The 57671-nt window shown below is 39.4% G+C and carries 51 protein-coding genes, 1 other RNA gene and 1 riboswitch (1 of these 53 only partly in view); of the genes, 32 read left to right on the top strand and 20 right to left on the bottom strand.

Annotated elements, in window-relative coordinates; genetic code table 11:
* Positions 1-3061: the 5' portion of a type II CRISPR RNA-guided endonuclease Cas9 gene (gene cas9, locus ACEXOE_RS02170; protein ID WP_394747084.1), read on the bottom strand. The gene continues 332 nt to the left of window position 1, outside the view; the window shows 3061 of its 3393 coding nt (coding positions 1-3061); its start codon is at positions 3059-3061; its stop codon lies beyond the left edge, outside the window.
* Positions 3062-3281: 220 nt separating this feature from the next.
* Positions 3282-4094, bottom strand: coding sequence for an endonuclease/exonuclease/phosphatase family protein (locus tag ACEXOE_RS02165; RefSeq protein WP_394747083.1), 813 nt, complete (start codon positions 4092-4094; stop codon positions 3282-3284).
* Between the two features lie 226 nt (positions 4095-4320).
* Between ACEXOE_RS02165 and ACEXOE_RS02160 the strand changes: the two genes are divergently transcribed.
* From ACEXOE_RS02160 to ACEXOE_RS02140, 5 genes are all read left to right on the top strand, one after another.
* A complete protein-coding gene (locus ACEXOE_RS02160; RefSeq protein ID WP_394747082.1) occupies positions 4321-6312 on the top strand; it encodes a leucine-rich repeat domain-containing protein in 1992 nt (663 codons plus the stop codon).
* Positions 6313-6437: 125 nt separating this feature from the next.
* A complete protein-coding gene (locus ACEXOE_RS02155) occupies positions 6438-7733 on the top strand; it encodes a leucine-rich repeat domain-containing protein (protein WP_394747081.1) in 1296 nt (431 codons plus the stop codon).
* A gap of 9 nt (positions 7734-7742) precedes the next feature.
* Entirely contained in the window at positions 7743-8663 is a 921-nt protein-coding gene (locus tag ACEXOE_RS02150; RefSeq protein ID WP_394747080.1) for a hypothetical protein, read from the top strand.
* A 50-nt stretch (positions 8664-8713) separates the two neighbouring features.
* A complete protein-coding gene (locus ACEXOE_RS02145; protein ID WP_394747079.1) occupies positions 8714-10660 on the top strand; it encodes a tetratricopeptide repeat-containing sensor histidine kinase in 1947 nt (648 codons plus the stop codon).
* The gene (locus ACEXOE_RS02140) at positions 10657-11289 is read left to right on the top strand and encodes a response regulator (protein WP_394747078.1); all 633 of its coding nucleotides are present in this window, start codon (positions 10657-10659) and stop codon (positions 11287-11289) included. Before ACEXOE_RS02145 ends, ACEXOE_RS02140 begins: the two co-directional genes overlap by 4 nt.
* Before the next feature lie 259 nt (positions 11290-11548).
* Here the strand turns inward: ACEXOE_RS02140 and ssrA are convergent.
* Positions 11549-11944: a transfer-messenger RNA gene (gene ssrA / locus ACEXOE_RS02135) on the bottom strand.
* 241 nt (positions 11945-12185) lie between these two features.
* Between ssrA and ACEXOE_RS02130 the strand changes: the two genes are divergently transcribed.
* Both ACEXOE_RS02130 and ACEXOE_RS02125 read left to right on the top strand, forming a co-directional pair.
* The gene (locus ACEXOE_RS02130; RefSeq protein WP_394747077.1) at positions 12186-13391 is read left to right on the top strand and encodes an NAD(P)-dependent oxidoreductase; all 1206 of its coding nucleotides are present in this window, start codon (positions 12186-12188) and stop codon (positions 13389-13391) included.
* A gap of 141 nt (positions 13392-13532) precedes the next feature.
* Positions 13533-13793, top strand: coding sequence for a hypothetical protein (locus ACEXOE_RS02125; RefSeq protein ID WP_394747076.1), 261 nt, complete (start codon positions 13533-13535; stop codon positions 13791-13793).
* On the opposite strand, the gene ACEXOE_RS02120 is transcribed toward ACEXOE_RS02125, so the two are convergent.
* The 6 genes from ACEXOE_RS02120 to ACEXOE_RS02095 all read right to left on the bottom strand — a co-directional run bounded on the left by ACEXOE_RS02120 (position 13794) and on the right by ACEXOE_RS02095 (position 17734).
* Positions 13794-14441, bottom strand: a complete 648-nt coding sequence (locus ACEXOE_RS02120) for a DUF1361 domain-containing protein (RefSeq protein ID WP_394747075.1) — start codon at positions 14439-14441, stop codon at positions 13794-13796.
* A 4-nt stretch (positions 14442-14445) separates the two neighbouring features.
* Positions 14446-14742, bottom strand: a complete 297-nt coding sequence (locus tag ACEXOE_RS02115; RefSeq protein WP_394747074.1) for a hypothetical protein — start codon at positions 14740-14742, stop codon at positions 14446-14448.
* Between the two features lie 3 nt (positions 14743-14745).
* Positions 14746-16155 (bottom strand): DUF4153 domain-containing protein, encoded by a 1410-nt coding sequence (locus ACEXOE_RS02110; protein WP_394747073.1) that lies wholly within the window; start codon positions 16153-16155, stop codon positions 14746-14748.
* Between the two features lie 11 nt (positions 16156-16166).
* Complete coding sequence (locus tag ACEXOE_RS02105; RefSeq protein WP_394747072.1) at positions 16167-16622, bottom strand: Coq4 family protein; 456 nt, start codon at positions 16620-16622, stop codon at positions 16167-16169.
* Positions 16623-16670: 48 nt separating this feature from the next.
* Positions 16671-16961, bottom strand: a complete 291-nt coding sequence (locus ACEXOE_RS02100; protein WP_394747071.1) for a winged helix-turn-helix domain-containing protein — start codon at positions 16959-16961, stop codon at positions 16671-16673.
* Between the two features lie 125 nt (positions 16962-17086).
* Positions 17087-17734, bottom strand: a complete 648-nt coding sequence (locus ACEXOE_RS02095; protein WP_394747070.1) for a hypothetical protein — start codon at positions 17732-17734, stop codon at positions 17087-17089.
* Positions 17735-17873: 139 nt separating this feature from the next.
* Here ACEXOE_RS02095 and ACEXOE_RS02090 point away from each other — a divergent pair, with 139 nt between their 5' ends.
* Positions 17874-18233, top strand: coding sequence for a DUF1801 domain-containing protein (locus ACEXOE_RS02090; RefSeq protein WP_394747069.1), 360 nt, complete (start codon positions 17874-17876; stop codon positions 18231-18233).
* 83 nt (positions 18234-18316) lie between these two features.
* Positions 18317-18709 carry a response regulator gene (locus ACEXOE_RS02085; RefSeq protein ID WP_394747068.1) on the top strand — a complete coding sequence of 131 codons (393 nt, stop codon included), beginning with the start codon at positions 18317-18319 and terminating at the stop codon, positions 18707-18709.
* Between the two features lie 66 nt (positions 18710-18775).
* Here the strand turns inward: ACEXOE_RS02085 and ACEXOE_RS02080 are convergent, their stop codons facing one another.
* Together ACEXOE_RS02080 and kdsA are read right to left on the bottom strand one after the other, a co-directional pair.
* On the bottom strand, positions 18776-20746 hold the full coding sequence (locus ACEXOE_RS02080; protein WP_394747067.1) for a DUF3857 domain-containing protein: 1971 nt from the start codon (positions 20744-20746) through the stop codon (positions 18776-18778).
* Between the two features lie 50 nt (positions 20747-20796).
* Positions 20797-21615: a 3-deoxy-8-phosphooctulonate synthase gene (kdsA, locus tag ACEXOE_RS02075; RefSeq protein ID WP_394747066.1), complete on the bottom strand. Its 819-nt coding sequence runs from the start codon at positions 21613-21615 to the stop codon at positions 20797-20799.
* 74 nt (positions 21616-21689) lie between these two features.
* On the opposite strand from kdsA, the gene ACEXOE_RS02070 reads away from it, so the two are divergent.
* The 8 genes from ACEXOE_RS02070 (at position 21690) to ACEXOE_RS02035 (ending at position 27616) form a co-directional block, all read left to right on the top strand.
* A complete protein-coding gene (locus ACEXOE_RS02070; protein WP_394747065.1) occupies positions 21690-22286 on the top strand; it encodes a hypothetical protein in 597 nt (198 codons plus the stop codon).
* 66 nt (positions 22287-22352) lie between these two features.
* Positions 22353-22892 carry a hypothetical protein gene (locus ACEXOE_RS02065; protein ID WP_394747064.1) on the top strand — a complete coding sequence of 180 codons (540 nt, stop codon included), beginning with the start codon at positions 22353-22355 and terminating at the stop codon, positions 22890-22892.
* A gap of 127 nt (positions 22893-23019) precedes the next feature.
* Positions 23020-23574 (top strand): hypothetical protein, encoded by a 555-nt coding sequence (locus tag ACEXOE_RS02060; RefSeq protein WP_394747063.1) that lies wholly within the window; start codon positions 23020-23022, stop codon positions 23572-23574.
* Between the two features lie 92 nt (positions 23575-23666).
* Complete coding sequence (gene typA / locus ACEXOE_RS02055) at positions 23667-25466, top strand: translational GTPase TypA (RefSeq protein ID WP_394747062.1); 1800 nt, start codon at positions 23667-23669, stop codon at positions 25464-25466.
* A 161-nt stretch (positions 25467-25627) separates the two neighbouring features.
* On the top strand, positions 25628-25879 hold the full coding sequence (locus ACEXOE_RS02050) for a hypothetical protein (RefSeq protein WP_394747061.1): 252 nt from the start codon (positions 25628-25630) through the stop codon (positions 25877-25879).
* Between the two features lie 79 nt (positions 25880-25958).
* Positions 25959-26750, top strand: a complete 792-nt coding sequence (locus ACEXOE_RS02045; RefSeq protein ID WP_394747060.1) for an RNA polymerase sigma factor — start codon at positions 25959-25961, stop codon at positions 26748-26750.
* Positions 26751-27194 carry a hypothetical protein gene (locus ACEXOE_RS02040; RefSeq protein WP_394747059.1) on the top strand — a complete coding sequence of 148 codons (444 nt, stop codon included), beginning with the start codon at positions 26751-26753 and terminating at the stop codon, positions 27192-27194. It begins immediately after the preceding gene.
* Complete coding sequence (locus ACEXOE_RS02035; protein WP_394747058.1) at positions 27191-27616, top strand: MGMT family protein; 426 nt, start codon at positions 27191-27193, stop codon at positions 27614-27616. Before ACEXOE_RS02040 ends, ACEXOE_RS02035 begins: the two co-directional genes overlap by 4 nt.
* 16 nt (positions 27617-27632) lie before the next feature.
* Here the strand turns inward: ACEXOE_RS02035 and ppgK are convergent, their stop codons facing one another.
* Positions 27633-28370, bottom strand: coding sequence for a polyphosphate--glucose phosphotransferase (gene ppgK, locus ACEXOE_RS02030; protein WP_394747057.1), 738 nt, complete (start codon positions 28368-28370; stop codon positions 27633-27635).
* 63 nt (positions 28371-28433) lie between these two features.
* The gene (locus ACEXOE_RS02025; RefSeq protein ID WP_394747056.1) at positions 28434-29249 is read right to left on the bottom strand and encodes an NUDIX hydrolase; all 816 of its coding nucleotides are present in this window, start codon (positions 29247-29249) and stop codon (positions 28434-28436) included.
* Between the two features lie 155 nt (positions 29250-29404).
* Here ACEXOE_RS02025 and ACEXOE_RS02020 point away from each other — a divergent pair, with 155 nt between their 5' ends.
* The 4 genes from ACEXOE_RS02020 (at position 29405) to ACEXOE_RS02005 (ending at position 32664) form a co-directional block, all read left to right on the top strand.
* On the top strand, positions 29405-30451 hold the full coding sequence (locus ACEXOE_RS02020) for an alpha/beta hydrolase family protein (protein WP_394747055.1): 1047 nt from the start codon (positions 29405-29407) through the stop codon (positions 30449-30451).
* Between the two features lie 89 nt (positions 30452-30540).
* A riboswitch (cobalamin riboswitch) is annotated at positions 30541-30728 on the top strand.
* Between the two features lie 152 nt (positions 30729-30880).
* Positions 30881-31267, top strand: a complete 387-nt coding sequence (locus tag ACEXOE_RS02015) for an acyl-CoA thioesterase (RefSeq protein WP_394747054.1) — start codon at positions 30881-30883, stop codon at positions 31265-31267.
* Positions 31268-31409: 142 nt separating this feature from the next.
* Positions 31410-31985, top strand: coding sequence for a hypothetical protein (locus tag ACEXOE_RS02010; protein WP_394747053.1), 576 nt, complete (start codon positions 31410-31412; stop codon positions 31983-31985).
* Position 31986: 1 nt separating this feature from the next.
* Positions 31987-32664, top strand: a complete 678-nt coding sequence (locus tag ACEXOE_RS02005; RefSeq protein ID WP_394747052.1) for a DUF2490 domain-containing protein — start codon at positions 31987-31989, stop codon at positions 32662-32664.
* 20 nt (positions 32665-32684) lie between these two features.
* On the opposite strand, the gene ACEXOE_RS02000 is transcribed toward ACEXOE_RS02005, so the two are convergent.
* Together ACEXOE_RS02000 and ACEXOE_RS01995 are read right to left on the bottom strand one after the other, a co-directional pair.
* Positions 32685-33821: a glycoside hydrolase family 26 protein gene (locus tag ACEXOE_RS02000; RefSeq protein WP_394747051.1), complete on the bottom strand. Its 1137-nt coding sequence runs from the start codon at positions 33819-33821 to the stop codon at positions 32685-32687.
* A 144-nt stretch (positions 33822-33965) separates the two neighbouring features.
* Positions 33966-34649, bottom strand: coding sequence for a cell division ATP-binding protein FtsE (locus ACEXOE_RS01995; protein ID WP_394747050.1), 684 nt, complete (start codon positions 34647-34649; stop codon positions 33966-33968).
* A 414-nt stretch (positions 34650-35063) separates the two neighbouring features.
* Here ACEXOE_RS01995 and ACEXOE_RS01990 point away from each other — a divergent pair, with 414 nt between their 5' ends.
* The 6 genes from ACEXOE_RS01990 (at position 35064) to ACEXOE_RS01965 (ending at position 44018) form a co-directional block, all read left to right on the top strand.
* Entirely contained in the window at positions 35064-38087 is a 3024-nt protein-coding gene (locus ACEXOE_RS01990) for a tetratricopeptide repeat protein (protein ID WP_394747049.1), read from the top strand.
* Between the two features lie 27 nt (positions 38088-38114).
* Positions 38115-39869: a TonB-dependent receptor gene (locus ACEXOE_RS01985; RefSeq protein ID WP_394747048.1), complete on the top strand. Its 1755-nt coding sequence runs from the start codon at positions 38115-38117 to the stop codon at positions 39867-39869.
* A 217-nt stretch (positions 39870-40086) separates the two neighbouring features.
* Complete coding sequence (locus ACEXOE_RS01980) at positions 40087-41151, top strand: OmpA family protein (RefSeq protein WP_394747047.1); 1065 nt, start codon at positions 40087-40089, stop codon at positions 41149-41151.
* A gap of 116 nt (positions 41152-41267) precedes the next feature.
* Complete coding sequence (locus ACEXOE_RS01975) at positions 41268-42890, top strand: amidohydrolase (protein ID WP_394747046.1); 1623 nt, start codon at positions 41268-41270, stop codon at positions 42888-42890.
* Positions 42891-43001: 111 nt separating this feature from the next.
* Entirely contained in the window at positions 43002-43364 is a 363-nt protein-coding gene (locus ACEXOE_RS01970; protein WP_394747045.1) for a hypothetical protein, read from the top strand.
* A gap of 249 nt (positions 43365-43613) precedes the next feature.
* On the top strand, positions 43614-44018 hold the full coding sequence (locus ACEXOE_RS01965) for a hypothetical protein (protein WP_394747044.1): 405 nt from the start codon (positions 43614-43616) through the stop codon (positions 44016-44018).
* Between the two features lie 91 nt (positions 44019-44109).
* Here ACEXOE_RS01965 and ACEXOE_RS01960 read toward each other — a convergent pair whose 3' ends face one another.
* On the bottom strand, positions 44110-44652 hold the full coding sequence (locus tag ACEXOE_RS01960) for a DUF2911 domain-containing protein (RefSeq protein ID WP_394747043.1): 543 nt from the start codon (positions 44650-44652) through the stop codon (positions 44110-44112).
* A gap of 243 nt (positions 44653-44895) precedes the next feature.
* Between ACEXOE_RS01960 and asnB the strand changes: the two genes are divergently transcribed.
* From asnB to ACEXOE_RS01945, 3 genes are all read left to right on the top strand, one after another.
* Positions 44896-46566 (top strand): asparagine synthase B, encoded by a 1671-nt coding sequence (gene asnB, locus ACEXOE_RS01955; protein ID WP_394747042.1) that lies wholly within the window; start codon positions 44896-44898, stop codon positions 46564-46566.
* 288 nt (positions 46567-46854) lie between these two features.
* On the top strand, positions 46855-48855 hold the full coding sequence (gyrB, locus tag ACEXOE_RS01950; protein WP_394747041.1) for a DNA topoisomerase (ATP-hydrolyzing) subunit B: 2001 nt from the start codon (positions 46855-46857) through the stop codon (positions 48853-48855).
* Positions 48856-48927: 72 nt separating this feature from the next.
* Entirely contained in the window at positions 48928-49938 is a 1011-nt protein-coding gene (locus ACEXOE_RS01945) for a DUF6588 family protein (protein ID WP_394747040.1), read from the top strand.
* A gap of 80 nt (positions 49939-50018) precedes the next feature.
* On the opposite strand, the gene ACEXOE_RS01940 is transcribed toward ACEXOE_RS01945, so the two are convergent.
* Positions 50019-50390 carry a hypothetical protein gene (locus ACEXOE_RS01940; protein ID WP_394747039.1) on the bottom strand — a complete coding sequence of 124 codons (372 nt, stop codon included), beginning with the start codon at positions 50388-50390 and terminating at the stop codon, positions 50019-50021.
* 281 nt (positions 50391-50671) lie between these two features.
* On the opposite strand from ACEXOE_RS01940, the gene ACEXOE_RS01935 reads away from it, so the two are divergent.
* A complete protein-coding gene (locus ACEXOE_RS01935; RefSeq protein WP_394747038.1) occupies positions 50672-51598 on the top strand; it encodes a malate dehydrogenase in 927 nt (308 codons plus the stop codon).
* A 157-nt stretch (positions 51599-51755) separates the two neighbouring features.
* A complete protein-coding gene (gene secDF, locus ACEXOE_RS01930) occupies positions 51756-54707 on the top strand; it encodes a protein translocase subunit SecDF (protein ID WP_394747037.1) in 2952 nt (983 codons plus the stop codon).
* A 214-nt stretch (positions 54708-54921) separates the two neighbouring features.
* On the opposite strand, the gene ACEXOE_RS01925 is transcribed toward secDF, so the two are convergent.
* The 3 genes from ACEXOE_RS01925 to lgt are packed head-to-tail and all read right to left on the bottom strand — an operon-like array spanning position 54922 to position 57638.
* Positions 54922-56181, bottom strand: coding sequence for an ATP-binding cassette domain-containing protein (locus ACEXOE_RS01925; protein ID WP_394747036.1), 1260 nt, complete (start codon positions 56179-56181; stop codon positions 54922-54924).
* Positions 56182-56197: 16 nt separating this feature from the next.
* Complete coding sequence (locus tag ACEXOE_RS01920; RefSeq protein ID WP_394747035.1) at positions 56198-56686, bottom strand: DUF192 domain-containing protein; 489 nt, start codon at positions 56684-56686, stop codon at positions 56198-56200.
* Position 56687: 1 nt separating this feature from the next.
* Complete coding sequence (lgt, locus tag ACEXOE_RS01915) at positions 56688-57638, bottom strand: prolipoprotein diacylglyceryl transferase (RefSeq protein WP_394747034.1); 951 nt, start codon at positions 57636-57638, stop codon at positions 56688-56690.
* Positions 57639-57671: the final 33 nt, after the last annotated feature.

Raw genomic sequence — 57671 nt, 5'->3', positions numbered from 1 at the left:
CTGTTCTTTTACGTTCTACTACAGTCCAAAAAGTAACTACTTCTTCTTTTAGTTTTCCATTAGTACCCCTATAAATTAGTACGTGGTGGTTGTTTCTGGGGTTTACCCATTGGTTTTTGCTATCCTTTAATTGCTCTGCGCCACTAAAGTTTTCTTTCATCCTAACTTTTAAGATAGGAACAGGGTTACCATTTTTATTGGGTAAAAAGATTTGAGGTTTTTTTACACCCTTTTCATCAACTGTAAAAAAAGTATTTGCAGGTACTTTTCCTTTTGCAAAACCTTCCAATTCTTGTATGCGCTTTAAAATTATTTTTTTAATAGTTTTATCTACCACCTTTTCCAATTGTTTTGCGGTCACGATACTATCAATAGGCTTTCTAACATGAAAGGCTTCATCACCAAAAGGTGCTTTGCGTTTGCCAAAAACAGTTTCTTTATGCAATTGCCCTCTTGCGGCCACCCCTTTGTTTTTATAGATTTTATTGTTTTTTTCAGCTTTGTTCATTCTTACAGTAATGCTATTTGAAACCCGCTTATGGGAGATTAAAATGGTATCCACTGCTTTTTCGACATCATACCTAAACCTTTTCCATGGCATTGAAAAATCTTTCATATCAGCTTTACGGTGATAGCTGTTCCAGCGTGATAGTTCTTGTAGATAACTTGTTTTGGTACAGGACATTACCAGGGCATCTATAGCATGGTGACGGTGGTCTTCCCGTGTTTTGAAATTTTCTTCGTTTATTATGGAATTCAGTCCCCATTTGTATCGTAAGTGGGCCGTCATCTGTCCAGGATAAACAGTTATGGAAGTACATATCTTGGTAAGGTAGCTTTTGGCTTCCTTACTGATATAACGGGTATCGTTCAATTGCCTGGAGACAAAATCATCATCAAAACTTTGTTGTACAAAGCGTTTGAATTTTTGATAGGCCAATGGATATTCTTTGGTATCTGAAAACAGTCTTAAGGCCCGCTCTTTTATTGCAGACCAATTCCCTTCATCACTTCCGTAAAACTCATAAGGTGTTTTATTTCCCTTTTTTAGGTTTTCCTTAGCCCAGCATAAGGTTTTATTGGCAAAACTGTCATTTAGAGAACGGCTCCAAGGGTGAATGTGCTCTATTTGTACTTCGCCCGTAAACAGATCATGGATAGCAATGGGTTTCCCGGTATAAGGGCAGGTTTTTTTGCACTCTTCCCAAAGTTTGAATTTTAGCATGTTGTCATGGGAAAGATTGGTATATTTTAAAACCTCCTTTTTTACCCGGTCGTTCTCCCGTTCCAATCGTTTTTGATTTCGTCGGATTTGATTGCGCTTTGATTTCGATATTTTTAAATCCCTCGCCATTTCAACTTTGATCTGGTCCATTGGACCATAGGTGTCAATGAGAGCATTTACCAATTTACGTAGCTCAAATAATGCCGTAACCACTATGGGGTTTCTAATAGCCTGTATTTCTTTATCTGCATCCTTTCCCAGTGGTAATTTATCAAGTAATTCCTGATTTCGGATGTTTGCCGAATGGTGGTACAATTTTTTAAGTTGTTTATCAGTGAGATCAAAATTTTTGTGGAGCAATGTTTTCAAGGTTTCTATGAAACCTCCTTTTGTTTTGGAACGTACTATTCTTTCAATAGCCTCAATGATTTCCAACTGTTTTTGATTATTGACCGGGGTATCCTTTTGCCATAATGGGCCAAATACATTTTTTATACCCCCCATGACAACCGCCACATCATAGGTGTATCCTTGTTTTAAAAAGGGTAAAATATTGGTGATGGCCTTACTGCTTAGACTGGCATAACCTTCTTTGACATTGAACTTAGAAATTGCTTCTGCTTTCTCTAGGGTGAAATCCCAGTGTTTCAGTGCATATTCTTTTAGATTGGATTTGCTGTCAAAGAAGTATAGAATATGCCAAATATCTTGTTGCTCCTTCGCCGAAAATTCAAACCATTTTACGCCAAAGTATTTTTTATGGGATAAGTGGGCAATAGTATGTGTTCCTGCTATTTTGTCATCATCTTTGTAATTGAATTTGAATTCAGCATGTTCTTTCCCAATGATTTTTCGTAGTCTCTTAAAGTTCGTTTTCTCCGTAACATATAAAAACGCTGCAATTTTTCCCCTTTCTTCTTGTGTGATCTTTTCTCCATTACATTCTACGGTATTGACCCATTGCCAGATCCTAAATTCCTCAAACGCAATGGAGCTTATAGGACTTTTTGTTTTAGAGGGCTCAAAACTGCAATTGCCCACCAAATGCTTTTGTGAACGTAGGGGGCGCTGATGGAATAAAATACCATCTTTCTTGTACCCATCTAATTTTCTGCCTCCGAACAGCGTTTTTAATTCCTCGTTTAAAAAAGGGTGGAATTGCGCTTGTTTGTTCCATATCAATTCAAATTCATTTACATACATTTGGCGCGTAGTATACCTATTTCGGATACGTTCCAAGTCACCTTGGTAAGGTTTATTTTCTTCTGGGTAAATATGATACAGATAAGATCCTAACGTTCTACCTTCTATACTTTCCGTGGTTTTCCAAATTCCTATTTTCCCCTCTTTGACATTTCCCTTGAAAATGGCACCATCATGGAATCCCCCTTTTCTACTGTTGCTCAGAAAGCCCCTGCGTTGTATGATGTGGTAAAAAATGCGACCGATCTCATGAGGTGTTACCTTTTCTTTTAGTGCCTTGTTTCTTAATAGGTACGGATTCAATGCAAACCAAGAAGCAAGCTTTGTTTCTGGAAATTGTTTGGTTTTCTTCCAAGTTTCAAAATCGTCGTCTGTAAGAGGGCATAGGTTGTATTTTGCAAGATGCTGCAACAGTATTTTTTTACGCAACCTTCTTCTGAAAAATTGACGTCTTACACCTCTTGCTCCGGTTCTACTAGCATTTTTGGACATTTCATTTTCTCCATCTCCTAAATTTTCTACCCCCATGGGAAATATTCTACTGCCCATACCTAATATTTTATTTTGAGCATCATCAATAATCGCCCAACCAATGCTATTGGTGCCAATGTCTAGCCCTAATATTTTTGACATTTTATCTTATATGTTTTATAGTCTTAAACTTAATCATTAAAACAACATCTCACTACAGATATCTGTTATTGTGTTTTAGAATCTTTTGTATATCTTAGCGAAAAGATTAAAACTTCCAATCTTTAATCTTATCACAATAAGGCTATATGCCGTAGATGAAAATCTTTAGTCCTGCTTCGGTGGGACTTTTTGTTTTAAGGGCAGTTTGTTTGGGGATTGATCACTTTAACCCAAATTTCAAAAAAACTGGCAAATGATCCGATAAGACCCTAGCATGACTTAAATTTTCACAAAAACGTACATAATCGATAATGCCTCCTGCTATTTTGTTGATTTTCTTGGAATAAAAGATATGATCAATGGCATAGTTTCGGTACGGGGCACCTTGTTGGCAATTCCGTTTTAAAGTAGTTTTTTGATTGTAAAAGGAGGGGGTATAGCCCCCTTTTTTTAAATTATCAAATACAGCGTTCCTTTCTTCTGTGTTAAAGTCCCCAGCTAAAATCAGAGGCCCTTGAAAGGAGGTGGTGATAAATTCGGTAAGAGCTTTGATTTCTGGTATGGGATTCTTACGATAAGGCCGGGAATGAAAATTGATAATCGAAAACTTCTTCTTGTTCAGGTAAAAATCGATTAAAAAAGGTTCCCGGTCAATGGACCTATGGAGTTCACGGAGTAATCGGCCCCTATTTTTGATTTTAATGTGCTTTGTTTTCCAAATATAGGCATAGCGCTCCGTCATATAAGGCGGACTATCGGTAGGATCACTTACAATATAGTCCCATTTGGCCCCCATACGATTTAATTGGTCACTCAATTTGGCTACGGCCTGTGCTCCACCATAGCCCGCAACCACTTCTTGAAGAACAAGAATATCCGCCTTCTGTACAATTTCTGCAATACGCCTTAGGGCCCCACTTTTCTTAGTTTTTCCAAAATCCTTGATGTTCCAAGAAATCAGATGGATGGTATCTTTTTGGGCTTGTACATTTTTACTGGCAAGAATGAAAAAAAGAAGTAAAAATACTCTCATATGATGATTTTGAAGTGTATTCAAAATAAGACAAACTTATAATCATTCCGTTACAGATTTCCGTAAGCTCATGACTTTAAAAACACTATTTACTTGTTAATGCCCATCTACACAATGTTTAACCACCCATATCAGGGAAAACCCCTAGATACAATTTCAGGGATTTTCACGGATAAATAATAGCCTTGTTGCCAATACCTTAGCACTGAATTTAAAAACTAATGGTATGAGAGGAAGACTTTTGAATTTATGGACAATGCTATTCTTGATTCTTTTAACGGCTTGTAGTAAAGACGATGGGAATATTGTTGAAGAACCTACTAAAAGTAGTGCGAAGCAGATTACTGCACTTGTTTTTAAATCGGATGTCAATACAGTCTTAACTATGGATGTAAGGGCGAGTGTCAACGAAACGGCCAAACGTATTTCGGCAATCATGCCTTTTGGAACGGATATCAGTGCCTTGAAGCCGGAAATAACTATTTCGGAAAAGGCAACGGTCAGTAATGCCTCCGTTAATGATTTTACAGAAGTGGTGAAGATTACAGTTACGGCAGAAGACGGCTCCACCGTTGTCTACGATGTTATCATTTCCATTGCACCCAACAATGCGAATGCTATACTATCATTTGCCTTTTCCCTAACAGAAAATCCCATTTCCCTTACGATCGTAGGGCAAATTGACGAAGAGAACAAGATCATCATTTTTGAAACACCTTTAGGAACCGATATTTCATCATTACTACCTCAGATACAAGCCTCGGAAGGTTCAAGTTTTAGTCCTCAGGGGCGTCAAGATTTTAAGGAGCCCGTCATCTATACGGTAACTGCGCAAGATGGCTCCACAACCGAATACACAGTAATCTGGGAAATTTCACAAAGGGATATTTTGCTCACCTTGTACAATCAGAATCCGGAGAATACATTGGATTGGGATTTGGAAAATACAGATATCTCCACTTGGGAAGGTGTAACCACCGATGGAATGGGTAATGTGATTGCATTGAACTTTGTTAGAAAAGACCTTCAAAACCTTCCTGAGGTTATTGGTAGACTTTCTGAATTGTCCACTTTGAATTTGGAATCGAATTCAATTCGTGAAATTCCTAGAAGTATTCAAAATCTTACCAAACTTACTGACTTCTCTCTGGAAGGAAATCAAATTGCTGAACTTCCAATGGAAATAGGCCTATTGAACAGTCTAGATCGTTTTTTCTTAAGCTTTAATCTCCTTGAGGAAATACCAACTGAAATTGGGGAATTAACCAACCTTAGAAGCTTGGATGTAAGCCATAATATGTTGAGGTCATTGCCAAGCGAGTTAGGAAAGTTAAGCAATTTAACATTCCTAAAAATCAATCGCAACCAAATGACAGACTTGCCTTCTGAGTTAGATCAACTTCAACTCCGAGGAATTGATTTATCGGACAATAAATTTGAACGCATCCCGTCATCGATTTTTCGTATGCCCAATTTAGAATTCTTACGAATTACATTTTGCCCACTTAAGTCATTGCCACCTGCAATCGGCCAAGCTAAAAAATTAGAAACGTTGAGGATTGAGTACACTACTGAAATATTAAGTTTACCTATTGAAATTGGCGGTTTAGAAAGCCTGAAAAACCTAACAATACAAAATACCAGATTGGCAAATTTGCCAGCCTCCATAGGAGAATTGTCTAATTTAGAAGTACTTGCTATAACTCAAGTTGGCCTGTCTGCTCTGCCTTCTGAAATAGGAAACCTTAAAAACCTTAAAGCTTTAGATGTAACTGGTGGCTCCCTATCCAGTCTACCCGCAGAAATTGGATTATTATCAAATTTGGAAGAATTATACCTTAACAACAATGAACTTACCGATATTCCAGAAAGCATTGGGAATCTTGAAAATTTGTTTGCTTTGGGACTGCGTTTCAATCAAATTAGTGGTACGCTGCCTACGAGGATTACAGAACTCACGAAACTGAGTTATTTGGACCTACATCAAAATAGCATAGATAAGATACCTACAGAAATAAGTAGGTTGACACAACTGGAAACATTAATTTTTCATGGGAATGACTTGAAAACCGTACCTCAAGAAATGGGGCTATTAACTTCTTTAATACATCTATCATTAGAAGATAACCCTAATTTAGTTACCATTCCGCAAGCAATATGCGACCTTAGGGATACTGGGACCAGGGTTGTCTTGGACCCAATAACAACCTGTCAATAGACATCCCAACATCCTTTTAACCCAAATAGATACACATACTGACCACTAATGAATAAGCATTTTTAGACCAATGCTCTAGAAAAGGGGTGTCATACTCTAATACCAAAATTTAAAAATAAGATATCATGATAAAACCATTCGGCAATTTGTGCATAATACTATTCTTAAGTACTATCATTTCCTGTAGTAAAAATGATGAAAATATAGTCACGGAACTTAATACAGCCAATACCATACAATCGTTTACTTTTTCCCTTGCCGAGAACCCAATAGATATTACCATCACTGGGCAAATTGATGAGGAAAGAAATACGATTACGTTTGAAACACCTTTAGGAACGGATATTTCATCCTTGCTCCCGCAAATACAGACCTCTAAAGGTGCTAGTTATAGTCCGGAAGGCCCCCAAGACTTCAATAAAACGGTACGTTATACCGTAACTGCGGAAAATGGATCCGTTCGGGACTATAGGGTTATCTGGGAGATCTCCCAAAGGGATGTCTTATTGACGCTCCTTAATGAAAACCCCGATCATACCCTTTCATGGGATATTACAGATAATAATATTGCAAATTGGGAAGGCGTGACCACAGATGTTGAAGGCCATGTTACGGAGTTGCATTTACGAGAAAAAAATATTCCGAATATTCCAAGGGTCATGGGCAGATTACCCAAATTGACCCATTTGATACTTCAAGGAAATTCAATTCGCGAAATTCCAGTTGAAATTGGGGATTTATCCAATTTAACGCAATTGTTCTTGGATAGAAACCAATTGAGTTCGCTTCCATTGGAGATAAAACAATTAAAACGGTTAACAGTATTAGGCCTTACGGACAATGCTATTTCTAGCTTTCCTTTAGCAATTGAGGAACTCTCCAATTTAGAGCATTTGTACTTAGGGCGTAATGCGTTGACCACCATTCCTGAGAACATAGAACGTTTGGGTAACTTAAAAGAATTATCGCTTTACGAGAACAACCTTACTCGAGTCCCCATTGCCATTACTAAATTGAAGAAACTGATATATTTAGAGCTGCAATTTAATGAAATAGAAAAAATACCAACTGAAATAGGGCAATTGGTGAAATTAGAAGAACTGTATTTAGAGAATAATAGGATTAGAAAAGTACCAAAAGAAATAGGGCAATTAGCGCAACTGGGATATCTTTTTTTAAACGATAATCAAATAGAAGATGTACCCCAAGAATTGGGTGAACTATCCCTATTGGAAATTTTTTCTTTGCGTGATAATGCATTAAGAAATGTACCCGAAGAGATTGGACAATTGACGGGATTGAGATTTTTAAGATTAAACAATAATCCAAATTTATTGACACTGCCTCACGTGGTATGTAAGCTGCGTGATACTGGGACTCAGATTTCACTTGATCCTCATACAATTTGTATCGTAAACTAAAATTGGGATATGAGCATTTTTAAAAGTACCAGATTGCATATAGGAATATATATGTTCATTTTCACCCTGTGTGGCAGAGGACAAGCACAAGCAAATCATCTAAAGAACTATCCTTCATTGGGCATTTCGTTTGAAGTGCCCAAAGCATGGACGGGTCAAGATGTTGAAAATGGGTTTTTATTAAGTAGCAGTGAAATCCCGGGCTTTATACTATTAACAACCCATAATCTTAAAAATATGAAGGAGATACAACAAGAAATGGAACAGGGTTTTGTTATTGGAGCCAACACGAAATTAATCCCTATGGGCATACCCCAAAAAATCACCTCAAATACAATAGGAGGTCAATATTCCGGTATCATTTCGGGTAAATCTGCCCAAGCCTATATTTTGGGGATGTGGAATGAATTTGGACTAGGGCTTACCCTAATCTGTGGAGCCAATTCAAACAGCTATGCTGAACATCTGAAAAAATCGGGGCTTGCCATAGCAAAATCAGTCATATTCTCCAGCCCTAAAGAGGGCGATATTTTGGGTAATGTTCCAAGTGATTTGGAGGAGTGGAAGAAGAAGTTTTCGAACTGTAGGTTAACCTACATGGAATCCTATACCTCCTATGGCAGTGGTAGTTATGGCAAAAAAATAAAAATAGATTTATGCGATAAAGGATATTTTAATCATTCTTCCTATGGCAGTATGAGTGTCAGTGGCGGAGAATATAATGCAGGTCAAGGTACAAGTCAGCAAGGTGCGGGAACATGGACAATCTTGCAAAAACAAGAACAAATAGCGCTACAATTACACTTTTACAATGGAGAAGTTTATGAGTATTTTGTTACGATAGATGGCGATGATAAAACCTATTTAAATGGGAATCGTTATTTTAGAACCTATGAAGGTGCTGGAAAGTATAGTCCAAAATGTGATTGAAACCAAACACGAAGCAGTGTCGCTGCATTTTCAAGGACCAACACACTACTATGAAACATTTCCTAAACATACTACTTCTCTTGTTTCTTGCCCAAACCTGTTTTGCTCAAAATGAAACCATAGACAGTTTAAAACAAAAGCTGAAAAAAAAGGACTTGCCAGCTACCGTTAAGGTAGATCTCTATTTATTGCTGAGTAGCGAGTTTTTATCGGTGAGTATTGACAGTAGCATTGTTTATACGAAAAAAGCTGCAAAACTTTCAGCGCAAAACCGGCAATACAGAGCCGCTAAAATATATAGTAACAAAGGCTTGTTTCAACATTATGCAGCTGACCGTGATTCTGCGCATTATTACTTTGATAAAGCCTTGGAAAAGCTAGATCAGAAGGAAGACAGCATCGTGCGATCCGAGGTGTACTCCAATTATTCCATTTCTTTGGACAAGGATTTTGAAAAAGCTATCACTTATAATAATAAGGCAATCAACTTGGTCAAAGAGAACGATAGCGTAGTCTGTAAAATATACTATAATCAAGGGGTTTTGTATTTTCAAAATAACTTTGAGGGGCCTGCCAAAAAATATATCAGCTTAGGCTATGAAAGTAGTGTGAAAGGAGGAAATACCCGTTTGGAAGGTATTTCGGCAAGGGCTTTGGCCTATATCTATCGACAGGAGCAAAAAGTAGATAGTGCCACTATATATTTAGAAAAAGCCTTAGCCCTCTGTGAACGAACCAAATCTCCTGAAATATGCTATGGGATACATGTAGAACTAGGGGAATTTTACGATGGGCTCAAACAGCACAAAAAAGCGAAAAAGGCTTTTTTAGAAGCGAATAAATATGCATTGGCACGTAAAAAGAGATTCGATATTCTAAGTAGTTTCATTATGTTGGGAAGACATGAATCACAACAAGGAAATTACGCAGAGGCAAGCCAATACTTTGAGGAGTTTGAACGTATATTTAAACAAGAAGAACCTGTCTTTTATGTTGGGGTCAATGCGTATGAAAGCTGGTCGGAATTGGAAACCAAAAAAGGGAATTACAATCGATCTAACAAGCTCTTAAAAACGGCTATGCGATTTAAAGATTCGCTCTATTCCAACCAAAACAAAGCCTCCTTAGCAACAGCAGATGCCAAGTATGAGGCGGAAAAGAAAGACAAAGAAATCGCCACAAAAAACTTACAGTTGCAAGCTCAGGAAAACAACCTTTTAAAAAAAGAAAATCAGTTTAATATGGCCTTGGGTGCTGGAGTAATACTAGTACTGCTCAGTTTAGGATTGTGGTTATTTTTCAGACAAAACCAAAAATTAAAAAACAATGAAATTACTGCACTACAGACCAAACAGGAACTCCTAAAATTAGAAGCGTTGATCGATGGGGAAGAAAAAGAACGGAACAGATTGGCTCAAGACTTGCACGATGGTATCAATGGAGACCTATCGGTAATAAAATATAAGATCAGCTCCATAGCACCTACTTCCCTCTCTGTCAAGGAAAAAGTTTCTTATACCGATGCCATCACGATGTTGGATAATGCCGTTGAGGAAATTCGTAGAATTTCGCATAATCTAGCACCTCCTTCTTTGCAAAATTTTGATTTGGTGGAGGCCATAGCACAGTTTTGTCTGAAGCAAAATACCTCTAGCCCCGTAAACATTAGTTTTCAATATTTTGGCAATAAAATTGTCCTAAAGAAAGAGAATGAGACTGCTATTTACCGAATCATCCAAGAATTGGTCAACAATAGTATAAAACACGCTCAAGCTACTGAGGCCTTGGTGCAAATCAATAATCACGGTGACCGACTCTCCATTGTAGTGGAGGACAATGGTAAGGGGTTTGATCCTGAAAGACCCTCTAAAGGAATAGGACTTCAAAACATTCAATCGCGAGTAGACTTTTTAAAAGCTGATTTGGATTTGAGTTCGGGGCCCAATGGGACTACTTTTAGTATAGAGATCAATCTGACCAAAATAAAAAACACATGATACAAGTAGCTATTTTAGATGATCATAGTATGATTCTGAAAGGGATTGAAACCATGTTGGAAGATTCTCAAGAGATGGCCATCTGTGCCACCTATAGCCTGGGAAAACAGCTGCTGAGCGATATTGAAAAAGCTATGCCCGATGTATTGTTACTCGATATCAATTTGCCTGATAGCAATGGAGTGGATCTTTGTAAAAGGCTGCACAAAAGGTGCCCGGAACTGGCAATTTTGGCCTTGTCCAACTATAGTGAAACAGGCTTTATAAAAAGTATGATCAGGAATGGGGCGAAGGGGTATCTACTTAAAAATACGGATAAGCAGGAATTAATTAAGGCTATCCAGACCGTATATGCCGGAAACAACTACCTCCCAAGAGGGGTGCAAGACATATTACTAAATCACAGTATAGGTACTTCCCAAACAGACTTTATTCCAAAATTAACTCGGCGGGAAAAAGAAGTTTTACGGTTGATCTCTGAAGAACATACCAATCAAGAGATTTCTGAACTACTTTTTATCAGTGCCAAAACCGTAGAAAGCCACCGCAACAATCTCATTCAGAAAATGGGAGTTCGTAACACCGCAGGGCTCATCCGTGTGGCCGTGGAAAAAGGCTTGTTGGGATAGAAAAGATAGGAGTTTACAGGAGCCCGGTAATTTTGATTGTATGATGTTTCGGAAAAAATGCCCTTCTTTGCTTTCACTTCGTTTAAGCTTCGGAGGGCATAGGTGGAGCCGGAGGGATTAACTCAGTTTTTCCCTCGGGATCCCGTTCTGTAAATACAATTGGTAGTCCTTACAGGACTAATGCTTTAAAACAAAAAAGTCCGATCAAGTAAACTTGTCGGACTTTTTATGTATTAAATCACAACCCAATTGTGATTAATCGTGGAGCCGGAGGGATTCGAACCCTCGTCCAAACAAGCAATTACAATGCTTTCTACATGCTTAGTCTTCGTTTGGTTTTCGATGTGCCACCGACCGAAAACCGCCTATGGTACACTTAGCTTTTTTAATTTTAAAATCTTGTCAAAGCTCCAAGATCTCTATGTTGACTTTTATAGTGCCTCCATACAAATCGCCGTCAACAAGGGCTATTCAGAGACATCCAGCTTCCTTACCTTGTAAGGACGTGGCCAATCTTACTATAATTCGGATTAAGCGGCTAGAGCGTAATTATTTTCGCCAATTAAAAGTGTGGAAAATGAGATTAACGAGCTGTAGCCCAGCGCTCGGCATGCTGACATTCCAATTGGCCTCGCTGTCAAAACCAGTCGGCCCCGTGGATAATGTCATCGTAACATAGAGATATTCCTTCGGGAAATCCCATGCCTACGATATCACTTTTTTTCAAAGAACGATCTCTTTATGCTGTCTTTGTACCCTCAAGTAATGCCCTCTGGATACTGTACAGGAGTGCAAAGCTAATAAAAGTTTCCAGATAGCCTTTATCTTCACCTTACTTAAACGAATACATAGGCCATTTTTGTATATTGCGGCAAATTGCATACCAAAATACCAGCATGAAATTCGGAATCATCAAAGAACGTAAAAATCCGCCTGATCGTCGGGTGGTATTGTCCCCAGAAGCCTGTAAAACTGTCATTTCGGCACATACCGAAGCCCAAATCATTGTAGAACCTTCCCCAATACGGGTTTTTACCGATGAAGAATATCGGGAAGCTGGCATTAAAGTAGGAGCTGAGATGGAATCCTGTGATGTATTGGTAGGGGTAAAAGAAGTACCTATTGAAGCCCTGATTCCGAATAAGAAGTATTTTTTCTTTTCCCATACCATCAAAAAACAACCGTATAACCGGAAACTATTGCAAGCTATTTTAGCAAAAAATATTGAATTGTACGATCATGAAGTGATCACGGATTCCAATCGGAAGCGTCTGGTGGCTTTTGGCCGGTATGCAGGAATCGTAGGCGCGTATAATGGAATTAGGGCCTACGGTATAAAAACGGCAGCTTTTCAATTGCCCAAGGCAGAATCCCTTGCCGATCAACAAGAACTGATTTCGGAATTGCAAAAAATAACACTTTCGCCTATAAAAATCTTACTGACTGGAAAAGGTAGAGTAGGGAATGGCGCGAAAGAAATGTTGGATGCTATGGGCCTAAAGGAAGTGGATGTTGCTTCGTACTTGGAAAAGTCTTTTGATGAAGCCGTGTATTGCCAGATTGATGTGTCCGAATATAATTTGAGAAAAGATGGGGTAAAAGGAAATATGGCCGATTTTTTCGCCAATCCCGAGGAGTATAAGTCCAATTTCTTCCGTTTTGCCCGGGTAACTGATTTCTATATCGCGGGACATTTCTATGGCGATGGTTCTCCCTATCTTTTTACACGGGAAGATGCAAAACAGCCCGACTTTAATATTCAAGTCGTTGCCGATGTCAGTTGCGATATCGATGGACCTGTGGCTACTACGATCAGACCTTCTACGATTGCCGATCCCATTTATGGCTACGACCCTCAATCTGAAGAAGAAACTGATTTCATGAACAAAGATGCTATAGCCGTTATGGCGGTAGACAACCTTCCATGTGAATTGCCTAGGGATGCCAGTGTAGGATTTGGAGAGGCATTTAGAACTCATGTTATTCCGGCTTTTTTTAATGGAGATGCTGATGGAGTATTAGCCCGGGCAAGAATGACTCAAAACGGGAAACTTACGTCACATTATGCCTATCTCCAAAACTATGTAGATGGAGAAGAATAAGAGATCTCCTCTGTCCTGTAGGTAGTATCTTAAGGTATTATTTCCGTTCAACAGAAAAGGGGGCGACTTGTCGAAAAATACTAATCTTGAACAGGCTTCATTCAAGATAATATTGTATATTCCACATCCTTAAATATTTAGATGGAATTTAATTGGATATTTAACAAAGAAATCGACCCAACCGAAAAGCAACGCTGTATAGATATGGAGTACAAGTTGCGTCCTAGGATTACCCGTTATCTTATTGCCCGCATGGAACAGGAATGTCATGGGGATTTTTCCAAGTTTTGTTTTGATGTAAACATGCGAACGAAACGAGTGACTTTATCAGAAAAAACACCCCAGGAATATTTGGCCAAATTGAAATTGGACTTTGATATGGAGATCAATAAAGACCTTTAGCTAGACCGGATTTTTTATCATTGACCGAAATCCCAGAAAGAGTATCCATAAAAAACCGCCAAAAGCAAAGGTCATTAATCCCACATGGTCCATATAAAAACTATCGGTTATAGTGGTGAACAATTGTACCGGTTTTCCTAGAATATCCCAAGAGTTAAAGCGCATAAAGCGGCCCAGATGTATGCCGTAACCACTTAAAATACAGCATTGAAAAATAGTGTATTGCGCTATTCGTGAACCGTAGCGCTCTTGGATAAAACAATGCATGTCTACCAAAGATAAAAGCCCAAACAAAAGCCCGTTGAGCGCAAAAACAAAGACAAGGAAAAGATCTAACCAGGGGAGATTGGATCGTTCACTGTGCAAATGAATTAGATCCGTGATGATATAAGGACTATTGGGCAAAAACAATAACCAAACACCAAAAGCCAGAAACATTGAAATACGATATTTCCGCAATCGAGAAAAATGTACTAAAAATTGCGTAATGCCATAAGGTATTGCTGCCAGAAAAAGATTCCAAACCAAAAAAGAATAGAAGCCATTATGGGTCACTTTAATACGAAGGGCCAATAAGGCCAGTGCAAAGGCTGTGGAGAGTAGTAAAAGAGAATAACGTTGATATAAGGTGGATAAAAATAGTTTCATGAGATTAAATGTTTACAAGTAAAAGATAGGAATAGGCTATGGGCAGATTTAAAAGCATTACGATAAGCGTAATACCATGCTCTTTAATATCCTTAAAATTGAATAGTCCATGCAGTAGTATAAAAAGAAAAGTAAAACTATTGAGGCCCAAGGCCAGAATCACATAAACAAAGCCGATAACTACCGTAATTTCTGCTTTGGTCATAAGATGAAGTATTACGATGATGGAGCCTAGACTAAAACTAATGGCGGCCAAACGCACTCCAAAACGGTTGATGGGATAAGTAAAAAAAGAGAGCATCTGTTAGTATTTTAAAGTGAATTCCAATACCGTATATTCCTGCCATGATTTGGCTGCTTGATTCTCTTTAAAGGTGGCCAAACGTTCCGAAATTCTAGTTTTTTGATGCTGAGGAATTTCCTGCTTATGCTGCCTTGCATATTGATATAATTGCGCACTGTTATTCGTATTTAAGCTCAAAAGATATTCCATATCCGGATGAGGCAAATGGGATAGGTTATAGGCTGTAATGGCGCGATCCCAGGGAATAGCCGTACATAAAATCAGAAAAGCAAAAATGATAGTGGTATTCGTACGGAATAGATACATGAAACTCTTGATCTGTATCACCTTAAGATAAGCGGTAATCAATCCAACGAGTGTCAGTAAAAGGTATGCAAACACTCCAATTCGCTTGTAGGTGAGTCCCAATTCCGCGATGTAATGGTAGTTTTTTATGCAAGTAAAGAGTACTAAAAGTAGGTTGAAACCAATCCAAATAAAGCTCAGGGATTTTAAGCGGGTGTTGTTTTTATAGAAGTTGAGATTGCCTCGAAAAAAGTAAATGAGCACAATAATTGCACAAATGACTGAAAAAGATAGTGCATATACGCCTTCATGGACTGCTTCAGAATATTGCGCATGTGATACTAAAGTGCTGGACCCTAACAAGTAGATCATATCCGTAATCAAAAAGAAAAGTAGGAGCACATTTAAGGTGCCCAACACCATACTGCCCAAGATGTGTTCTTCTTGTATTTTCTTTAATACCACTTCCGTGAATGGAGTAGTGGGAGCTTGGAGCTCATTGGAAATCTTTAGGTCTTGATCTGCCAATTCCTCAGCGCCGAATGGAGCGAGTAAATGACGAAACAAAAAATACCCTAAAAAAGTAAAAAATACCCATGGGACACTAATGAAGCTCATATCTATCTGTGCAATCAAATGATTGAAAATGGGATTGGCATTGCGATACATTAAAATGAACAAGCCCATAAGAAGAAGGGCTACAATAGCACCTTTTAGATATACATATGTTCTGGGTATGGTATCATTATCAGAATCGGTTTTGGTTTTTGGAGGATTTTGAGAAGCTTCTCCCAACCGGATAACGGAAGCCAATACCATATTGACAAGGCCTATGAGGGCAGCAATGTACAGGGAACTCCGGTTGGAAACCGACTTCCCCACGAAAACAAAAAAGGCAATAAAATGGACTGTCACCTGAAAAGAGGAGGGGTTAACAACGACCATCAATGCACTAAAAATATAGATCAAAGCATAGATCCAGGGAATTGGACGTTTCTCTTTTATAGAGAAGAGTACTGCTACTACAATGATGGCAATCAAAAAAAGATTGAGACCAAAACTTTTACTGTAAAACAAGAGGCTAAAGGCAATTGCCGAGAGTATGGCTTTTAAATGAATGTTCATAAAATAAAGTTTTATCGGATTAAAAAAATAGCTTGTAAATCTGCTATGGGTTGTGTCAACAATTTTGAAAAATCGATTTGATGGAACTTGAGGGCAGATTTCCCTTTGCGATAGGCTCGTCTAAATCGGGAGAAATGATCGGGAAACAACAAAGTGCCCATAAAAATCACAGTAAATAGGTACAAGCTGCGTTTTCCATTGCCGAAAAGATAATATTGCATGCCAATTTCCTCGGGAACGGAAATACCTGTGCCCGTAAGGACATGGAAAACATCATGGTTTTCCAGTTTGGGTTGTAGCTCAAAGTGATACTTGATCAAAAAACAACCCAAATGAAACCCTAGACTGTGATGGGGGTAATGCAGCAATTCGGTAACAGAAATACTCCAAGCTTGCCCATGTTTTAAAAATTTTTGATAGGGTTTTTTGCTCCATTCGTACAAATATTCCAATAATCTATCTCTCATTATAAAGTACTTTGAAATTCAAAGTAAAATTGTAAAAAAAATCAAATTCTACTTTCCGATAAGCTTTTCCAGCGCATCGATATGTTTTTTAAATTCGGCTTTCCCCAAGGGGGTGGTAGAATAGCGCGTATTGGGCTTTCTGCCAATAAATTGCTTTTCTACCTTGATATATTCTGCCTTTTCCAGAGCTTTGGTATGGCTGGCCAGATTGCCATCCGTGGCACCAAGAAGTTCCTTCAACATATTAAAGTCGGCATAATCGTTCACCATAAGTACGGACATAATTCCCAAACGTATGCGATGATCAAATACTTTATTGATGTTGTTGATAATGCTCATATTGTTTAAAAAAAATCTTGGAAATATCTAGAATGCCGACTAAAAAATAACATCTTTAACTCTTAACTCTTAACTCTTAACTCTTAACTCTTAACTCTTAACTCTTAACTCTTAACTCCTAACTCCTAACTCCTATCATGTTTAAAATACATCAAAGCTCCATAAAAAATATGGAAAAATCCAAAACCCAAAGCCCAAAAATAGAGACCATACCCCAGAAATTGCGTGGAGATGATACCAATGACAATGTTGGCCATGCCTAGGTAGCGCACATCCCCTATGGTATGTTTACTAGCATTTACGCAGGCTAAACCATAGAAAATTAAGGTAGCGGGAGCAATCATATCATAATATCGATTTTGTAAAAGTGCCATACAAAAAAGACCTCCGGCCACTAGGGGAATGAAAAAATTAACGAATAAACGTTTACTGCTAACATCCCATAGTTTTTCGCCACTTTTTTTCGATTTTTTTATGGATAAAAGCACTCCGGTAATCATGGCTAAGGCAACAACAATAATAGCAATGAGCAATAAAGTACGCATTAAACTAGGAGAGCTGATAGCATTGAGAAGTCCAATAGAATCCGAACCTCGGTAGGCTTCCGTAGGGCCAACATAGTTTTGTATCTGTTGTTTGGCAATGTACGCACCAATTAGGGCATAGATTCCTGCCAATACCCCGGAAAGGCCACTGAGGGAAAGAAAACGGGATGAACGATGCATCATTTGTTTGATTTCTGTGATATCGTCCAAGTAATTTTTTGTTTCCATAATAAAGTACTTTGAAATACAAAGTTAAATGAATTTATGAATTCTCCAATATTTTTAGCAAACTTTTAGCGATATTCACACGTATGAACTATTTCAAGTACCTTTAAGTCGCCAGTCAACAGTAAACAGTACTAATCCCATGAACCCCGCAGAAGCCTACATTTTGAATCAGGAAGAACCTTATCGAAGTATTTTAATGCATCTCCAAGCGGTTATTGAACGAGAGCTTGTAGGAATGGAATTAAAATATAAGTACAAAATACCTTTTTATTATGTCAATGGACGTCCTTTTTGTTATCTGAACCAAAGTAAGAATTACGTAGATGTGGGCTTTTGGAATGCGGCCCATCTGAGCGTATATCCAGAACATCTGGTTAGTGACGGACGTAAAGTAATGCGATCATTACGGTATAAAAGTTTGGAAGAAATTAACCATACCGTTCTCACGGCTGTTCTTCAAGATGCATATACAATGAAAGACAAAAAGTTTTGGAAATAAGGTATAATCGCTATTTTTTAGGTTGAAGCAGTAAGAAATTATAAAACATTCTGTAAATTTCGCCTTTATTTCAAAATAACCAAATGAGCTTAAAGGTTTGTATCATAGATGACGATCTTGTATCACAGTTTGCTACGCAATACCGGATAGAACAATCTGAGATTCCATGTAGTATCAGCAATTACGATAGTGCAGAGAAATTTCTTGAGGTGATTACGGGCAATAAGAATGTACTTGCCATGCCCGATATATTGTTGTTAGATCTTATCATGACGGGAATGAGTGGTTGGGAACTTTTGGAAGAAGTAGAAAAACGGTTGGGCACCAATTTCAAGACCAAGGTATACGTTTTATCGGCCTTTAACAATTCCAAAGACAGGAAATTGGCCAAGAGCCATCCAAAAATTCAAGGCTATTTTGACAAACCCCTCTCCAAAGACAATGTGGATAAAATATTTCAATCCCATACTACTTAAAGTAGCCGTTTTCCGGTATTTCATGTAATCGTCTTTGCATATTGGGCAGCAACCGCTATATCCTGGCTATACTTTTTCCAGGGCAATTAAGGTATTGTTCTGAACTTCGGTAATATGTTTAAAAAACTCTTTGAGCATTTCGTATTTTTCCGTGCTGTAGTGACTAGAATTGATGGCAACATCAAATAACAATATAATACTGTTTCCCTGCGGTCTGCAGTCAAATTTCAATTTCCCCATTTGCTCTGGTAAGGCCACCACTTTCTTTTTTGGAAGATCCTTTATTTTGTATCCTTCAGGGACATTGAAAATGAGATGAAAGGCATATTCCCGATTATAGCCAAAATCAATGGGATAATTTCTTTTCTCTTGGATGAAAGGGTTCTTCCGGAAGAATTTAATAAAAAATGGATCTAAATAAATATTGTCACTGGTCACTGATGTTTCCAATTCAAACTCAAATCGCTCTGAAACCTTTTTTTCATCACTTTGGGCATCGTTTAATGTATATTCCGTGATGAGGAAGTCGTCTACAAAGGAGTTTTCTATATTTTTAAGGTAACTGTCTTCGCTACTTTCGGCAAATGCTCTTCTTTTGTTTACGGCATTATACCCAAAGGTCAACTGATTGATTTTACCCACAAACTTTTCTTCTTCGGGCTGAAAATCCAACTGCACCCGGTACATATTTTTGTTGTTGTCGTAGGCGGCAATATCGTACCAATAACTTTCTTTTTTAAAATCCATGACCCTCCCTTGATAATTGAGGCATCGAAAGGGGAGCATGCCAAAAGGAATGGATTTGTCTGTAGCATCCAGAATGTAATCCTTGCCATCAATATGCACTTTGGCCACCACATAATTAAAATCGGAAAGTACGGGTCTATTCTTTTTGGGGAGCCCATTCTGACGCGTAGATAACAACATAAGATTGGTATTGATATTGGCCGCGTTCAATAAATTGATCAACGAAATATTAATTTCCCCTACATTGCCAATTTTTTTATTGAACGCATCTTTTACACGTACTTTATCATAAATCCCGTATTTTCCATTCCAAGTATAGTACCCCCGAATAAAATTATAGATGTTTTGGGCTCTGGTAAGTTCATCCCCTGTGCTTAATAAGCTTTCAGGTACGTTCTTTTCAAAGAATCCTTTTTTGGTCAATTGACGACCAATATCCTTATCTTTTTTAAAATCCCGATCTACGTCTTTCCAGCTTTTACTATACTTTACCTTGGCGCCCTGAAAGGTGTAGTATTCCGCAAGTTCAAAATCGAGACGGGAAATATAATTGGAGGTAGCTAACATATAGGCATCATCAGCATTAAATGCGGGAGCATTTCTAACGGCGTAGCGCAGCACCTCACAATCAGCAGGATTTGGATAGCCATCTACGTAGAAACAGGCCGACTCAATGGTCGCATCATTTGCGGCTAAGGGAAGTGCCCCTAAAAGTGTTCTGTTATACTTGTAATTCGAAGGGATTTTTGCATTGAATTCGCTATATATTTTGGGAATATGGGACTGAAAATTCCAGCCTTCCAGTTTAAAGAAAAAAGGAGAAACAACGGTATAACGATACTCTAGGATACTTCCTTTTTTAACATTGGGGAAGGTGAAACGTTTTTTGGTATACCATTCATTGACATCTACGGAAAACACCTCACTTGCCAAAAGTTCCCTTTTTGCGCCACCACTATTATGGGTAATGGCCCGTAGTTTTTCAATGGTCTCTCTATTTTTGCTATTGCGGTATAGTGGAATGCTTATATTTCCTTCATCCAGGCCTTTTTCGTTTAGAATCTTAATTTTTCCGTAGTATTTTTTGATCAACCATATTCTATTGTCCCGTACTGCAAAGAAATTATTTCCCCGTTCATACATCACAACGGCATTGGCCGTACTGTCTGCAGGATATTCTGTGAATGCCATCTCTTCTTTTGAAAGGATGCCAAAATTGTCCAAATCCTGACAATACCCAAGAGTAGTGAAGAAAAGTGCTATGCATAGCACGAGAGCCATATGTTTCATAAAAATAAGGTTTGGTATGGTAATACAGGACTAAATATAGTAAAAAAACATCACAAGCTATTTACTATTTTCCGAATAGCAACAAGATTGGTCAGTAGTTTTTCCAAGTGATTTAAATGCAACATATTGGCTCCGTCGCTTTTGGCATTGGCCGGATCAAAATGGGTTTCCATAAAAATGCCGTCAACGCCTGTGGCAATACCCGCTCTGGCGATGGTCTCTATCATATCTGGTCTTCCTCCGGTAACACCGCTAGATTGATTGGGTTGTTGTAGGGAATGGGTGACATCCAATACGACCGGGGCATATTGCTTCATGGTGGGAACACCCCTAAAATCCACGACCATATCTTGATAGCCGAACATGGTTCCACGATCCGTTATCATGGCTTGTTCGTTACCAGATTCCTTGACTTTGGTCACGGCGTGTTGCATACTTTCGGGACTCATAAACTGTCCTTTTTTCAAGTTGACCGTTTTCCCTGTTTTTGCAGCAGCAACCACCAAATCGGTCTGACGTACCAAAAAAGCGGGAATCTGAAGAATATCCACATAAGTAGCGGCCATTGCCGCATCAGATACTTCGTGGATGTCGGTTACCGTAGGGACTTCAAATGTTTTGGATACTTTCTCCAATATTTTCAGTGCTTTTTCATTTCCAATACCTGTAAAAGAATCAAGCCTACTGCGATTGGCCTTCTTAAAACTTCCTTTGAAAACATAGGGAATCTGCAATTTATCGGTTATGGTCACTATTTTTTCCGCGATGCGCAAGGCCATATCCTCCCCTTCAATGGCGCAAGGTCCAGAGAGTAGAAAGAAATTATTGCTATCCGTGTGTTTTATATGAGGAATGCTGCTTAAGGTCATATCTTAAATTTTGCATAAAGATAGTGTTTCACCATCGTATTCTTTTTAGTTTTAGCAAAACCAAAACAAAATCTATGCAGAAAAAACTACTCTTTGCCCTATTTTTTAGTACTATTACGGCGATAAACGCACAATTTCAAGAAAAGAAAAAAGGGGTTCTTCATCTGGAGAAACACCAAGTAAAACTCAATCTTTTAAATCCTGGATTCAACTATGAATTCGCTATAGGACGGAATCAGACGGTTTCCACAGGCTTCAATTTGTTTAGTTTGGCATTACCCCCGGCAGGCTATTCCCTGTCCCCAGCTTGGACCAGTAAGTATAATTATTACTATAATCTTAACAGTAGAAAGCGCAATGGTAAAAATGTGGGGGGCAATTCCGGGGATTATTTTGGGACACTATACTCCATATTTATTCCGGAATTGGAGATTTTAGGGGATATCGATGATACTAATTTTGGGCTGCGTTTTGTAGGAGCAGTATATGGGGTGCAAAGAACCTATCCCAAAGGATTTAACTTCTCCATTGAAGGCGGCGCTGGCTATTATGATGGAAGAGGCACGGAAAGTGGCTTTGGACCTACATTTAATTTCAGTGTGGGTTGGGTATTGGGAAAAAAGAAAAAGCAGAAAAGAAAGGAAAAGATAGAATATATCAATCCACGATAGTGATTTTTCATTCTTTTTTGGCATACTATTTGGTAGTAAATAGTCTTCAAACCAAAACAAACAACAATGAAAAAAATTACATTTCTTCTATGCCTATGTGCCAGCTCTTTTTTCTATGCACAATCCACTAAAAAAGTAGAAAATCAACAATGGAAAGTCAATCTATTGGTGCCTGGCGTAGAATACGAATTCGGTGTTGGAGACCAAAGTACTTTGAGTTTAGGTCTGGGTACGGCTGTAGCCGTTGCCGGTGGGAGTGATCGCAGGACCGAATTTGGATTGTTCCCCTTTGCTGAAGGAAAATATCGTAACTATATCAATTTTGAGAGACGGGAGCGAAAGGGAAAACATACCTATGGCAATAGTGGCAATTTTGTCGGGGGTGGAATCTTGGTGTATGATGGAAATCCCTTGTTGGGAAATTTAGAATTCGTTACAGATAATGGCATACAGGCCTCTGCCTTTTACGGGCTTCAAAGAACCTATAAGAAAGGCTTTAATTTTACCTTAGAATTTGGACTGGTCTATTTTAATACCGATTTTGATGATGGCGTCTCCCCTTGGGCCAATTTTAGCATTGGTTGGGTATTGGGAAAGAAACGCTAGGAATACGGCTGCAGTTGGTCTAATTTAACAGTTTTGGCAGGTATTTCGGGGCTAATTCGTGAAAGGATATACTTTTTTAACGACCTAAGGGTTATCTATAAGATATCAAACCCCAAATCTTGACATCATGCAGAGGCAATTTTTAGTACTATTCCTGCTCTTGACAGCGGCCACTCAGGCACAGTTTGGTAAGAATGTGGAGCAACATCAATTTAAAATCAATATCCTTGGCCCGGGATTGGAATATGAAGTAGGTATTGGGCAGAACGAAACGCTGAATTTTAGGGCGGCATTACAATTTGTCACAGATCCCAATACGAAAAACGATTTTGAAATAGATGTGGTGCCGGCTTTGAACGGACAGTATCGATATTATCATAATTTAAGCAAGAGATTTCAAAACCAAAAAGCGGCCTATGGCAATGCAGGGAATTATATTGCCGCATCGGCTTCTTATTTCATTGGAGATCCCCTTCTGGAAAATGTAAGTGACAACGTAGATCTCCTTGGTTTCGTAGGACCTGTTTATGGCATTCAACGTACGCATTCCAGCGGATTTACCATAAATATAGAAGTAGGGGGTGGATATTACTTTGCCACATCTTCCGGAGGTTTTGGACCTACATTCAACCTAAGTGTGGGTTGGATTTTAGGAGAAAAACGCTGGTGTGTAGGAAAATAGGGAACGTCCTCAAAATCAATAAGATAAAAATAACATAAGATTGTGCGAACAAGCGAAAATTAGCAGTATCTTTGCACGCTCAAAACAAAAGTATGTCCACAACAAAGAATATTGCGATCATTGCGCACGTAGACCACGGTAAGACAACATTGGTCGATAAGATCATGTACCATTGTCAATTGTTCCGTGATAATGAGAATACCGGGGATTTGATTTTGGATAATAACGATCTGGAAAGAGAGCGTGGTATTACCATTACTTCCAAGAATGTATCTGTGGTCTATAAGGAGACTAAAATCAATATTATCGATACCCCTGGTCACGCCGATTTTGGTGGTGAGGTAGAACGGGTATTGAACATGGCCGATGGGGTACTTTTATTAGTGGATGCTTTTGAAGGTCCCATGCCACAAACACGATTTGTACTGCAAAAGGCTATTGATATGGGACTAAAGCCTTGTGTAGTTATCAATAAAGTGGATAAGGAAAACTGTACCCCTGAAGAGGTACATGAGAAAGTTTTTGATCTGATGTTCGAATTGGGAGCGGAAGAATGGCAATTGGATTTTCCAACGGTCTATGGTTCAGCCAAAAATAATTGGATGAGCGACGACTGGCAAAAGGAAACCGATTCTATTGAGCCCCTATTGGATATGGTCATTGAGCATATTCCGACTTTTGAACCAACAGAAGGAAACACCCAAATGTTGATTACTTCCTTGGATTATTCTTCTTTTACTGGAAGAATCGCCATTGGAAGATTGCAAAGAGGAAGCCTAAAAGAGAATCAACAAATTTCTTTGGTCAAGAGAGATGGCAGTGTCGCTAAATCCAAAATCAAGGAACTATTTACATTTGAAGGTTTGGGGCGCAAGAAGGTGACCGAAGTGGCTACAGGAGATATTTGTGCTATCGTAGGTTTGGAAGGTTTTGAGATAGGCGATACTATTGCCGATCTGGAAAATCCCGAAGGACTACAGACCATAGCAATTGATGAACCTACAATGAGTATGTTGTTCACCATTAATGATAGCCCTTTCTTTGGACAAGATGGGAAGTTTGTCACCTCTAGACATATCAATGAACGTTTGCAACGGGAATTGGAGAAAAATTTGGCCTTGCGAGTTGAAGAAACCGATAGTGCCGATAAGTTCATGGTCTTTGGACGAGGGGTTTTGCACCTTTCGGTACTGATTGAAACGATGAGAAGGGAAGGTTATGAACTGCAAATAGGACAGCCGCAGGTGATTATCAAGGAAATCGACGGTAAGAAATGCGAACCTGTAGAGCATCTTACGATAGATTTACCGGAAGAAGTATCTGGAAAAGCGGTGGAAATGGTTTCGATCCGAAAAGGAGAAATGACGAGTATGGAAGCCAAAGGAAATCGCATGATCTGTGAATTTGTAATCCCTTCCCGTGGAATTATAGGATTGCGTAACCAATTGTTGACCGCTACTGCTGGAGAGGCTATTATGGCACACCGATTTTTAGAATATCAACCTATGAAAGGGGATATTCCGCAACGTCAAAACGGTTCTTTGGTGTCCTTGGAAAAAGGAAAAGCGATTCCTTATTCTATAGATAAATTACAAGATAGAGGGAAATTCTTTGTCGATCCAGGAGAAGATATTTATGAAGGACAGGTTATCGGTGAAAATTCCAGAGGAGACGATATGACCATAAATATCACGAAAACCAAAAAACTTTCCAATGTACGTTCTGCCGGTGCGGACGATAAAGCAAAGATTGTTCCGGCAATTAAGTTTTCTTTGGAAGAAGCCCTTGAGTATATTCAAAAAGATGAATATGTAGAGGTGACGCCCAAGTTTTTGAGATTGCGCAAAATCTATTTGACCGAGGTAGACCGTAAGCGAAATAAAATTGCTTAAAGCAATAACACAGCATATACCTAAAAAAGCCCTGAGCATTCGCTTGGGGCTTTTTGTTTGAAAACTCTTATGATATGGAGTAAAATCGTTGGAAAGCCTCTATTCTTGTAGTTGTAACAATGCGGATAAAGATGATACGAATAAGATAAACTCCAACAGATATGATGACGAATGACAATTTTAACGGGAATGAACACCAAGAAGGTGAAAATATGGATTGGGGAACGGAAGCCAATACAGAATTTCACAGTTCGGAATGGATAGGGGCTATCATTCGTTATTTTTTTTATTTCGGAAGGCGAAAATTTAAAATCATCTACCAGCCTAAAGAATTGAAAAAGAACGTTGCCCTTGGGTGGTCTTTAAAAGTGGCATTGCTATTGATTTTGATCTATATCGGATATCGTATCTGATTAAAATTAAAAAAGAAGGCAAAGTTGTCACAACCCCTGCGGAAAAAAGGTCTAATTAATAGAAGTCACACAAAAAAGGATGAACAAACTTGTAGAAGAAGCGAATGCAGGAAGCAAAGTTGCCTTGGAAAAGGTTATAGATAGTGTCAAGGATCTGGTGTATAATCTTTCCTTACGGATGTTACTTTTTCCAGAAGATGCAGAAGATGCCACTCAGGATATCCTGGTCAAAGTGGTCACCCATTTGTCACAATTTAAGGGAGACAGCAAATTAGATACCTGGGTGTATCGTATTGCCGTAAATTACCTCTTGAACCTCAAAACAAAACAAAAACGAAAGTTTGCATCATTTAAGGCTTATGCCGATCAGATCGATACCGGGCAATCTCCTTATATAAAGTACACCCAAAATCTAGGAGAACAGCGACTGCTGGAAGAAGAGGTAAAAGTGAGCTGTACCCATGGGATGCTACTCTGCCTTAATGAAAGTAATAGAATGGTTTATATTTTAGGACAGATTCTGGATTTTAGCAGTCAGGAAGGAGCGGAAATTTTGGAAATGACGCCAGAGAATTTCAGAAAACAACTTTCCAGATCCAAAGCCAAGCTGCGAAACTTTCTTCAGGATAAATGTGGTTTGGCCAATCCCAAAAACCCTTGCCGTTGCGCCAAAAAAGTGGATTTCCTGATTCAAAAGCAGATGATAAACCCTCAAGCCCTCCGTTTTGGTAAAGGAAACGAAAGGAGTTTAGACCTTATAAACACCATAAACGTACTGGAACGATCGGCGGCCCTATACAGGATGACGCCTACCTATGCTACTCCGGAAGGCGTGGTGAAAAAGATGAAAGAAACCATAAATAGATTATAAATGCGCTATCACTTTTCTTTAAAACGCTTTGTGATCGTTACCCTGGTCACCAGCATCTGGATCAATGTTTCGGAAGTGGTACGTTATTTTGTTTTTGTTGCCCCTCGAACAAAAGCATTTTTTAAGGGACGTCCGAATATAGCTCAAATAGATCCTTTTATACTAGGGGTATGGACCTTTTGGGATATGTTGCTGTCCGTACTGGTAGTTGGCTCTTTTTGGTTGTTCATCAATGTATATGGCAATACAAAACGCAGTATTCTGTACTCGGCAAGCTTTATTTGGGCCTTGCTTTTTGTCCTTTTTTGGATAGCCACCATTAATATGGGACTGGCAAGCTGGGATATGCTGTGGATCGTATTGCCCTTAAGTTGGGTAGAAATGCTCGTAGCCAATTATTTCGCTTCAATACTTTATCAAAAACATTTACATCCCAATATATGAAATCACTTAAAATAGTACCTGTTCCCGAAAAAATGGAAAAATACTTTGGAAAAGGAAATATGTTGCATCCCACTGTTGAAATGGTGAGGGAGATTGTCGCCACAATTCCCAAAGGAAAAATAACCTCTATAAAGTTATTGGCAGAGAAGATGTCCGAAATCTATGGTGTTGATGTTACTTGCCCCATGCGGACCGGAAATCATTTGAAGCGGATATCCAAAGAATCCAGACCCGTACGGGAAAATCTAGAAAGGGATGTTCCTTTTTGGCGTGTGATACGCAATGACAATACCATGGTAAAATTAGAAGATTTGCCTTTTTATGCCCATACCTTGGAAGAAGAGGGCTTTGCATTAACCTATACGGCTTCCAATACGATCAAAGTTGAAGTCTCGCCTTTACAATGGCATCAATTTGAGTAATTGGTTTGCGGAAAAATTATTTCTGGACTACAGCTGCTGCGGCTCCTATAATTCCGGCATGATTTAACAACTGTGCCTGAACAATGGGAGTATCTACGGTGATCAAATGTTGGAATTCGTTAAAATGTTTGGAAGTTCCTCCACCAATAATCATTAAATCTGGTGCAATGATCAAATCTACGTATTTCAGGAATTTGTTAAAACGTTTGCCCCATTTCTCATAGCTAAGTCCTTCGCGTTCTTTAGCTGAAGCTGCCGCCCATAATTCTATTTTTGCATGTTTTTTGTAGGGAATTTGCCCCAATTCAAAATTAGGAATCAATCGGCCCTCCAAAAAGGCGCCACTGCCAAGACCGGTACCTATGGTAATCATGACCACAAATCCCTTTTTGCCTTTACCACTGCCGTAATTTATTTCTGCATATCCGGCAGCATCCGCATCGTTTACAACGGTTACTTGATGCCCGGAGACCTCGCTAAAAAGTTGGTCCACAGCTACATTTTTCCACGTTTTGTGAAGGTTTCCGGTAGATTTACAGATACCATTTTTAATCACCGTTGGAAAGCCACAACCTACAGGACCCGTATACTTAAAATGGGCAATAATCTGGGAAATTACTTGGGCCATCTCATCAGGTTTTCTACTTGGTGGTGTTGGAACCCGAAATCGTTTGGTCAACATTTTACCGGTTTCAACGTCTACAATAGCACCTTTCATGCCTGAGCCGCCAATATCAATACCAAGAACTTCCATTAGGTTAGGGTTAAAAAATTAAAGCGCCAAGGTAACAAAAGTTTTGGAGTTGGTAAAAGAACCTTAAAGGAGTTCCCCTTTTTCTTTTAAATAGTCGAAAATTAGAAGGTCAACGGCAGCAATCATAGGCTTATCTTTATAGTTAAGCCATACCATTTCCTCGATTTCGGAATCGGGACATAGTTTTCCTGTATAGCTTCCTGTATAACAGGTCATTCGTACTGTAATACCGGCTGCATGTCCATCTGCCTGGGCTTCAAATATGCCTACTGAACTTAAGGAAGCAGGGTCTACTTCTACGCAGAGTTCTTCTTTGATCTCCCGTATCAAAGCGGCACTGTCCGACTCTCCCGATTCTCGTTTTCCGCCTGGGATATAATATTTGGTTTTGCCCTTACTTCGGGTGCTTAGAATGCGCCCGTCTACGATATGGATCCATGCCAATTTATCAATGACCTTTTTTTCAGGTTGAATAAAATAATCAATAGAGTTCAAGGAATGATCGGGGTCAATGGCATCCAGAATACGATCAAAAAAACGTCCAAAACCAGTTAGTGTATTTTGTTGTTTGTTCTTGCCAATGGCACTGGAGATGGTCTCGTCCCGGTTACCAAAGAGATACCCGCCTTTTTTAACCCAAGCAACATTAAGCAAGTGTTGCATGAGGACATTGCCCAATTGATCTATGGAAATGGCAATTTTCAAGAAGTATTCGCCCAAAGCATGAAACCCTTTTGTAAAAAGCACATAAAAAATACCATACAAAAAACCCAATGGTCCGGTAAGGGCAAGGAGTAAAATTGAGATAAGAAAAAGAAGGAAACCAATGAATGGCGAGGTCTTTTTATGCGGGGCAGATGTATTCCTTTGGAGTATCATGAGGCAAATTTTAAATGAAATTACGCATTTTAATCGATGTATCTGAACTAGTGGAGCAATGCATTTAACAGGGCATATGGACTCGAGGTCAAAAAGAAGTGTAACAATGATGGACTTGCCTTGTCTTTCTACTAACCAAACCTAAATAGCGCTGTATGAAAACATCTTTTTTGCTTCTTGTTGCCACTTGCTTTCTTTCTTGTACGCCTCAAAAGGAAAACACCTTCCAAATCGGTCAAAAATCAATTACCTATACGGATGAATCCCGAAGCAGACCTTTGGTCACCGAGATTTGGTATCCCACTCTGGATACCTTAAAAGTGCAGGCTTCCAGTGAAGGAAATAAAGCCCTGTTTAAGCCTATGGCCACAATTCCAAATGCGAGTATCCCAGACCAAAAATTTCCACTCATACTAGTGTCACATGGAACAGGAGGGAATCGATTTTCGCTCACTTGGCTTATAGAACGTATGGTAAAAAAGGGTTATATCGTAGTTTCCCTAGACCATTATGGGAATTCCACTTTTAATAAAATACCAAGAGAGTTTGTCAAATGGTGGGAAAGGGCCATTGACGTGCAATTTGTCTTGACCAATGTACTCCAAGATGCGGAAATTGGAAGTAAAATTGACGCGTCTAGAATTGGGGGAGTAGGGCACTCCTTAGGAGGCTACACCCATATAGCGTTGGCAGGGGGGTATGTGGATCGTGCGGACAGATCTGATGATGCTGAAACAAATAATGAAAGACAATTGCCTCCGGAGTTTCCCGAAATGGATGAAGAAATAGATTTTGACACCGATAGCCTCATTGTTGCTTCTTATACTAAGTATAAGGATCTTGTGAAGGATGAAAGAATCAAAGCTTTTTTTGTCATGGCTCCTGCCATTGGTTTTGGATTTCATTCCAAGGAACAAACGAAAGACATTAGTACACCCGTCTATATTGTAGCCGGCAAAGGCGACCGGAATACCCCGCCGGAGAACAATGCCTTAAAATACCATAATTTAATTGCGACCAGCACCTTGCACATGTTTGGGGAAAATGTTGGACATTATGTCTTTCTCAATGAAGCTACTGCCTTCGGGAAAGAGGTGGCACCGGCCATTACAGTGGATAGGGAAGGGGTAGACCGAAAACAAATTCACGATGAGACTGTGGCATTGGCACTGCAATTTTTCGACAAAAACATGCAGGACTAAAAATGATGGCTGAAGAATACTAAAATTGCAGAAAAAAAGACAAGATACCTTAAGGATTATGTAATTTAGCATTGGATAAGGATATGGAGTTTTTATCCAACGAAAAAGGTTGCACTTAAGGTGCATTAATAGGGAATTTGGTGAAAATCCAAAGCTGTCGCGCAACTGTGAGTAACGTATTGCGTATGCACGTACAAATCCACTGTTTATATAAAGAATGGGAAGGAGTGTGCATACGGTTATAAGTCAGGAGACCTGCCCTTTTCGTCAAGGCAATGCTTTCGCGATTTGAAGCTAAAGGTCAGTAGACAGTTTCCCATAGAGTAAATCCTGCTTGCTCCAAAGTGGAAACCTTCTTCTCTAGCTTTATGCATCGCTCAGGTGTTCCCGCAAATCCAAAACTTTTACGAGACCATTAAAAGGAAGAGAATGACTACAGAAGAACGAATCAAAGCGAGCGAAACACGAATATTTAAAGCGGTGTTTCCCAATACTACGAACCATTACGATACTTTATTTGGAGGTACGGCGATGCATTTAATGGATGAGGCCGCCTTTATTACGGCTACACGATTTAGCCGCCAACGTATGGTCACGGTAAGTAGCGACCGAATAGATTTTTCCAAGCCTATTCCTGCAGGGACCATCGTGGAATTGTTTGGAAAGGTCGTGCATATCGGGAACACGAGCTTAAAAGTAAGAGTAGAGATTTTTATAGAACAGATGTATTCCGAACATCGCGAAAAAGCAGTGAGTGGTGTCTTTACTTTTGTGGCTATTGATGTAGAGAAAAACCCCGTAAAAATTCTTAATTAATACGATGTTGGTGAGATAGAAACATCTCTAGAGCTTTCCTGATCTTAGCTCAGGAATTTGAGAGGGAGCAGCTTCTGATTTCATCAAATACCGTATTTTAGATTTAAAATTGGAGTACGTTGATCTATTCAAATCCAAAAAAATGAAGAAAACGATTCTTTTTATGGGACTATTGACCCTTAGTTTTGGTAACATTTGGGCTCAAAAAAAATATGAGAGAGAATATCGAATTTCTTCAAATAAAGTGCCGCCAAGTGCTTTGCAGTTTGTGGCCGATATTAGATTTTCCAAAACCGTAAAATGGTATAGGGAACAGGGCCTTGAGACAACTACGATTGAAGCAAAAACAAAACATAAAGGAAACAGGTATAGTATAGAATTTACCAAAGAGGGGGTTTTGGAGGATATTGAATACCTTATACAATGGAACGATATTCCAGCATCCACGCAGTCCAAGATCACTAATTTTTTAAAAGAAAAGCATCAGAAAACCAAACTTCAAAAAATTCAACGGCAATATACCGGAGATAGGGCAGATATGCTCCGTCTTATGAAAGGAGAGGTCTCCGATGATATCATCACCATTAAATATGAAATCGTGTTAAAAGCAAGAACTAAAGGCGCTTATGAAACCATTGAATATTTGTTTTCGGAAAATGGAGCTGTGGAACGGAAGTCGGTCATTGTACTAAAAAACACGGATAATCTTGAATTTTAAGATGAAAAGAATCTTAGGTATCCTTTTTTTTTGTGCCTGGGTGTCCGGAAATGCGCAAAGCAATTATCAGTTTGGAATTCTTCCTAGTCTAAATCTAAATAAAAAGTTGGAGAAAGATTGGAAGCTCAATCTTAAGATAGAATCCCGTCAATTGCTAAAAGAAGGCAATTTTGGTGAAGGGACAGATTTTGATTTTGAGTATCTCCTTACCGATATCGCTTTTATAGCAGCAAAGAAAGTGGGATTACACCATAACCTAGCCGCAGGATATCAAATTCGTTTTCGGGAAGGAACACTTTTTCATAGAACGATACAACAATATACTACAGTACATAGCTATTCAGGGTTGCGTTTGGCGCATCGTATTGCTGCAGATCAGACGTTTTCAGAAATAACTTCTCCTGAATACCGCTTTAGATATCGCCTTACTGCAATACTGCCCTTAAGTGGAAAGGAGTTGGACACCAAGGAATGGTATGTAAAAATAAATAATGAGTATTTACATGCTTTTCAAAGCAGCGTCTACGATTTAGAGTTGAGGTTAGTACCTTTTTTGGGGTATGTATTCACCGATAGCAATAAAGTGGAGTTTGGATTGGATTACCGAATAAACTCCTTTTTAAACGGGCCTTCCAGTCATCGTTTTTGGTGGACCGTAAATTGGTTCGTGACCCTATAATGGGATAGAAGTGTTTGATCCTATTGAATATCCTGTCGTAAAAGAATGGTTTCTTTGGCAACAAATTCTTTAAAGTTTTCTTCAGAAGGATGTCCTAGGTAGGGAGCGTGAAAATGATTGGCTGTTGCATTTCTCCAAATCATGGCATAGGTCATGCCGCTACTGCGAATAGCTTTATATAGGCGTTCCGTCCACCAATCGTTTTGGGTTACATTTTCCAATCCGGTTTCGGTCAAAGCAAAAAGCATATTTTTTTCAAAAGAGATGTCTTCCACAATTTGTAGGTTTTGCAGCGCATTTCTCAAAAACCGCCCATTCTTAAAATCGTATACATCAATCCCTAACATGTCTACATAGGCATCACCAGGATAATTTCTCAAATATTCTGAGGCATTGGAAACCCAATTGGGGGAATAGATATAGATTAAATTGTGTACATTAAAATCCTCGGTCAGTATTCTGATGGTATCCCTGTAGAGCTGAATAAACTCTTCTGTAGTTCGTAAGCCTTCTCCCCAATAAAAAAAATCGCCATTCATTTCATGCCATGGCCGGAACAAAACAGGAATAGGGTTGCCATTGGTATCCTTCAAATCATTAAAAAATGCAGCCAATCGCTCTAAATACTGCATAAAGACTGCTCTATGGGTCCCATTTTCCAACATTTGCGGCACCGCCTGCACTCGATTGAAAGAGTTTTGCCGGGTTATGGGATTGGCGGCATGCCAACTAATGGTGATAATACTACCATTTTCATGGGCATCTTGTATAAATTTTTTGCGAAAATCCTGAATGGATGGATTTGGGTTTCGGGGATCGATCAGCTCCAGGCCCTCTAAATCAAAACCAATAATAGCCGGTTGGTCATTGGTTACCCTACTGAAATCACTATCCTCAGCAAAATCGGGATTAAAGAAATTCACACCACCACCTATGGCCTCTTGTTGTCCAAAGGCGATGCCTTGTTGTGTCAATGCCTGCAATCTATAGTACAAATCTCTGGCTTGCGGAACCAGATTAGGGTCTACAAAGGTGATATCTGTGGTAATTTCAAGAGGATTTCTCTCTGCGTTCGGATCAAATAAATCCAAATCGTCACTGGCGCAGCTTGCGCACAAAAAAATACTGAAAACAAAAAGGAACAAATTTCTTTTCACAGCAATTTTTTTAAGTTGGTCGGAAAAAAGTCGGAGAATTAACAAAAAGAAGGGTAGAATGTATGGAAAATCCAATAAAAACAAAGGTTTTTCCAACGATGCGGTATAATGATAAGTATTTGTTTTCAAGACTACTCCAAGCTTTTACACGGCCTTTTGAATAACCTCAAATACTTTGTTTCCATCGCATTTTAAGGTTTTGGAAGGGTATTTTAAGATCAATGCATAGTCGTGCGTGGCCATCAGAATAGTGCGCCCTGCTTTATTGATTTCCTGCAGCACTTTCATGACTTCCACACTGGTTTGCGGGTCCAGGTTTCCTGTAGGTTCGTCTGCCAAGATCAATTCCGGATCATTGAGCAATGCCCTGGCAATGGCGATACGCTGTTGTTCCCCGCCCGAAAGCTCATGCGGAAATTTAAAACCTTTGGTCTTCATTCCCACTTTGTCCAATACCTCCTCAATTTTGGCATCCATCTTTAGCTGCTCTTTCCATCCCGTTGCTTTGAGCACAAAACGGAGATTGTTATTGATATTTCGATCGGGCAGTAATTTAAAATCTTGAAAAACAATGCCTAGCTTTCTTCTGAGGAAAGGAATGTCTTTTTCGGGCATGGTCTTTAAGGTAAAACCAACGATACTCCCATTGCCCTCTTTTAAGGGAAGATCCCCGTAGAGTGTTTTCATAAAACTACTTTTTCCACTCCCCGTTTTGCCGATCAAATACACAAATTCTCCCTTTTTTATCTCTAAATTAATGTCGTTCAATACCAAATTCTCCTTTTGGAAAACAGATACATCCTTCAATTTCAATATCGTTTCACTCATAAATCTATGCTATTTCTCTCACCTTTAAGTGAATACCTAACAATCTCCTGTTAACATCTTTTCGCGACCCAAGTACATGGGCTTCTAGTTTTTTACGAAATTTAGTCGGCCTATAAATGTAACAAGTTCTATGCAAAATTGCCTAGGAGAAGTTCAAAAATTTGTATTGCTTTGATATACTTCAAGGCAATTATAAACGTTATTAATTCATATCATATGAATTTGAAAGTAAGGAAATAACAATCCTTCAAAATGAAATTTGGCAAGAATTTTGTTTAAAAGAATATAGGTTTCATCAAAAAATCGCCTTTTATGATTGCGTTTTCTATAGAAAACCAGCTAAGGGACAGTTTATTGAGGTAACATCAAATTTACAACAAACACAAGGGTAATTCTTAACTACCAGAGAACAATATGCTAAAGAAAAAAACCGCGCTACCCCTCCTTCTTTTGGGAACGGTCCTTTTTGGATTTGCCCAAGAATCCAAAATTTATACTCATGACAAAAAAGCGTATCAAGATGCCTTGGCGCTGTACAATAATGAACAGTATCAGGCAGCTCAGGCTATTTTTGAACGAGTAGGCGCCCAGACCAAAGACGAAGAGACCAAAGCCAACAGTGCGTATTATGCGGCTAATGCCGCCATACGGCTCAACCAATTGGGCGCGGATCAACTCATGGAAGATTTTGTAGCGCGCTATCCCACCTCCACAAAACGAAATTCTGCTTTTCTAGATGTGGCCGATTACTATTTTGAAACAGGGAAATATCCTTACTCCTTAAAATGGTATGCCAAGGTAGACCAGAGTGCCATGTCCAGAAAAGATCGGGAACGCTTTAATTTTAATAATGGATACGCGCTTTTCTCCTCTAAGAAGCCTAAACAGGCCGAACGCTACCTTAGCAGGGTGACCACTTCACCCACTTATGGATCACAGGCTAAATATTATTTGGGCTACATTGCCTATCAAAATGATGATTATGAAGGGGCCAATGAGCGATTTGATCAGATTACGGATCAAGAATTATTGAAAGAAAAACTATCCTATTATCAGGCAGATCTGAATTTTAAACTGGGAAATTTTGATAAAGCCATTGAATTGGCGAAAAATCAATTGCCCAAATCAGATCGGAAGGAAGTCTCGGAACTCAATAAAATTATCGGGGAGAGTTATTTCAATTTACAGCAATATAAGGAGGCCATTCCTTATCTGGAAAAATATAAAGGACGAAGGGGAAGATGGAATAATACGGATTACTATTTGTTGGGATATTCGTACTATAAACAGCAAGATTATGCCAGTGCCATACAACAATTCAATAAGATTGTTGGCGGTACCAATAGTGTATCCCAGAATGCCTATTATCATTTGGCAGAGTGCTACCTTAAACTAGAGAAGAAACAAGAAGCCTTAAATGCTTTTCGGAATGCTTCCCAGATGGATTTTTCTGCAGAAATTCAGAAAGATGCTTACTTGAATTATGGTCGTCTGAGTTACGAAATCGGAAATGCCTACGAACCGGTCCCTGAAGTACTATCGTCCTATCTAAAAAAGTATCCTAAAGATGAACATACTCAGGAAATTCAGGAGCTATTGGTAGACTCTTATATTACTTCCCGAAATTTTGAAGGAGCCTTGGATCTTCTGGAAAAGAACAGGGGATATGCCAGTAAAGCTGTCTTTCAAAAGGTGGCTTTTTATAGGGGTGTCGAATTGTACATAGAAACCGATTATGGAGCTGCTTTGGAGAATTTTGACAAGTCCCTTAAAAATGCGGATGACGATCTATTCAAAGCCAAGGCAAATTATTGGAAAGCAGAATCGGAATATCTCCTCAATCGTTTTAATGACGCTTTGGTAAGCTTTATTCAATTTCAACAAAATCCAAGTGCACGGTATACTCCAGAATATCAGGATATGGATTATCATTTGGCGTATACCTATTTTAAGTTACAGGATTATGACAATGCCATATCCTATTTCAACAATTTCGCTTCTTCCAATCCTTCCAATACAGACAAGTTAAATGATGCATACCTGCGCTTGGGGGATAGTTATTATGTGAGTCGAAAATACTGGCCGGCCATTGAAACCTATAACAAGGCTTTGGCTTTGAATGGGCCGGAAAAAGACTATGCCGCTTTTCAAAAAGCATTGAGTTATGGTTTTGTAGATCGGGCCGAGAAAAAACTGGAAGCCTTGAATGATTTTGTTCGTACCTATCCAAAATCCAGTCTAAAGGATGATGTCTACTTTGAACTCGGAAATTCCTATATCAAAAGCAATAGGGAGCGGGAAGGCTTGGAAGCCTACGATCGTTTGATCAGCGAATATAGAGCGAGTTCCTTTGTGCCAAAGGCGTTACTACGGCAAGGGTTAGTGCATTATAATGCCAGTAGAAATGAGCAGGCACTGGCCAAATTTAAGACCGTAGTGCGCGATCATGCCAATACCCAAGAGGCCGTTCAGGCGGTAGCTACGGCCAAATTGATCTATGTGGACTTAGGAAGAGTGGATGAATACGCCGCTTGGGTCCGTGATTTGGACTTTGTGGAGGTTACAGATGCAGAATTGGACAATGCATCGTATGAATCAGCAGAGAAACAATATATAGAGGGAAAGACCAATGCTGCGATCAAGGGCTTTGAGAAATATATTAAGAGCTTCCCGAATGGATTGCACGCCATCCAGGCCAATTTTAATTTGGCACAGTTGTATTTTGGAAAAGAAGAGAAAGATAAAGCCTTGCCCTATTACACTTTTGTGGCAGATAAAGGAGCAAACGAGTATACGGAACAGGCCCTGACCCGGGTTTGTGAAATTTATACCGGCTTAAAGACCTACGATCGAGCCATTCCCTATTTGGAGCGTCTGGAAAGAACCGCGGAAATACAACAGAATATCACTTTTGCACAATCCAATTTAATGAAAGGATATTATGAAAGAGGCAATTATAGCCAGACGATTGCCTATGCGGAAAAAGTTTTGGCAACCACTAAAATTGATGATCGTATTAAAAGTGATGCCCATACCATGATTGCACGATCGGCAATAAAAACCAATAATGAAGCTCGTGCGAAGGAGGCCTATGGAGAGGTAGTGAAAATCGCAACGGGCGAACTTGCCGCAGAAGCCTTGTATTACGATGCTTATTTTAAGAACCAAGAAGCGGCCTATGAGCCGTCGAACACCTCGGTTCAAAAACTGGCCAAGGAATATTCTGGTTATAAAGAATGGGCAGGGAAGGGCTTAATTATTATGGCCAAGAACTTCTATGCGCTGGGTGATGCTTTTCAAGCAACCTATATCTTAGATAGTGTAATCGCTAATTTTGACCAATTTCCGGCCATTGTAGAAGAAGCCAAACAAGAATCATCCATCATCAAATCAAAAGAAGCAAAAAGCAATTCCTCTGTAGACCCAGAAGAAGACTAGAGCACGAATTGCCAAAAGAGACCTTATATGCACAAACAGATTAAAGTAATTCTCACCCTATTTTTAATGGCGATCCAATCAATGGCCATTGCTCAGGAGAAAGATAGTATTGGAACCGAAACCGTAACCGTGGTGAAAGCCTTTAAGCCAACAGTGGCAGACGCTTTTAAGTTAAAAGCCGTTCCTATTCTAAACGATTCCATCGTCTTAAAGAAGAAAAAAATCAAATACAGTATTTTTTCCGTTCCTGTGGCCTCTACGTTTACCCCTGCTAAGGGGAAAGCGGCGAATGTGGAAAAAAGGCCCGCACCTACACTCTATAATTCCTATGCCTCTTTAGGCTTAGGTAATTTTAATAATGCCTTGGTAGATTTTTATACCAGCCGAAGTTTTAATCGGGGGCAAGATCGATTCGATGTAGGATTCAATCATCACTCCTCCAGGGGAGATATTGATGGTTCTGCTTTGGACAACGTATTTTACAATACAAAGTTGAATACTTCCTACACCAAAAAGGATCGTGATTTTGAGTGGGGAGCAGCGCTTGGGTTGCAGCATCAAATTTACAATTGGTATGGAATTCCCGATGGGGCTTTTACACCGGACATCATCAATGGCATTGATGAGCGCCAAAGTTATTTTAATGCACAGATTAGCGGACATATCAGTGTGGAGGATTCCTTTTTCAAAAGAGCAGATTTACTCCTGCGACGTTTTGGTGATGCTACCGATTCTGGAGAAAACAGGGCAATTTTCAACGCCACTATAGAATTGCCAATTACAGAAGAATTGGTAACCATTAATACAAAACTGGACTATGTTGGAGGTACCTTCGAAAATGCCATTTTGAGTAATGCTGCCAATACGCCGGAGATTAATTATAGTCATTTTCAGGTGGGTGTAAACCCCAGCTTATTGGTGTTAAGGGATGACCTCACCTTAAATCTCGGGGCCAATTTGGTGTATGGCGTAGATACCGAAAATAGTGATAGTGATTTCTTTATTTTTCCAGCAATAACGGCTTCCTATCGTTTGATGGATGAATCTGTAATAGCGTATGGAGGCGTTGAAGGAGAGTTAAGACAAAATTCCTATTATGATTTTGTTGGAGAAAACCCTTTTGTTTCTCCAACCTTATCCATAATGCCTACGGACCAACAGTACGACGCCTATATTGGATTAAAAGGGCAATTGTTGCCCAATTTGAGTTATAATATCAAGGGGTCGTATTCGGCAGAAAATAGAAGACCATTGTTTATCTTAAATCCGCAAAACCTCTTTCGCAATGATGAAAAAGGCTATAATTTTGGAAATTCCTTTCGAGTGTTTTACGATGATATCAAAACCTTGGGCATCTTTGCAGAGCTCAATATTGATGTCAACCGCAACTTTAGTTTAGGTATTAATGCCGAAGTCTATGACTATGATACCGAAACCGATAATCCGGCTTGGAATTTACCTAATGTGACGGGCTCGGTTTTTTTGGATTATCAAATCAATGAAAATTGGTTTTTAGGAGCCAACCTTTTCTATGTTGGGGAACGAGAAGATTTTAGTTCTCAGGTAGTACAGAATGTTTTGCCAGCAGATTTTCCGGCAACGAGAATTACCTTAGATGGCTTCTTTGATGCCAATGCCCATGTGGGATATCGATTCAATCAACAATTATCGGTTTTTCTCAAAGCGAGCAATATTGCAAACAATAGCTATCAGCGTTGGGCAAATTTTCCGGTACAGAGTTTTCAGGTTTTGGCGGGAGCTACCTATAAGTTCGATTTTTAGCGGGAGAAATCACTGGCAAAAGAATTCTACATTCGGAATGATTAAGGGTAAAAGACTCGATGTATTGGCAAAAAAATACGCCTAGCTGATCTAAAAGAGCGAAAAATGCCTGTTTTTCGCCCTATTTTTATGAATTCCTTACTTTTAGTGTACTTAATCCAAGAAGAAATAAGGTTTGTTACGTGCTCCAAAACATATTTTATTAAGCTTTTTCTTGATGGGTTTTTATGGGTTAATGGGACAGAACCTGGTGAAGAATCCCAATTTTAATCTTTATAAAAATTGCCCAAAAAAGCTGAGCACCTTCGGAGTTGATGTCAAGCACTGGTCGAGCCCCACAAAAGGCACCACAGACTATTTCAATAGTTGTAGTGAAGTGATGAACGTCCATGATAACTTTATCGGAAAACAACATCCCAAATTGGGAGATGGTTATGCCGGACTCTATGTTTATGGGCCAGAGGATTACAGAGAGTACATTCAGGTAGGACTTACGGAAACCTTAGTAAAGAATAAAAAATATCATTTTTCCTTCTATATCAGTCGGGCAGAAGAATCAGACTTTGCCATAAAAGACTTAGGTCTTTTGTTTACGCAAAAGAAAATACGCGTGTCTATTGACAAAGCGTTGACCCGTTGGCAACTGAGCAAGATTAAAGGGAATCCTTTCCATTTAACGGAACTCAAAAGTAAGTCATTCTATACAGATACATCCAAATGGATATTGGTCTCTACGGAAATTGTAGCCAAAGGGAACGAAAATTTTGTGACAATTGGCAACTTCAAGAGTAATGCGCGGACACAGAAGAAGCAGTTGCGAAATGACTCCAAAAAAGGAGGGTATTATTATATCGATGCGGTACGTATGGAAGCGATTGCGGAAGATGTTTCTGAATATGTAATGGACGGAGATCGTGAAAGTTATGCATTGGATGAGACGCATGTATTCAAAAATGTACTCTTCCCCTTTGATGATTACCATTTATTGGAAACCGCAAAAAGAGAATTGGTCGCCGTCTATAGTTACTTGTCCTCGGATAGCACCTTAAAGATTACGATCAATGGACATACCGACGCCATTGGCAAAAAAAAATACAATGCGATGCTGTCCAAAAAAAGGGCGAAAGCAGTAAAGGAATATTTGGTTTCCTTAGGATTGCATACCGATAGGATCCAGAGTAACGGCTATGGAGGGGAGCAACCCATAGACGAAAATACCACCGCAGCGGGAAGACAACAGAATAGGAGGGTAGAATTTGTGATTACCCAAAAATTGCCCTAATTAAAAAATCTATGTTCCTTAGGCGCAATGGAAAAACACGTCTAAGATCAGTGCTTGTTTATACGGTATCTAAGCTCATTAAATTTCCTTATTTTTGGACCTCAATCTAGGTAATCATGAAAAAAATAGGAATACTTCTCTTAACACTAAGCATATTTAACTGTACCGAAACTAAAAAAGAAGCCGACGTATTGGTAATCAATGCCAATGTGTATACAGTTGATGATGCTTTTTCAACCGCAACAGCTTTCGCTGTACAAAACGGAAAATTTATTGCTGTAGGCAGCACGGAAGACATTCAAAACGATTATACCGCAGCTAAAATAGTGGATGCCAAAGGGCGTACCATTACTCCTGGATTGATCGACGCCCATTGCCATTTTTATGGCCTTGGATTAAATCAACAGATTGTGGATTTAGTGGGCACCCGCAGTTACGAAGAAGTGATTCAACGGGTAAAAGCTTTTCAGGACGAAAACCCTAAAACCTTTATTAGGGGAAGAGGATGGGATCAGAATGATTGGGAAGTTCAAGAATTCCCTACTAAAGAGGCTTTAGATGCCGCTTTTCCAGATATTCCCGTAGCATTGGAACGTGTAGACGGACATGCTTATATCGTAAACCAAAAAGCTTTGGATCTGGCCGGCATTACCGATAAGACCCAGATAGATGGTGGGGAAATCGTGAAGAAGGATGGAAAGATTACAGGGGTCTTGGTAGATAACCCGATGACCATGGTCGATGCCGTAATGCCGTTGCCAAATAAAACTTCACAGATTAAAGCCTTAAAGGATGCCGAAGCGCTGTGTTTGGACTATGGCTTAACAACCGTGAATGATGCTGGTTTGAATCGACCGACCATAGAATTGATCGATAGTTTACAGCAGGCTGGGGAATTGTCCATTCGGGTCTATGCCATGATCAGCAATACTCCGGAAAATCTTGATTACTATTTGGATAAAGGTATCGTGAAGACCGATCGTCTTAATGTGCGTTCGGTAAAAGTGTATGGAGATGGCGCCTTGGGGTCCAGGGGAGCAGCTTTAAAAACGCCCTATGAGGATAAGGCAGGGCATTTTGGGGCTATGATTACCCCAGTGGCGGATATTGAAAAATTAGCAGAGAGAATTGCGGCCACAGCCTATCAAATGAATACACATGCGATTGGGGATTCCGCGAATATTGTGGTTTTACGCACCTATAAAAAGGTCTTGGAAGGAAAATCAGATCGACGCTGGAAAGTAGAACATGCACAGGTGGTGGCCGAAGAAGATTTTGATTATTTCAAAGCCGGAATCATTCCTTCAGTACAGCCCACCCATGCAACAAGTGATATGTATTGGGCCGAAGATCGATTGGGAAAAGAAAGGGTTGCTGGAGCCTATGCTTTTAAGACCCTATTGGACAAGGCCGGGACGGTGGCTCTGGGAACTGATTTTCCGGTAGAACGCGTAAGTCCATTTCTAACCTATTATGCGGCAGTAGCTAGAAAAGATCTGGAAAATTATCCCGATGGAGGATTTCAAATGAAGGATGCCCTGTCTCGGGAAGAAGCGCTTCGTGGCATGACCATTTGGGCGGCCCATTCCAATTTTGAAGAAGAGGAAAAAGGAAGCATAGAAGTGGGGAAATTTGCCGATTTTGTTATTTTGAGTCAAGATATTATGAAAGTGGAGGAATCCGAACTGCCCAAGCTCCAGGCGGAAGCCACATTTATTGGAGGACGTCAATTAAAATAATATCATATTTTTCTTACTTAAAATGTAGTCTTATTTTTTTATTTTGTAATTTTGGTGCTAGCCAAGCCGAGTTAGTATTTAAGCATTATATCATAAAATATAGGATACCTTATGGAAAGTCTGGAAGCAGAAGTAATTGCAGAACTCAAAGCGTTGATTTCGTATAGCTGCAGCATGAACGAACGTATTAAATTCCAAGACTTTCATGTTCACTTGATTAAATATTGTTTCAAAGCAGTGGACGTGCGTATAGATTATCAGGCGCATCGAGTGCACATGAATATTATTGCCGATGACAAAGAGTATTCTCCTCAAAAAGTAAACACGGTCCTTACGCTTATCCCCGCTAATTTCTATTATTTAAGTCTCGCTGACTTTTTGAAAGCGAGCATTATTACCACTGGACACTATTTGTTGCCTTATGCCACTTTGATTTCTAAATTCCGACCACAGAGTGCTCCCTTAGTATATTGATATTTAATGGTTTATGTGATTTTTAGACAAGATGAAAGTAAATTTAGCCTAGGTAAGGATACTGTACTTTGATCAAAGTAAGGGACAAAATATCGCTTTTTTTATCTTTTTTCTTACATATAATATAATTTTTACTACATAAATAGAGGGGTTGGTGGCGCGAATTCCCTATTTCACAACAAATTCTTGATGGTATAGGGGAAAGTGGGGACCTTTGGAAAAAAGTTCCTCTTTTAAAAATGAAATGCAATGGAACAGTTTAAAGAAAAAACAATCGCTAGGCTCAAGGCACTTATAGCAAAAAGTGCTAAGGAGGTATTTAAAATTTCCTTTAACGATTTTCATATCGCTTTAGTGAAACGATATTATAATGCGGTAGATGTACATTGGGATTACACTGATAAGAAAGTATCCATGTATGTTATCGTAAACGAAGATGAGTATGATCCGAGTACCATTAATGTAAATATGGAAGTAATGCCTGTAGTGGTATCCTATTCAAATTTGGAAACTTATTTGGGGTCCTGCATTTTAAAAGACAACAAAAGCGTATTGCATTACTTAAAATTATTATTTCAGTATGGGGAGAACCCTCTGGGCGAAAAGGAAGAGTCAGGGGTAGAACCGATATATTTAAGTACCCTGCGTTACTAAAGACGTATTACTATTTTTAACGAAAAAGAAAATAATAGCATAAAAAAGCCGAGACTTCAATCTCGGCTTTTTTAATGTCTATTTTCTACTATTACATTTTAATGGGAACAGCCACTCTAATAGCTCCCCATCCCATGACCATATGGACATTACCATTGTCTATTTCTTTATACGCAATGGAGAAAGCTTCCAAGGATTCGCTAGCAGAACTTGCACTTCCTTTAACACGCGCAACATCGGCAGATTGATCATAGGAATAAGCACCCCACTGATTCAATTTACTATTTAGAATAATGGTCCATTCATTATCTCCAGGGATAGTGAATAAAGAATAAGTACCCGCTTTCACTGCAGTTCCTCCAAAAGTGACATCCTTATAAAAAGTTACTTCGGCAGATTCATTGGCGCCTGTTCTCCAAACCTTACCAGAAGGAGCCAATTCAGAGATAGATCTTCCTTTTAATTGTGGGCGACTATATGTAACACGAACTGCTTTATCTGCAACTCTACCACTGGAAGGATAAGAGGCTTTGTCCAGTGGACTTTTGTCCAATCCTTCAAATTTTTGGGCATTCATCTCGGTTGAAAAGGCAAGGGCGACAACCATAAAAGTAAGCATAACTAATTTTTTCATCTTAATTGTTTTTGTGTAGTTCAAATCTATGCAGTATTCCATATACTATTTAATAAAAAGTCGTTAAATTTTGGGCATCTTACAAAATGTTCCATTTATCACTTAAAACAACGGTATAGGTTGCTTTTTTGTATAAATAATCATTATCTAGTTATTTATTATAATTAAAATGAAATTTTAACTTTCATATCATAAAGTTTAAATCGACATTTGACTAATAATTGTTATATAAAAGATATAAATATGTGTGGAATAGTATGCGCGTTTGAGATAAAAGAGTCGGTAGAAACCCTGAGGCCACAGTTATTGGAAATGTCCAAAAAAATAAGACATAGAGGCCCAGATTGGAATGGAATATACGCCAATGATAAAGCAATATTGGCACATGAGCGCTTGGCCATTGTGGATCCAGCATCAGGAAAACAGCCTATTTTAAGCAGCGATGAAAAATTGGTGCTTGCCGCCAATGGAGAAATATATAACCATAGGGAATTGCGAAAACAATTCGATGGAAAATACGCTTTTAAAACGGCTTCGGACTGTGAGGTGATTTTAGCCTTGTATCAAGAAAAAGGCCCTGCTTTTTTGGATGAACTCAACGGTATCTTTGGGTTTTCCATTTATGATGCGGAAAAGGACGAATACTTTGTAGCCAGAGACCATATGGGAATTATTCCCTTGTATATGGGATGGGATAAGAATGGGACCTTTTATGTGGCATCGGAATTAAAAGCATTGGAAGGTACTTGCACTAAAATAGAGCTTTTTCCTCCCGGACATTATTTGCATAGCAAGGACGGGGAACTGAAGAGGTGGTATACCCGAGATTGGATGGATTATGAGGCCGTGAAGGAAAATGAAACCAGTATTCAGGAAATTAAGGAGGCCTTGGAGGACGCAGTGCGTAGGCAACTCATGTCCGATGTGCCGTATGGAGTGCTATTGTCCGGTGGCTTGGATTCTTCAGTGACTTCGGCCGTAGCAAAAAAATATGCCCAAATGCGTATTGAATCAGATGGTGCTTCAGAAGCATGGTGGCCGCAATTGCATTCCTTTTCGGTAGGTTTGGAAGGTTCGCCCGACTTGGCTGCTGCCCAAAAAGTGGCCGATCATATCGGAACGGTGCATCACGAGATCAAATTTACGATCCAAGAGGGGCTGGATGCTGTAAAAGACGTTGTTTATAACTTGGAAACCTATGATATTACCACCATTAGGGCCTCCACGCCTATGTATCTCATGGCAAGAGTAATCAAGTCCATGGGGATAAAAATGGTACTATCGGGAGAAGGTGCGGATGAACTCTTTGGCGGATATCTTTATTTTCATAAAGCACCTAGTGCAAAGGATTTTCACGAGGAAACGGTACGGAAGTTAGATAAACTCCATATGTACGATTGCCTGCGTGCAAATAAATCCTTGGCCGCTTGGGGTATTGAAGGGCGAGTGCCTTTCTTGGATAAAGAGTTTATGGATGTTGCCATGAGAATCAACCCCAAAGATAAGATGATCAATGGGGAACGTATGGAAAAATGGGTGGTCCGCAAAGCTTTTGAGGATATGCTTCCAGAAAGTGTTGCTTGGAGGCAGAAAGAACAATTTTCCGATGGCGTTGGATATAGTTGGATCGATACCTTAAAAGAACTTGTAGATCAGGAAGTATCCGATGAACAATTGGCCAATGCTCAATTTAGATTCCCTTTGCAAACGCCAACATCTAAGGAAGAATACTACTATCGCGCTATTTTTGAATCCCATTTTCCTTCCAATGCGGCAGCCTTATGTGTCCCTCAGGAACCTTCTGTAGCTTGTAGTACCAAAATAGCGTTGGAATGGGATGAAGCTTTTAAGAATATGAATGATCCTTCAGGTAGGGCCGTAGCCACAGTCCATGACGATGCTTATGTGAAATAGCATTGCAGATAGCGTAAAATACGATGTTTATTTAATATAATTTTTAGTCAGTGTTAATGGTATAAGGGGTGTTTTGTAAGGGAGCACTCCTTATATTTTTTCAGAAAATTAGACGGTTAAAATTAGAAGTGGGACTATTGCTCAAAAAGCCTATTTTTTTGGGATATATTTTCCACAATTTTTGTTGATAACTTCATGGCATGCAGATGCCACAAAAGCCTTATTTCAAAGGGTATTGCTTATATTTGTAAGATTGCAAAATTTATACTAATAGAACTTCAATAGTTTATGAGTGAAGAATCAAACAAAGAAGAAGATTTAAACAAAGAAGAGGGGTTGGGCCAGAACGAAGGAGCTCCATTAAAGAATTACTCTGCGGATAGCATTCAGGCCCTTGAGGGAATGGAGCATGTACGTATGCGTCCTTCCATGTATATCGGTGATGTCGGAACAAGAGGATTGCACCATTTGGTGTATGAAGTAGTAGATAACTCCATTGATGAAGCAATGGGGGGACATTGTGATACCATAAGCGTCACCATTAATGAAGACAATTCCATAACAACCCGTGATAATGGTAGGGGTATTCCCGTAGGCTTACATAAAAAAGAAGGAGTCTCCGCCCTAGAGGTGGTCATGACCAAAATTGGTGCAGGAGGTAAGTTTGATAAGGATTCCTATAAAGTATCTGGAGGATTGCATGGAGTTGGGGTTTCTTGTGTGAATGCCTTGTCATCACATTTGAAGGCCACAGTGTATAGAGAAGGAAAGATATGGGAGCAAGAATACGAAAGAGGAAAAGCACTTTATCCTGTAAAGACGGTTGGAGATTCTGAGGATAGAGGAACAGAAGTAACTTTTTTACCGGATACGACCATCTTTACGCAGACGGTGGAATACAGTTATGAAACCTTGGCAAACAGAATGCGAGAGCTCTCTTTTCTAAATAAAGGCGTAACCATTAGTATTATGGATAAGCGTCAAAAAGATAAAGAAAGCGAAACGGGTTATGTTGGAGAGACATTCTATTCGGAAGAAGGACTGAAGGAATTTGTTCGTTTCTTGGACAGCAACCGGGAACCTTTGACAAAAACGGTAATTTCCATGGAAGGGGAACGCAACGGAATTCCTGTGGAAGTGGCCATGATGTACAATACTTCGTACACTGAAAATTTACATTCCTATGTCAATAATATCAATACCCATGAGGGCGGTACGCATTTATCTGGATTCCGACGTGGATTAACGGGGACCTTAAAAAAGTATGCAGATGCTTCGGGCATGTTGGATAAATTAAAGTTTGAAATCCAAGGAGATGATTTCCGGGAAGGATTAACAGCCATTGTATCGGTGAAAGTTGCTGAACCTCAATTTGAGGGACAGACCAAAACAAAACTGGGGAATAGGGAAGTGTCCTCAGCCGTGAGTCAATCGGTTTCCGAAATGTTGACCAACTATCTGGAGGAAAATCCGGATGATGCCAAGACCATTGTCCAAAAAGTAATTCTGGCAGCCCAAGCGAGACATGCAGCGACCAAGGCTCGTGAAATGGTACAGCGTAAAACGGTAATGAGTATCGGTGGACTTCCAGGAAAATTGTCCGACTGCTCAGAACAGGACCCTGCTTTATGTGAAGTATTTCTCGTAGAGGGAGATTCTGCAGGAGGTACGGCGAAAATGGGAAGAGATCGTGCTTTTCAGGCCATCCTGCCTTTGCGAGGTAAAATCCTGAATGTTGAAAAAGCGATGCAGCATAAGGTTTTTGAAAATGAAGAGATCAAAAATATTTATACCGCGCTTGGAGTGACCATTGGAACAGAAGAAGATAGCAAAGCCTTGAATTTGGATAAGTTGCGATATCATAAAGTAGTGATCATGTGTGATGCCGATGTAGATGGGAGTCATATTGAAACCTTGATCCTTACCTTCTTCTTCCGATACATGCGGGAATTGATTGAAAACGGGCATGTTTATATTGCCACTCCGCCATTGTATCTTGTGAAAAAAGGAAACAAGAAACGCTATGCCTGGAATGATGAGGAGCGTGATGCAATCGCAGAAAGTTTCAATGGCAGTGTAGGGATACAACGATATAAAGGTCTTGGAGAGATGAATGCGGAACAGTTATGGGATACGACAATGAATCCTGAGTTCAGAACATTGCGTCAAATCACTATAGACAATGCTACGGAATCCGATAGGATATTCTCTATGCTTATGGGTGATGAAGTGCCTCCAAGGAGAGACTTTATTGAGAAAAATGCCGTTTATGCTAACATAGACGCATAAAAAAAGGACATACACAACAAAAACTCGCACTTCATGTGCGAGTTTTTTAGTTTTAGATAAAATATAATATCTATGAAAACTATATTCTATCTACTGCTGTGTTGTTGTACGATTACACTATCCGCACAATCTTCCGTGAATAATATCTTTGCGGCTGGGCTTGAAGATGCCGAGCGTTTTGCAACGGACTTTCTTTCCCCGGTTTCGGAAGTTGCTATTTATAATATCTCCAATGGATGGGCCAATACTGCCGACGCCAAACCTTTTGGGGGGTTCGAGATATCGGTGATCGGGAACATAACTAGCTTTAAAAATAAAGAAGAGCAGCAAAGTTTTGTATTGAATACCGCCGATTATCAAAACCTACAATTTGTGGATGGTAGCACTTCAAGGCCAGTGGCAACTGCTTTGGGAGATTTACAAGGTATTCGCGTCTTTGTTGAAGGTGATGTCCTAGGCGTTACGGTTCGGGAAGAATTTGAATTGCCCAGTGGACTTGCTGCGGAGGATATCAATTTTGTGCCTTCGGGCTTTTTGCAAGGAAGTGTCGGTATTATTAAAGGAACAGAGCTAAAAGCACGTTTTCTTCCAAAAATTGCCACTGATGATGTAGAGATAGGATTATATGGTTTTGGAATTCAGCATGAATTTACAAAACATCTGCCTGCCGATAAGTTGCTTCCTATTGCTATTTCTGCATTAATTGGGTATACGCATTTGGATGGTACCTATGATTTTGCAGATACGGATGTGATTTCCGGGGAGAATCAACGGGTTGAAGCCGCTATAGATACTTGGGTATTCGAAGCCTTGCTTTCGACCCGCCTGCCGGTTATAAATTTCTATGGAAGCGTGGGGTATCTCAGTGGGAAATCTACAACCGATGTATTGGGAACTTATATTGTAGAGGGAGGACCTTTTCAACAAACATATACCGATCCTTTTTCGATAGAGACCGATGCCAGTGGAGTAACCGCCCGACTTGGAACAAAATTAAAACTAGGTTTTTTTCGATTGCACGCAGACTATACTTTAGCCGAATACAATACAGTTTCCTTTGGCCTGAATTTTGGCTTCAGATAACCTTTGGTGATAACCCTATATAAAAAATGCCGGCCTAATGAAAAATAGGGCCGGCATTTTTTAATTTTTAAATTTTAGGCTTATTCCCGAATGGCGATAACTTCACCATCTTGCTCTTGCAGTATTGCTGTTTCTTCAGATACTTCCATGGTTACAATATTGTCGGGAAGGTCGGTTCCCGGATAAGAAATGGTGTATACGCCATCTTCTTCACTCCATTTAAAATCATTGATGAATTCCAATGTATTATTATCATAACGGTGAAACCTTCCGAGATAGGCATCATTAAAAATCCATTCTTCCCGAATACGTTCTTTGCTGACGGCATTGATCTGGGTAACCTCTTCATTGGACCATATGCCTATGATAGGGTCATTGTTTTCTGGAATACTAGTGCAATTACTGACCAATACAATGCCAACAAGTGCGAGGAATGAAAGTAAATTTTTCATTAGAGTAGGTTTATGGTGATTTGGGATAGCTATTAACGCGTAAGAGCGCATTCCTATTGTTGGAAATCGATGTATGACCTTAAAATCGTATTTTCTTCGTTAAAGTGCACTTTTTTTTAACAATTGAAGAAAGTTTTGGCGTCTTATACGACGATAACTAAGGAATTAAAAAAGTATTAAAGTACGTGCAAAACACTTTTTTTTATTAAAATTCAGTATTTTTGCCGTCTTGTAAATCAAGATATTAGAACAATTTTAAAACATCTAAAAAATATAAACCTATGAAAATTACCGTAGTTGGAGCAGGAGCTGTTGGCGCAAGTTGTGCGGAGTATATTGCTATCAAGAATTTTGCTTCTGAAGTCGTTTTATTGGACATTAAAGAAGGGTATGCCGAAGGAAAGGCAATGGACCTTATGCAAACAGCATCCTTGAACGGTTTCGATACCAAAATTGTTGGGAGTACCAGCGATTATTCCAAGACAGCAGGTAGTGATATTGCCATTATTACTTCCGGGATTCCACGTAAACCGGGAATGACACGTGAAGAGTTGATCGGTATCAACGCAGGAATCGTAAAAACGGTTTCTTCCAGTTTAGTGGAACATTCTCCAAATGTCATTTTAATTATTGTGAGTAATCCAATGGATACCATGACGTATTTGGTACATAAAACTACGGATTTGCCCAAGAATAGAATCATAGGAATGGGAGGAGCTTTGGATAGTGCCCGTTTTAAGTATCGTTTGGCGGAAGCATTGGGAGCCCCAATTTCTGATGTAGATGGTATGGTCATCGGTGGACATAGTGATAAGGGAATGGTTCCTTTGACCAGACATGCCACAAGAAATAGTGTAAAGGTCTCCGAATTCCTAACGGAAGAGCGATTGGAGCAAGTTGCTGCCGATACTAAAGTAGGAGGGGCTACATTAACGAAGTTGTTGGGTACCAGCGCATGGTATGCCCCGGGAGCAGCAGTTTCCGGATTGGCACAAGCTATTGCCTGCGATCAAAAGAAAATGTTCCCTTGTTCTACCTTTTTGGAAGGAGAATATGGTCTCAATGATATCTGTATCGGAGTCCCTGTTATTTTGGGAAAAAACGGAATAGAAGAAATTGTCACCATTGATTTGAGCGACGCTGAGAAGGCTAAAATGCAGGAGAGTGCTGCTGGAGTTAAAAAAACCAATGGCCTGTTGGAACTGTAACTTTAAGAAAGACACACAAATAGTGAGAGACATCCGTTCCAATACCAATTGGGGCGGATGTCTTTGTTTATAAATCTTATAAATAAATTGTCAGTTCCTATCGGAAATTATATATTTGCACGCTATTGTAAATACCAGAAATTAATACATTTAACTAATGCAAAATAAAGGACTTATAAAGCTTTTTGCTTTCTTATTCGGGATTGTGAGTATTTATGCACTCTCGTATACTTTCGTGGCAGGTAAGATCGAAGGTGACGCAAAGGCTTTGGCCGCTAGTGAGATTTCGGAATCGGAAGATAATTATTTGGCAAAACGAGAAGCTTTCGTAACCAGACATTTAGATTCTATCGGAAAGGAATCTGTATTCGGATACACGACCTACAACGAGGCAAAAAAGAAGCAATTGAACAAAGGTCTGGATTTGGAAGGCGGAATCAACGTAACCTTGCAAATAGCAGTAAGGGATATCTTAGTAGGCCTCTCTGAAAACAGTACCAACCCGGTATTTATCAGTGCCTTGAACAAAGCCGATGAAGATTCTAAAAGCAGTCCAGATACATATTTGGAGTTGTTCTTCGATGCCTTCGATGAACTTAAAGGGGACGAAAAATTAGCTTCTCCAGAGATATTTGCAAATATAGGCCTTAGCGATGTGATCAATTTTCAGATGACGGATGATGAGGTAAAGCCTATTATCAGAACTAAAATCGATGAATCTGTAGTTTCTGCTTTTGAAGTATTGCGTAAACGTATTGATGGCTTTGGAGTAACACAGCCCAATATTCAACGTGAAGGAAATTCAGGACGTATTTTGGTGGAATTACCTGGAGCTCGCGATATCGCAAGAGCGCAAGAGTTGTTATCCAGTACTGCAGAATTACAATTCTGGGAAACTTATGAGACCAATAGTCCAAATTTCCAACGGTTTTTCTTTGAAGCCAATAACCGTTTAAAAACATTGGTTGGTGATACGAATAACGAAGAAGTTAAGGAAGAAGTAGAGCAAGATACTCTATTGTCCAATGTGGATCAGGATTCCTTGCTAACGGCACAAAATAATCCATTGGCGGATATCTTTACGGCGATTCCTGGAACGCAGTTCTCCGTAGGTTATGCCAGAAAAGGGGATGTAAAAAAGGTAGATGAATACCTTAAGATGCCGGAGGTGCGACGTCTATTGCCCGTGACCTTACAGTATGCCAAATTTGTATGGGAACGAGAATCAGAAGAGTCTGAGATCGTGCAATTGTATGCCTTGAAATCCAATAGGGATAGCATTCCTAGAATGAGTGGGGATGTGGTTAGTGATGCCAGAGGTAGTTTTGATCAATACGGGAAACCTGTGGTTAGTTTGAGTATGAATACCAATGGGGCCAAACAATGGGAAAAACTTACTGGGGATGCCTATACTAATCAAACGGGAATTGCCATTGTTTTGGATAATAGGGTGTATACAGCGCCATCCGTAAGAAACGGACCTATTTCTGGAGGACAGACCGAAATTTCAGGAGTTTTTACAGTTGTAGAAACCCAGGATATAGCCAACGTATTGCGTGCAGGTAAACTTCCAGCAAAAGCAGATATTATTGATTCTTTTGTGGTTGGGCCTTCCTTGGGACAAGAAGCCATAGATAGTGGTTTTATGTCTTTTGTCATTGCCATGATCATTGTCTTGTTATGGATGATCTTCTACTATGGAAAAGCAGGTATCTTTTCGGATATCGCCCTAATATTGAACATCATCTTAATCTTTGGGGTATTGGCCAGTCTTAATGCCGTACTTACCTTACCTGGTATTGCCGGTATTGTATTGACCATTGGTATGTCTGTGGATGCAAACGTGTTGATCTACGAACGTATTAAGGAAGAGTTGGCCAAAGGAAAAGGAAAGGGAGAGGCCATTGCAGATGGTTTTAGTAATGCACTTTCTTCAATTTTGGATGCGAATATCACTACAGGTTTGACGGCCTTGATTTTATTTGTATTTGGTTCTGGGCCTATAAAAGGATTTGCTACTACCTTATTGATCGGTATTGTAACTTCCTTATTTACGGCAATCTTTGTAACACGATTATTAATTGATTGGTACATCTCTAGAAAGGGAAAATCTTTGGATTTTACGACGCCTTTGACCAAGAATTTGTTCCGTGGAATCAATACCAATTTCTTATCGAAACGAAAAATTGCCTATGTGGTTTCAGGAATATTGGTAGCCATTGGTTTATTCTCTTTATTTACCAAAGGATTGGATGAAGGTGTGGATTTCGTTGGAGGACGAAATTATCAGATTCGTTTTGAGAAATCTGTGAGTCCAGCAGAGATTACCAGTGAGCTTTCTTCAGCTTTGGGGAGTGTCGGCGCCAAGACTTTTGGAGCGGACAACCAAATTATGTTGACGACGAAGTACAAAGTGGATGTGCCCGGAACAGAAGTGGATAACGAGATTCAAGATATTTTGTACAAAGGTTTAACAAAATACCTTCCCGAAGGAACTACCATGCAAGATTTTGTGCCCGGTGGAACAAATGACGATATAGGAATCTTAAAATATAGAAAAGTTGGTCCTACCATTGCCGATGATATTAAAAACAATGCCTTTTGGGCGATCATTGGTTCCTTGGCCGTAGTGTTCTTATATATCTTATTGCGTTTCCGCAAATGGCAATTCTCCTTAGGAGCGGTTGCGGCGGTTTTCCATGATGTATTGATCGTACTTGGAATCTTCTCCATAACCAGTAGCATTATGCCTTTTAATATGGAGATCGATCAGGCTTTTATTGCGGCTATCCTTACGGTAATCGGATATTCCTTGAACGATACCGTGGTTGTATTTGATCGTATTCGTGAAATTATTGCGGAGAAAGGCTGGGCTGCAGGCGATAATATCAATTTAGCCTTGAACAGTACGTTGAGTAGAACATTGAATACTTCTTTGACCACTTTAGTGGTATTATTGGCCATCTTTATTTTTGGAGGGGAATCCTTAAGAGGATTTATGTTTGCTATGATAATAGGTGTTATTGTAGGTACCTATTCTTCATTGTTTATTGCAACTCCAGTAATGTTCGATACTTTGAAGAAAAGAATTTTGACGGGGAAAGAGTAATCTGCAACACATATAAAATAGAAAAGAGGTTGTCTTAAAGTTTAAGGCAACCTCTTTTTTTACTTGTTGAAAAGGAAATCATGTCTAGTAAGGGGTGTTCTTGAGTACAATTCAAAAAAACAGAACATGCAATGATATGGGTAGAAGGAGTTAGTTGTTGACGCTAATGATTTCGAAATGATGAGGAAAATAAACCTTGTTTGACGAACGCTCGCTAGCCTTTGCTGGGAGATGTTATAACAATGCCTTTAGACCCTTTAGGGGTCTTACGAAGTTCATAAATGCCATTGGTTTCTAAGGCTTGTTCTTGGGTATGGGAAACAAAAATAATGCTTGTGGTAGTTTGTTTGGCAATGGTATTCACCAAAGAGATAAATACCGTAATATTCTCGTCATTTAAACCGGCTAAGGGTTCGTCCAGAATCAAGAGTAATGGTTGCTTTACCATAGCGCGTACCGTGAGGAGCATGCGCTGCTGAACTTCATTGATTTCGTGAAACGGGACATCTTTTAGTGCCTCTATTTTCAATTGTTCCATCCAAGTCCTAATCCGGGCATGATCGGTATCCTTGGGCTGGTAATATAGGCCCAAACTGTCGTAAAGTCCAGAGAGCAATACCTGTTCCGCAGTTTGCCATTTTGGAAATTGAAGTATCATTCCGGGTGAATAATACCCAATTTTTTCTTTGATGTCCCATATACTTTCACCGCTCCCTTTCCTCTTTCCAAAAAGGGTGATATTCTGTCCATAGGCTTTGGGATTTTCCCCGTAAATAAGAGAAAGTATCGTGGTTTTTCCACTACCGTTTTCTCCAGTCAATTGCCAGAATTCATTGGGGCCAATCTGCCAATCGATAGCATTTAAAATAGGGCGATGATCATAAGAAACGGAAACCTGATGAAATTCTACCAAATAAGGGAGCGCATAGGGCAAAGCTTGAACGATTCTTGGAATGGCGGTCTCTAAAGGTTGCTGGTGTGTAGAGGGCAAATGTAAGGGGCAGCACAAATGATGTTTTTCCACAAGCGCGTTACCCTTTAAAGTAATAAAATCCTGAAGAAATGGGAAGGTTTCTTTTTTTCTTAAAATCAATTGTACAATAGTACATTCCTGCCTTAGCACATCTAATTGTGTTGTCAGGATTTCCCGTGACGGGGCATCCAAGTGTTCAAATGCTTGAAAAAAGATGATAAAATCACTCTTTTCTTTAGCTAAGTAGGCCAGTAAGGCCTTTTTTTGTTCTCCACTAGAAAGTGAACCTAAATTTTGACCGGGGGCAATAGAATTTTCACCATGGCGCCGCTCTTGCCTAAGGTATCGGTGAATCTCTGATGGCGCATACACGCTTCCTTTTATTTTTTTTGGAAAATCGATGCCCGAAAACCTTTTTTTGAGCAAGCGGTCAATCAGTAAGGGGATGTCTGTATTCCCATCCACAAAAATGCCCCAATGTTGGTATACTGATTCCCTCATCTTCCTTGTCATGGGTTTATTGTCGGGAAAAAGAGATGCTATCCTGTGTTTTTAGTCCCCATTGATTTACAAGACCTGCATTGACTTCCAAAACATATTGTACTGGGACTTCGGAAGAAAGGGAAGACTCATCCATAGGAATTGCATTCTTCTTAAAACTGGCAATCCGAAGGTTTTCATCCAAAAAAATAATATCCAATGGTATTTTGGTATTTTTCATGTAGAAGGCATGCATGCGCACATCTTCAAAAATAAATAACATGCCCTGATTTTTCGCCATTTGATCTCGGTGCATTAATCCGGTTTCTGTTTCATAATCCGATTCGGCAATTTCAATATCCAATGCAATGGGAGTGGTATTATCTTTTTTGTGAATCAATAGCTCTCCTTCTTTTTGAAAACGAATTGTAGGAGTTTTCATGGCCTTTTTTGCCTCTTCTTTACAGGAAGTCAGCGTGCAAATACATGCAATAATTAAAGCGAACCCATAAATTCCTTTTTTCATTTTAAGCCTTTGTGGGTTTGGATTTAAAAATAAAATAAAGTCCGATCAAAATAAATGGAATGCTTAGCCATTGCCCTGTAGATAGGGTGTCTCCACCAAATCCACCTTGACTTTTCTTTACGAATTCCACAAAAAAGCGGACCGTCCAAAGTAGTACTAAAAAGGTGCCGAATAGAAACCCTGCTCTATTTTTCTTATCGGTTTTCCAATAGAAATAATAAAGAATTAGGAACACAAAAATATAACAAACTCCCTCGTACAATTGTGCAGGATGGCTATAGTCAATATTGGCCAAAACTTCGGAAAATTGAGGCGATGTCTCTATGAGGTGATAGGCTTCATTGGGTGTTTTGGCCTTGGTAATGGACATGGCTTCATTGGGTGAAATATTGTTCCGGACAAACCGAGTGGCAAATATGAAGGACTCTTCGGTTTTTTTGCCAATAATTTCAGAATTAAAAAAGTTCCCCAAACGCACAAAAAAGGCACCTATGGCCACAGGAATAACCACGCGATCTAGAATCCAGAGCAACTTAAATTCAGGATACTTCCTGGTGTAAAGGTACATGCTGATGATTACTCCAATCGCTGCACCATGACTGGCCAAACCTGTAAAACCTGTAAATTCATATCCTTTAATAAAACCTAGAATAGTACTGCCGGCCCTTTCCCTTATGGGGAGTAGTATTTCCAAGAGATGATCTTGATAATAAGGCCAATCATAAAAGAATACGTGCCCTAAACGCGCTCCCAGCATCGTAGCCAACACACTGTAAATGAACAGGGAATCCAGTTGCTCCATCGTTTTCTTCTCATTGAGAAAAATTTTCTTCATAAGATACCAGCCCAAAGCAAAAGCCGCTATCCAAAGGAGGTTGTAATATTTAATCTGTAAAAACCCTATTTTGAAAAGGGTGTCGTCTGGATTCCACGTAAAACCTAAAAAGTACATTCAGAATAATTTTATGAAGCTAAGATAAGTAAT

The sequence above is a fragment of the Spongiimicrobium salis genome (assembly GCF_043678055.1).
Lineage (GTDB): Bacteria > Bacteroidota > Bacteroidia > Flavobacteriales > Flavobacteriaceae > Spongiimicrobium > Spongiimicrobium salis.
Note: the sequence above shows the minus strand (reverse complement) of the source record. Positions and strands in the feature narration are given on the sequence as shown.

What these genes read in the sequence shown, in the direction of transcription:
- ACEXOE_RS02165 (WP_394747083.1), bottom strand. Translation starts at nt 4,094, where the DNA reads ATGAGAGTATTTTTACTTCTTTTTTTCATTCTTGCCAGTAAAAATGTA.
- ACEXOE_RS02160 (WP_394747082.1), top strand. Translation starts at nt 4,321, where the DNA reads ATGAGAGGAAGACTTTTGAATTTATGGACAATGCTATTCTTGATTCTT.
- ACEXOE_RS02155 (WP_394747081.1), top strand. Translation starts at nt 6,438, where the DNA reads ATGATAAAACCATTCGGCAATTTGTGCATAATACTATTCTTAAGTACT.
- ACEXOE_RS02150 (WP_394747080.1), top strand. Translation starts at nt 7,743, where the DNA reads ATGAGCATTTTTAAAAGTACCAGATTGCATATAGGAATATATATGTTC.
- ACEXOE_RS02145 (WP_394747079.1), top strand. Translation starts at nt 8,714, where the DNA reads ATGAAACATTTCCTAAACATACTACTTCTCTTGTTTCTTGCCCAAACC.
- ACEXOE_RS02140 (WP_394747078.1), top strand. Translation starts at nt 10,657, where the DNA reads ATGATACAAGTAGCTATTTTAGATGATCATAGTATGATTCTGAAAGGG.
- ACEXOE_RS02130 (WP_394747077.1), top strand. Translation starts at nt 12,186, where the DNA reads ATGAAATTCGGAATCATCAAAGAACGTAAAAATCCGCCTGATCGTCGG.
- ACEXOE_RS02125 (WP_394747076.1), top strand. Translation starts at nt 13,533, where the DNA reads ATGGAATTTAATTGGATATTTAACAAAGAAATCGACCCAACCGAAAAG.
- ACEXOE_RS02120 (WP_394747075.1), bottom strand. Translation starts at nt 14,441, where the DNA reads ATGAAACTATTTTTATCCACCTTATATCAACGTTATTCTCTTTTACTA.
- ACEXOE_RS02115 (WP_394747074.1), bottom strand. Translation starts at nt 14,742, where the DNA reads ATGCTCTCTTTTTTTACTTATCCCATCAACCGTTTTGGAGTGCGTTTG.
- ACEXOE_RS02110 (WP_394747073.1), bottom strand. Translation starts at nt 16,155, where the DNA reads ATGAACATTCATTTAAAAGCCATACTCTCGGCAATTGCCTTTAGCCTC.
- ACEXOE_RS02105 (WP_394747072.1), bottom strand. Translation starts at nt 16,622, where the DNA reads ATGAGAGATAGATTATTGGAATATTTGTACGAATGGAGCAAAAAACCC.
- ACEXOE_RS02100 (WP_394747071.1), bottom strand. Translation starts at nt 16,961, where the DNA reads ATGAGCATTATCAACAACATCAATAAAGTATTTGATCATCGCATACGT.
- ACEXOE_RS02095 (WP_394747070.1), bottom strand. Translation starts at nt 17,734, where the DNA reads ATGGAAACAAAAAATTACTTGGACGATATCACAGAAATCAAACAAATG.
- ACEXOE_RS02090 (WP_394747069.1), top strand. Translation starts at nt 17,874, where the DNA reads ATGAACCCCGCAGAAGCCTACATTTTGAATCAGGAAGAACCTTATCGA.
- ACEXOE_RS02085 (WP_394747068.1), top strand. Translation starts at nt 18,317, where the DNA reads ATGAGCTTAAAGGTTTGTATCATAGATGACGATCTTGTATCACAGTTT.
- ACEXOE_RS02080 (WP_394747067.1), bottom strand. Translation starts at nt 20,746, where the DNA reads ATGAAACATATGGCTCTCGTGCTATGCATAGCACTTTTCTTCACTACT.
- kdsA (WP_394747066.1), bottom strand. Translation starts at nt 21,615, where the DNA reads ATGACCTTAAGCAGCATTCCTCATATAAAACACACGGATAGCAATAAT.
- ACEXOE_RS02070 (WP_394747065.1), top strand. Translation starts at nt 21,690, where the DNA reads ATGCAGAAAAAACTACTCTTTGCCCTATTTTTTAGTACTATTACGGCG.
- ACEXOE_RS02065 (WP_394747064.1), top strand. Translation starts at nt 22,353, where the DNA reads ATGAAAAAAATTACATTTCTTCTATGCCTATGTGCCAGCTCTTTTTTC.
- ACEXOE_RS02060 (WP_394747063.1), top strand. Translation starts at nt 23,020, where the DNA reads ATGCAGAGGCAATTTTTAGTACTATTCCTGCTCTTGACAGCGGCCACT.
- typA (WP_394747062.1), top strand. Translation starts at nt 23,667, where the DNA reads ATGTCCACAACAAAGAATATTGCGATCATTGCGCACGTAGACCACGGT.
- ACEXOE_RS02050 (WP_394747061.1), top strand. Translation starts at nt 25,628, where the DNA reads ATGATGACGAATGACAATTTTAACGGGAATGAACACCAAGAAGGTGAA.
- ACEXOE_RS02045 (WP_394747060.1), top strand. Translation starts at nt 25,959, where the DNA reads ATGAACAAACTTGTAGAAGAAGCGAATGCAGGAAGCAAAGTTGCCTTG.
- ACEXOE_RS02040 (WP_394747059.1), top strand. Translation starts at nt 26,751, where the DNA reads ATGCGCTATCACTTTTCTTTAAAACGCTTTGTGATCGTTACCCTGGTC.
- ACEXOE_RS02035 (WP_394747058.1), top strand. Translation starts at nt 27,191, where the DNA reads ATGAAATCACTTAAAATAGTACCTGTTCCCGAAAAAATGGAAAAATAC.
- ppgK (WP_394747057.1), bottom strand. Translation starts at nt 28,370, where the DNA reads ATGGAAGTTCTTGGTATTGATATTGGCGGCTCAGGCATGAAAGGTGCT.
- ACEXOE_RS02025 (WP_394747056.1), bottom strand. Translation starts at nt 29,249, where the DNA reads ATGATACTCCAAAGGAATACATCTGCCCCGCATAAAAAGACCTCGCCA.
- ACEXOE_RS02020 (WP_394747055.1), top strand. Translation starts at nt 29,405, where the DNA reads ATGAAAACATCTTTTTTGCTTCTTGTTGCCACTTGCTTTCTTTCTTGT.
- ACEXOE_RS02015 (WP_394747054.1), top strand. Translation starts at nt 30,881, where the DNA reads ATGACTACAGAAGAACGAATCAAAGCGAGCGAAACACGAATATTTAAA.
- ACEXOE_RS02010 (WP_394747053.1), top strand. Translation starts at nt 31,410, where the DNA reads ATGAAGAAAACGATTCTTTTTATGGGACTATTGACCCTTAGTTTTGGT.
- ACEXOE_RS02005 (WP_394747052.1), top strand. Translation starts at nt 31,987, where the DNA reads ATGAAAAGAATCTTAGGTATCCTTTTTTTTTGTGCCTGGGTGTCCGGA.
- ACEXOE_RS01995 (WP_394747050.1), bottom strand. Translation starts at nt 34,649, where the DNA reads ATGAGTGAAACGATATTGAAATTGAAGGATGTATCTGTTTTCCAAAAG.
- ACEXOE_RS01990 (WP_394747049.1), top strand. Translation starts at nt 35,064, where the DNA reads ATGCTAAAGAAAAAAACCGCGCTACCCCTCCTTCTTTTGGGAACGGTC.
- ACEXOE_RS01985 (WP_394747048.1), top strand. Translation starts at nt 38,115, where the DNA reads ATGCACAAACAGATTAAAGTAATTCTCACCCTATTTTTAATGGCGATC.
- ACEXOE_RS01980 (WP_394747047.1), top strand. Translation starts at nt 40,087, where the DNA reads ATGGGTTTTTATGGGTTAATGGGACAGAACCTGGTGAAGAATCCCAAT.
- ACEXOE_RS01975 (WP_394747046.1), top strand. Translation starts at nt 41,268, where the DNA reads ATGAAAAAAATAGGAATACTTCTCTTAACACTAAGCATATTTAACTGT.
- ACEXOE_RS01970 (WP_394747045.1), top strand. Translation starts at nt 43,002, where the DNA reads ATGGAAAGTCTGGAAGCAGAAGTAATTGCAGAACTCAAAGCGTTGATT.
- ACEXOE_RS01965 (WP_394747044.1), top strand. Translation starts at nt 43,614, where the DNA reads ATGGAACAGTTTAAAGAAAAAACAATCGCTAGGCTCAAGGCACTTATA.
- ACEXOE_RS01960 (WP_394747043.1), bottom strand. Translation starts at nt 44,652, where the DNA reads ATGAAAAAATTAGTTATGCTTACTTTTATGGTTGTCGCCCTTGCCTTT.
- asnB (WP_394747042.1), top strand. Translation starts at nt 44,896, where the DNA reads ATGTGTGGAATAGTATGCGCGTTTGAGATAAAAGAGTCGGTAGAAACC.
- gyrB (WP_394747041.1), top strand. Translation starts at nt 46,855, where the DNA reads ATGAGTGAAGAATCAAACAAAGAAGAAGATTTAAACAAAGAAGAGGGG.
- ACEXOE_RS01945 (WP_394747040.1), top strand. Translation starts at nt 48,928, where the DNA reads ATGAAAACTATATTCTATCTACTGCTGTGTTGTTGTACGATTACACTA.
- ACEXOE_RS01940 (WP_394747039.1), bottom strand. Translation starts at nt 50,390, where the DNA reads ATGAAAAATTTACTTTCATTCCTCGCACTTGTTGGCATTGTATTGGTC.
- ACEXOE_RS01935 (WP_394747038.1), top strand. Translation starts at nt 50,672, where the DNA reads ATGAAAATTACCGTAGTTGGAGCAGGAGCTGTTGGCGCAAGTTGTGCG.
- secDF (WP_394747037.1), top strand. Translation starts at nt 51,756, where the DNA reads ATGCAAAATAAAGGACTTATAAAGCTTTTTGCTTTCTTATTCGGGATT.
- ACEXOE_RS01925 (WP_394747036.1), bottom strand. Translation starts at nt 56,181, where the DNA reads ATGAGGGAATCAGTATACCAACATTGGGGCATTTTTGTGGATGGGAAT.
- ACEXOE_RS01920 (WP_394747035.1), bottom strand. Translation starts at nt 56,686, where the DNA reads ATGAAAAAAGGAATTTATGGGTTCGCTTTAATTATTGCATGTATTTGC.
- lgt (WP_394747034.1), bottom strand. Translation starts at nt 57,638, where the DNA reads ATGTACTTTTTAGGTTTTACGTGGAATCCAGACGACACCCTTTTCAAA.